The 50,375-nt window shown below is 71.3% G+C and carries 42 protein-coding genes; 28 read left to right on the forward strand and 14 right to left on the reverse strand.

What is annotated here, in order from left to right:
• Positions 1-109 precede the first annotated feature (109 nt).
• On the reverse strand, positions 110-1,483 hold the full coding sequence (locus IH09_RS38080; protein WP_318279589.1) for a M23 family metallopeptidase: 1,374 nt from the start codon (positions 1,481-1,483) through the stop codon (positions 110-112).
• 339 nt (positions 1,484-1,822) lie between these two features.
• Between IH09_RS38080 and rpsB the strand changes: the two genes are divergently transcribed.
• The 9 genes from rpsB (at position 1,823) to IH09_RS29665 (ending at position 11,778) form a co-directional block, all read left to right on the forward strand.
• On the forward strand, positions 1,823-2,722 hold the full coding sequence (rpsB, locus tag IH09_RS29625; RefSeq protein ID WP_052860598.1) for a 30S ribosomal protein S2: 900 nt from the start codon (positions 1,823-1,825) through the stop codon (positions 2,720-2,722).
• A 100-nt stretch (positions 2,723-2,822) separates the two neighbouring features.
• The gene (gene tsf, locus IH09_RS29630) at positions 2,823-3,659 is read left to right on the forward strand and encodes a translation elongation factor Ts (RefSeq protein ID WP_052860599.1); all 837 of its coding nucleotides are present in this window, start codon (positions 2,823-2,825) and stop codon (positions 3,657-3,659) included.
• Positions 3,660-3,821: 162 nt separating this feature from the next.
• Complete coding sequence (gene pyrH, locus IH09_RS29635) at positions 3,822-4,592, forward strand: UMP kinase (RefSeq protein ID WP_052860600.1); 771 nt, start codon at positions 3,822-3,824, stop codon at positions 4,590-4,592.
• A gap of 175 nt (positions 4,593-4,767) precedes the next feature.
• Entirely contained in the window at positions 4,768-5,325 is a 558-nt protein-coding gene (gene frr / locus IH09_RS29640; RefSeq protein WP_052860601.1) for a ribosome recycling factor, read from the forward strand.
• Entirely contained in the window at positions 5,325-6,455 is a 1,131-nt protein-coding gene (locus IH09_RS29645) for a phosphatidate cytidylyltransferase (protein ID WP_110952663.1), read from the forward strand. The genes frr and IH09_RS29645 overlap by 1 nt, the downstream gene beginning before the upstream one ends.
• Before the next feature lie 144 nt (positions 6,456-6,599).
• Positions 6,600-7,706 (forward strand): 23S rRNA (adenine(2503)-C(2))-methyltransferase RlmN, encoded by a 1,107-nt coding sequence (gene rlmN, locus IH09_RS29650; RefSeq protein WP_052860632.1) that lies wholly within the window; start codon positions 6,600-6,602, stop codon positions 7,704-7,706.
• A gap of 257 nt (positions 7,707-7,963) precedes the next feature.
• Positions 7,964-9,040 carry a thiamine ABC transporter substrate-binding protein gene (locus IH09_RS29655; RefSeq protein ID WP_052860603.1) on the forward strand — a complete coding sequence of 359 codons (1,077 nt, stop codon included), beginning with the start codon at positions 7,964-7,966 and terminating at the stop codon, positions 9,038-9,040.
• 53 nt (positions 9,041-9,093) lie between these two features.
• Positions 9,094-10,707 (forward strand): ABC transporter permease, encoded by a 1,614-nt coding sequence (locus IH09_RS29660; protein ID WP_052860604.1) that lies wholly within the window; start codon positions 9,094-9,096, stop codon positions 10,705-10,707.
• The gene (locus IH09_RS29665; RefSeq protein WP_052860605.1) at positions 10,708-11,778 is read left to right on the forward strand and encodes an ABC transporter ATP-binding protein; all 1,071 of its coding nucleotides are present in this window, start codon (positions 10,708-10,710) and stop codon (positions 11,776-11,778) included.
• 48 nt (positions 11,779-11,826) lie between these two features.
• Here IH09_RS29665 and IH09_RS29670 read toward each other — a convergent pair whose 3' ends face one another.
• The gene (locus IH09_RS29670) at positions 11,827-12,549 is read right to left on the reverse strand and encodes a response regulator (RefSeq protein WP_240150645.1); all 723 of its coding nucleotides are present in this window, start codon (positions 12,547-12,549) and stop codon (positions 11,827-11,829) included.
• Positions 12,550-12,946: 397 nt separating this feature from the next.
• Between IH09_RS29670 and IH09_RS38085 the strand changes: the two genes are divergently transcribed.
• Positions 12,947-13,288: a glycosyltransferase gene (locus IH09_RS38085; RefSeq protein ID WP_110952664.1), complete on the forward strand. Its 342-nt coding sequence runs from the start codon at positions 12,947-12,949 to the stop codon at positions 13,286-13,288.
• Here IH09_RS38085 and IH09_RS29680 read toward each other — a convergent pair.
• The 3 genes from IH09_RS29680 to IH09_RS29690 all read right to left on the reverse strand — a co-directional run bounded on the left by IH09_RS29680 (position 13,244) and on the right by IH09_RS29690 (position 15,993).
• On the reverse strand, positions 13,244-14,278 hold the full coding sequence (locus tag IH09_RS29680) for a DMT family protein (protein WP_244933913.1): 1,035 nt from the start codon (positions 14,276-14,278) through the stop codon (positions 13,244-13,246). The genes IH09_RS38085 and IH09_RS29680 overlap by 45 nt on opposite strands.
• A 163-nt stretch (positions 14,279-14,441) precedes the next feature.
• Positions 14,442-15,584 carry an LOG family protein gene (locus IH09_RS29685; RefSeq protein ID WP_052860607.1) on the reverse strand — a complete coding sequence of 381 codons (1,143 nt, stop codon included), beginning with the start codon at positions 15,582-15,584 and terminating at the stop codon, positions 14,442-14,444.
• A 1-nt stretch (position 15,585) separates the two neighbouring features.
• Positions 15,586-15,993 (reverse strand): MarR family winged helix-turn-helix transcriptional regulator, encoded by a 408-nt coding sequence (locus tag IH09_RS29690; protein WP_052860608.1) that lies wholly within the window; start codon positions 15,991-15,993, stop codon positions 15,586-15,588.
• A gap of 121 nt (positions 15,994-16,114) precedes the next feature.
• On the opposite strand from IH09_RS29690, the gene IH09_RS29695 reads away from it, so the two are divergent.
• A complete protein-coding gene (locus IH09_RS29695; RefSeq protein ID WP_190233445.1) occupies positions 16,115-16,531 on the forward strand; it encodes a RidA family protein in 417 nt (138 codons plus the stop codon).
• 142 nt (positions 16,532-16,673) lie between these two features.
• Here IH09_RS29695 and IH09_RS29700 read toward each other — a convergent pair whose 3' ends face one another.
• The 4 genes from IH09_RS29700 to IH09_RS29715 all read right to left on the reverse strand — a co-directional run bounded on the left by IH09_RS29700 (position 16,674) and on the right by IH09_RS29715 (position 20,651).
• A complete protein-coding gene (locus tag IH09_RS29700; protein ID WP_052860610.1) occupies positions 16,674-17,840 on the reverse strand; it encodes a hypothetical protein in 1,167 nt (388 codons plus the stop codon).
• Positions 17,822-18,559 carry an ABC transporter ATP-binding protein gene (locus IH09_RS29705; protein ID WP_052860611.1) on the reverse strand — a complete coding sequence of 246 codons (738 nt, stop codon included), beginning with the start codon at positions 18,557-18,559 and terminating at the stop codon, positions 17,822-17,824. Before IH09_RS29705 ends, IH09_RS29700 begins: the two co-directional genes overlap by 19 nt.
• Before the next feature lie 254 nt (positions 18,560-18,813).
• A complete protein-coding gene (locus IH09_RS29710; RefSeq protein ID WP_052860612.1) occupies positions 18,814-20,175 on the reverse strand; it encodes an aspartate aminotransferase family protein in 1,362 nt (453 codons plus the stop codon).
• A 2-nt stretch (positions 20,176-20,177) separates the two neighbouring features.
• Positions 20,178-20,651, reverse strand: coding sequence for an Lrp/AsnC family transcriptional regulator (locus tag IH09_RS29715; RefSeq protein WP_052860613.1), 474 nt, complete (start codon positions 20,649-20,651; stop codon positions 20,178-20,180).
• Between the two features lie 179 nt (positions 20,652-20,830).
• Here IH09_RS29715 and IH09_RS29720 point away from each other — a divergent pair, with 179 nt between their 5' ends.
• Entirely contained in the window at positions 20,831-22,285 is a 1,455-nt protein-coding gene (locus IH09_RS29720) for a gamma-aminobutyraldehyde dehydrogenase (RefSeq protein ID WP_052860614.1), read from the forward strand.
• A gap of 119 nt (positions 22,286-22,404) precedes the next feature.
• Positions 22,405-23,586 carry an ABC transporter substrate-binding protein gene (locus IH09_RS29725; RefSeq protein ID WP_052860615.1) on the forward strand — a complete coding sequence of 394 codons (1,182 nt, stop codon included), beginning with the start codon at positions 22,405-22,407 and terminating at the stop codon, positions 23,584-23,586.
• Between the two features lie 458 nt (positions 23,587-24,044).
• On the opposite strand, the gene IH09_RS29730 is transcribed toward IH09_RS29725, so the two are convergent.
• Together IH09_RS29730 and IH09_RS29735 are read right to left on the reverse strand one after the other, a co-directional pair.
• Entirely contained in the window at positions 24,045-24,803 is a 759-nt protein-coding gene (locus IH09_RS29730; protein WP_052860616.1) for a glycerophosphodiester phosphodiesterase, read from the reverse strand.
• Positions 24,791-25,813, reverse strand: a complete 1,023-nt coding sequence (locus tag IH09_RS29735; RefSeq protein ID WP_052860617.1) for an adenosine deaminase — start codon at positions 25,811-25,813, stop codon at positions 24,791-24,793. Before IH09_RS29735 ends, IH09_RS29730 begins: the two co-directional genes overlap by 13 nt.
• A gap of 576 nt (positions 25,814-26,389) precedes the next feature.
• Here IH09_RS29735 and IH09_RS29740 point away from each other — a divergent pair.
• A complete protein-coding gene (locus IH09_RS29740) occupies positions 26,390-26,881 on the forward strand; it encodes a DUF4190 domain-containing protein (RefSeq protein WP_052860618.1) in 492 nt (163 codons plus the stop codon).
• A gap of 110 nt (positions 26,882-26,991) precedes the next feature.
• Here IH09_RS29740 and IH09_RS29745 read toward each other — a convergent pair whose 3' ends face one another.
• Positions 26,992-27,627, reverse strand: coding sequence for an NADAR family protein (locus IH09_RS29745; RefSeq protein WP_052860619.1), 636 nt, complete (start codon positions 27,625-27,627; stop codon positions 26,992-26,994).
• A 201-nt stretch (positions 27,628-27,828) separates the two neighbouring features.
• Between IH09_RS29745 and IH09_RS29750 the strand changes: the two genes are divergently transcribed.
• From IH09_RS29750 to IH09_RS29780, 7 genes are all read left to right on the forward strand, one after another.
• Positions 27,829-29,358, forward strand: a complete 1,530-nt coding sequence (locus IH09_RS29750; protein ID WP_052860620.1) for a gamma-aminobutyraldehyde dehydrogenase — start codon at positions 27,829-27,831, stop codon at positions 29,356-29,358.
• Between the two features lie 179 nt (positions 29,359-29,537).
• Positions 29,538-30,785 carry an ABC transporter substrate-binding protein gene (locus IH09_RS29755; protein WP_052860621.1) on the forward strand — a complete coding sequence of 416 codons (1,248 nt, stop codon included), beginning with the start codon at positions 29,538-29,540 and terminating at the stop codon, positions 30,783-30,785.
• 62 nt (positions 30,786-30,847) lie between these two features.
• On the forward strand, positions 30,848-32,017 hold the full coding sequence (locus IH09_RS29760; RefSeq protein ID WP_052860622.1) for an ABC transporter ATP-binding protein: 1,170 nt from the start codon (positions 30,848-30,850) through the stop codon (positions 32,015-32,017).
• Positions 32,014-32,946, forward strand: coding sequence for an ABC transporter permease (locus IH09_RS29765; protein WP_052860623.1), 933 nt, complete (start codon positions 32,014-32,016; stop codon positions 32,944-32,946). Before IH09_RS29760 ends, IH09_RS29765 begins: the two co-directional genes overlap by 4 nt.
• A complete protein-coding gene (locus IH09_RS29770; RefSeq protein WP_240150647.1) occupies positions 32,946-33,827 on the forward strand; it encodes an ABC transporter permease in 882 nt (293 codons plus the stop codon). Before IH09_RS29765 ends, IH09_RS29770 begins: the two co-directional genes overlap by 1 nt.
• Before the next feature lie 5 nt (positions 33,828-33,832).
• Positions 33,833-35,269: an NAD(P)/FAD-dependent oxidoreductase gene (locus tag IH09_RS29775; protein WP_240150648.1), complete on the forward strand. Its 1,437-nt coding sequence runs from the start codon at positions 33,833-33,835 to the stop codon at positions 35,267-35,269.
• A 187-nt stretch (positions 35,270-35,456) separates the two neighbouring features.
• Complete coding sequence (locus tag IH09_RS29780) at positions 35,457-35,912, forward strand: hypothetical protein (RefSeq protein ID WP_052860625.1); 456 nt, start codon at positions 35,457-35,459, stop codon at positions 35,910-35,912.
• A gap of 100 nt (positions 35,913-36,012) precedes the next feature.
• Here IH09_RS29780 and IH09_RS40755 read toward each other — a convergent pair whose 3' ends face one another.
• Together IH09_RS40755 and gabT are read right to left on the reverse strand one after the other, a co-directional pair.
• The gene (locus tag IH09_RS40755) at positions 36,013-36,771 is read right to left on the reverse strand and encodes a phosphatase PAP2 family protein (RefSeq protein WP_404827298.1); all 759 of its coding nucleotides are present in this window, start codon (positions 36,769-36,771) and stop codon (positions 36,013-36,015) included.
• Positions 36,772-37,416: 645 nt separating this feature from the next.
• Positions 37,417-38,766 (reverse strand): 4-aminobutyrate--2-oxoglutarate transaminase, encoded by a 1,350-nt coding sequence (gene gabT, locus IH09_RS29790; RefSeq protein ID WP_052860626.1) that lies wholly within the window; start codon positions 38,764-38,766, stop codon positions 37,417-37,419.
• 243 nt (positions 38,767-39,009) lie between these two features.
• Between gabT and IH09_RS29795 the strand changes: the two genes are divergently transcribed.
• The 7 genes from IH09_RS29795 to IH09_RS29825 all read left to right on the forward strand — a co-directional run.
• A complete protein-coding gene (locus IH09_RS29795) occupies positions 39,010-41,235 on the forward strand; it encodes a type IV secretory system conjugative DNA transfer family protein (RefSeq protein ID WP_052860627.1) in 2,226 nt (741 codons plus the stop codon).
• A gap of 216 nt (positions 41,236-41,451) precedes the next feature.
• Positions 41,452-43,098 (forward strand): PucR family transcriptional regulator, encoded by a 1,647-nt coding sequence (locus tag IH09_RS29800; protein ID WP_052860628.1) that lies wholly within the window; start codon positions 41,452-41,454, stop codon positions 43,096-43,098.
• A 224-nt stretch (positions 43,099-43,322) separates the two neighbouring features.
• A complete protein-coding gene (locus tag IH09_RS29805; protein WP_052860629.1) occupies positions 43,323-44,783 on the forward strand; it encodes an aldehyde dehydrogenase family protein in 1,461 nt (486 codons plus the stop codon).
• A gap of 316 nt (positions 44,784-45,099) precedes the next feature.
• The gene (locus IH09_RS29810; protein ID WP_052860630.1) at positions 45,100-47,019 is read left to right on the forward strand and encodes an acyl-CoA dehydrogenase family protein; all 1,920 of its coding nucleotides are present in this window, start codon (positions 45,100-45,102) and stop codon (positions 47,017-47,019) included.
• 152 nt (positions 47,020-47,171) lie between these two features.
• Positions 47,172-48,437, forward strand: coding sequence for a 1-deoxy-D-xylulose-5-phosphate reductoisomerase (gene dxr, locus IH09_RS29815; RefSeq protein ID WP_052860634.1), 1,266 nt, complete (start codon positions 47,172-47,174; stop codon positions 48,435-48,437).
• Entirely contained in the window at positions 48,434-49,738 is a 1,305-nt protein-coding gene (locus tag IH09_RS29820) for a M50 family metallopeptidase (protein ID WP_052860631.1), read from the forward strand. Before dxr ends, IH09_RS29820 begins: the two co-directional genes overlap by 4 nt.
• 208 nt (positions 49,739-49,946) lie before the next feature.
• On the forward strand, positions 49,947-50,375 hold a 429-nt coding region (locus IH09_RS29825), incomplete at its 3' end, for a flavodoxin-dependent (E)-4-hydroxy-3-methylbut-2-enyl-diphosphate synthase (RefSeq protein ID WP_190233447.1).

Raw genomic sequence — 50,375 nt, forward strand, 5'->3', positions numbered from 1 at the left:
GCCCGCAGCCCGCAGCCCGCAGCCCGCAGCCCGCAGCCCGCAGCCCGCAGCCCGCAGCCCGCAGCCCGCAGCCCGCAGCCCGCAGCCGCGCTTCCCTGTGCCACGAGACTCAGCCGCCTTCTTGTGGCGGGATGTGCCACCTCCCACCCAGCGGACGGAATCGACGTGGGCGCCGGAAGCCGTACAAGCGACAGCCGAGGCGAAGAGTGCGGACTCCCCGGAATCGGCCTGACCCGCAGCGCCGTACCGGTCGTGCCGGCCGCACCGGAGAGAGGCGGCCGAGAGCCCAGAGCGCAGCGGCGGCCAGGGCGGCCGCGCCCACGAGTGCTGTCGGCGTCGGGATCGTCGGGGACTGGTGGGCCGCGAGGGCCGGCCCGGCTGGACTCGTAAGTCCTGGGGGTTCCGGGATGCCGATGACCGGGAGAAGGCGGGACGGGCCGGCTCGGAGCAGGGACGGGGGCAGCAGCGAGAGCGGGTCGAGGTAGGTCTCGCCCCGGAGCAGGCCCCAGTGGAGGCACGGTCCTCGGCAGTGGAACGGACCGCGTTGGAGGACGGCGACCGGCTGCCCTGCCACCACGAGGTCCCCCTTCCGGGCAGTGGGACTCACCGGTTCGTACGTGGTGCGTAACGGGGGACTGCCCGAGCGGGACAACTCGATGGTGAGGACTCCCTGCCCGGCGACGGTCCCGGCGAAGGTCACCGTGCCCGGCGCGGCGGCGCGCACCGGAGCGCCGACGGAGGCCGCCACGTCTACACCGCGGTGGCCCGCTGCGTAGGGGGAAGGAGGCGGTTCCCAGCCGCGCAGCACCGTGGGCGGCAGACCCGCCGGCCCGTCCACCGGCCAGGAACGGTCTGCCGTCGGTGCCTCGGCGCCTTCGGCGACGTGTCCCCGTACGCCTCCCGTGATGCGTCCCGTATCGCGTTCCGGCGCGTGGCCCGGCAGGTGTGCCGAGGCGGCGGCGGGTGGCGCGGTGAGGGCGAGCGCTGTCGCGGCGCCCAGCACCGGTACCAGTCCCGTGAGGAAGGCCGCGGCGGACATCGCAACCGCTGCCGGGGCACGCCCCATGCGTGCCGGGAAGAAGCAGCTGGGGCCGTACCGGGGCGGTGTCCCGTCAGGCGACGGGAGCGACGGTGGGGGCGGCCAGGCAGGAAAGGACGGGCGTGGCTTCGGCCGCCGTTGCCACCAGCCGCGCAGCCGTCCGCCGGGCGGGGACGGTGAGCGGGACGATGCGGTGGTCGCAGACGCGACGGATGCGGCAGACGCGGCCGATACGGCTCGTGAGGCAGCTGAGACTCGTGAGGTGGTCTCGCCGGGCGAGGCGTGCCGTGCCCGCGCCGCAGGCATGGCACACACCAGGGCCGTCATGCCGGGTCGATCACGGACGGCACACAGGGCGCGGGAGTGAAGAGCCGGGTCCGCACCGGAGACTCGTCGCAGGTGCCGCAAGTGCCGTTGCAGATTTCGTCGCAGGTCTCGTCGCATGTCTCGACGGTGGCGCAGTCGGCCGGGGCGTGGGGATCTTGGTCTGAATCTGTGGGTGACCGGCCGTTTGTGGATAACGGCGTCACCTGTCCCGGGCGCAGAAGGGCGCGTGTCGCCCACGGCATCGGCCGTCCCGTACACTTCTTGTGGCGATCCGGGTCACCGGGTCGACTTCGCACGCCCCGCCGTCAGTGCACCAGTCCCCTTCGGGCAGCACGATGGCCGCGCTCCTCGGTCCTAGGACGGTTCCGCAAGGTTCCGTCCTCGGCAGGCGCGTCGGGGCGTCAGGCACCGCGGCCGACCGGCCGCAGTGGAACCGAGAACACAAGGAGTACGGCCATGGCCGTCGTCACGATGCGGGAGCTGCTGGAGAGCGGCGTCCACTTCGGGCACCAGACCCGTCGCTGGAACCCGAAGATGAAGCGCTTCATCTTCACCGAGCGCAACGGCATCTACATCATCGACCTGCTCCAGTCGCTGTCGTACATCGACCGCGCCTACGAGTTCGTCAAGGAGACCGTTGCCCACGGCGGCTCCGTCATGTTCGTCGGTACGAAGAAGCAGGCCCAGGAGGCCATTGCCGAGCAGGCGACTCGCGTGGGCATGCCCTACGTGAACCAGCGCTGGCTCGGCGGCATGCTGACCAACTTCTCGACCGTCTACAAGCGCCTCCAGCGCCTGAAGGAGCTCGAGCAGATCGACTTCGAGGATGTGGCCGCCTCCGGCCTCACCAAGAAGGAGCTGCTCGTCCTCTCCCGCGAGAAGGCCAAGCTGGAGAAGACCCTCGGCGGTATCCGCGAGATGCAGAAGGTGCCCAGCGCCGTCTGGATCGTGGACACCAAGAAGGAGCACATCGCCGTCGGCGAGGCGCGCAAGCTCAACATCCCGGTCGTCGCGATCCTCGACACCAACTGCGACCCGGACGAGGTCGACTACAAGATCCCGGGCAACGACGACGCGATCCGCTCCGTCACCCTGCTCACCCGCGTGATCGCCGACGCCGTCGCCGAGGGCCTCATCGCCCGCTCCGGTGCCGCCACCGGCGACCAGAAGCCCGGCGACAAGGCTGCCGCCGAGCCGCTGGCCGAGTGGGAGCGCGACCTGCTTGAGGGCGAGAAGAAGGCCGACTCCGAGGACGCGGCCGAGAAGCCCGCCGAGGAAGCTGCTGCCCCCGAGGCCGCTGCCGCTGAGGCCGCTGCCCCCGAGGCCGAGAAGCCGGCCACGGACGAGCAGGCCTGACCCTCAGAACCGGTTGACGACGGCGGGGGCGGGCGCCACAAGCGCCGCCCCCGCCGTCCACCCGTAGATCTTTCGACTTTCGAGAAGAGATTCACAGACCATGGCGAACTACACCGCCGCTGACGTCAAGAAGCTCCGCGAGCTCACCGGCGCCGGCATGATGGACTGCAAGAAGGCGATCGACGAGGCCGAGGGCAACGTCGAGAAGGCCGTCGAGATCCTCCGCGTCAAGGGCCAGAAGGGCGTCGCCAAGCGCGAGAGCCGTTCGGCCGAGAACGGCGCCGTCGTCTCGCTCATCGCCGACGACAAGTCCTCCGGCGTCCTCCTTGAGCTCAAGTGCGAGACCGACTTCGTAGCCAAGGGTGACAAGTTCCAGGCCGTCGCCGACGCGCTCGCCGCGCACGTCGCCAAGACCTCCCCGGCCGACCTCGAAGCGCTGCTCGCCTCCGAGATCGAGGCCGGCAAGACCGTCCAGGCGTACGTCGACGAGGCCAACGCCACCCTGGGCGAGAAGATCGTCCTGGACCGCTTCGCGCAGTTCTCCGGCGGCTACGTCGCCGCTTACATGCACCGCACCATGCCCGACCTCCCGCCGCAGGTCGGCGTCCTGGTCGAGCTGGACAAGGAGAACGCCCAGGTCGCGAAGGACGTCGCGCAGCACATCGCCGCCTTCTCGCCGAAGTACGTCTCCCGCGAGGACGTCCCGGCCGACGTCGTCGAGAACGAGCGCCGGGTCGCCGAGGCCACCGCGAAGGAGGAGGGCAAGCCCGAGGCCGCCCTTCCGAAGATCGTCGAGGGTCGCGTCAACGGCTTCTTCAAGGAGCACGCGCTGCTGGACCAGGCGTTCGCCAAGGACAACAAGAAGACCGTCCAGAAGATCCTGGACGAGGCGGGTGTCTCGCTGAAGCGCTTCGCGCGCATCCGCGTCGGCGCCTGAGCCTGCCGCGAAGGCAGCGAATGACCTGCGACCCCGCTAGGGTCGTACGCAGTCGGCCGCTCACCGGCCGGCCGCAGATGTGACGAGGAGGCCATTGCCGCACAGGGATCTGACCCAGACCCACGGCAATGGCCTTCTTCGTATGTGCACGAGGAGAGCTCAATGAATCACGGTGCCGACGGCGCGGACACAGACAATGCCGGCCACGGCGGGAGGCGGCGCTTCCTGCTGAAGCTGTCGGGCGAGGCGTTCGCCGGCGGCGGTGGACTCGGTGTGGACCCCGATGTCGTGCACGCCATGGCTCGCGAGATCGCCGCCGTGGTACGCGACGGCTACGAGATCGCCATCGTGATCGGCGGCGGCAACTTCTTCCGCGGCGCCGAACTCCAGCAACGCGGTATGGACCGGGCCCGCTCCGACTACATGGGCATGCTCGGCACGGTCATGAACTGCCTCGCCCTCCAGGACTTCCTGGAGAAGGAAGGCATCGACTCCCGCGTCCAGACCGCCATCACCATGGGCCAGGTCGCGGAGCCGTACATCCCGCTGCGCGCGGTGCGCCACCTGGAGAAGGGCCGGGTCGTCATCTTCGGCGCCGGCATGGGCATGCCGTACTTCTCCACCGACACCACCGCCGCCCAGCGCGCCTTGGAGATCGACGCCGAGGCGATGCTGATGGGCAAGAACGGCGTGGACGGGGTCTACGACTCCGACCCCAAGAAGAACCCCGACGCGGTCAAGTTCGACGCCCTCGAATACGGTGAGGTCATCACCCGCGACCTGAAGATCGCCGATGCCACGGCCATCACACTGTGCCGCGACAACAAGCTTCCGATCCTCGTCTTCGAACTGCTCGCCGAGGGCAACATCGCGCGCGCGGTGAAGGGTGAGAAGATCGGCACGCTCGTCAGCGATCAGGGCACCCGGGCCTGACGGCCCCAACTGCCGCGATGGCGTACGGGCATCGGCCTGTACGGGCGGCAGCTCCCGGCCGGGGGTGGACCCCGGCACGGGGATGGACAACCGCCTGCCGGTCGGACACCGTGCAGGAGTAGACGCGCGGCAGGGGCGAGGCTCTGCTTCTTACCGAAAAGACCAGGAGCAAGTGGTGATCGAAGAGATCCTCCTCGAAGCCGAGGAGAAGATGGAGAAGGCCGTCGTGGTCGCCAAGGAGGACTTCGCCGCGATCCGCACCGGGCGTGCGCACCCGGCGATGTTCAACAAGATCGTGGCGGACTACTACGGCGCATTGACGCCGATCAACCAGCTGGCGTCGTTCTCGGTGCCGGAACCGCGGATGGCCGTGGTGACCCCGTTCGACAAGAGCGCGCTGCGCAACATCGAGCAGGCGATCCGCGACTCCGACCTCGGCGTCAACCCGAGCAACGACGGCAACATCATCCGCGTGCACTTCCCGGAGCTCACCGAGGAGCGCCGCCGGGAATACATCAAGGTCGCCAAGACCAAGGCCGAGGACTCGAAGATCTCGATCCGGAGCATCCGCCGCAAGGCCAAGGAAACCCTCGACAAGCTCGTCAAGGACAAGGAGTCCGGCGAGGACGAGGTGCGCCGCGCGGAGAAGGAGCTCGACGACACCACCGCGAAGTACGTCGCGCAGGTGGACGAGCTCCTCAAGCACAAGGAATCCGAGCTCCTAGAGGTCTGATGAACCAGTCATCCTGGGGAGCCCCGCCCGGCGCCGGTCAATGGGGACCACCCGACCAGGGACCGGCCTCCGCACTCCGCGGGGCGGCGCCCCCCGCCTCGGCGGGCCCCGTACCCCACGAGGGCGACATGGCGCAGACCCGCCCCATGCCCATCGTGCCCGGCCCAGGCGGACACCAGGACGACCACCGGGACCACCGGGGGGCTGCTCGCCGGAGCGGCCCCCTGTTCCGCGACGAAAAGCCGCAGGAGCCCATGTCCACCTCTTTCCCCGGGCCCGACAGCTCGCAGGACTCAGAGAAGCCGAAGAAGAAGAGCGCGGGACGCAATCTGCGCGCCGCCATAGGGGTCGGCGTCGGCCTCGGCGTGATCATCATCGCCTCGCTCTTCGTCTACAAGCCCGTCTTCATCGGCGTGATAGCGATCGCCGTTGTCGTGGGCCTGTGGGAGCTGACCTCGCGGCTGGCGGAGCGCAAGGACATCCAGGTACCGCTGGTGCCGCTCGCCGTCGGCGGCACCGCCATGGTGGTCGCCGGATATGTGCGCGGCACCGAAGGCGCATGGGTGGCGATGGCGCTCACGGCGCTCGCCGTCCTCGTCTGGCGGATGACCGAAGCGCCCGAGAACTATTTGCGGGATGTCACGGCCGGTGTCTTCGCCGCGTTCTACGTGCCGTTCCTCGCGACGTTCGTGGCGCTGATGCTCGCGGCCGAGGCCGACGGACCGCAGCGGGTACTGACATTCCTGCTGCTGACCGTCGTCAGCGACACCGGGGCGTACGCGGTGGGCTGGCGGTTCGGCAAGCACAAGCTCGCGCCACGGATCAGCCCCGGCAAGACCCGAGAGGGCCTGGTCGGCGCGGTGCTGTTCGCCATGGTCGCCGGGGCGCTCTGCATGGAGTTCCTGATCAAGAACGGCGTCTGGTGGCAGGGGCTGCTGCTCGGCCTCACGGTCGCGGCCAGCGCCACCCTCGGCGACCTGGGCGAATCCATGATCAAGCGCGACCTCGGCATCAAGGACATGGGCACCCTGCTCCCCGGCCACGGCGGCATCATGGACCGGCTCGACTCGCTGCTGCCGACCGCCCCCGTGGTCTGGCTGCTGTTCGTGATCTTCGTGGGCTCGGGCTGAGCCGCCGGCTCGTTCGCACGACGGCTCCGCCGCCTCGGGATTCCGCGCGAATTCCCTGCATACGAGGGGCGCACGACGGCCCGGAGGGGCCTGCCGCATGACGTGGCAGGCCCCTCTTCGCGCGTCTGCGACACTGGTATGACCATGCCTGCACCTGGAGAACTCACTTTCGTCGCGCCGCGCGGAGCCAAGAAGCCCCCGCGGCACCTTGCCGATCTCACCCCCGTAGAGCGCCGCGAAGCGGTGGCCGCGATCGGCGAGAAGCCGTTCCGCGCCAAGCAGCTCTCGCAGCACTACTTCGCCCGTTACGCGCACGACCCGGCGCAGTGGACCGACATCCCGGCGGCGGCGCGCGAGAAGCTGGCGGCGGAGCTGCTGCCGGACCTGATGAACGTGGTGCGGCACATCTCCTGCGACGACGACACCACCCGCAAGACCCTGTGGAAGCTGCACGACGGCACGCTCGTAGAGTCGGTGCTGATGCGCTACCCGGACCGGGTCACCATGTGCATCTCCTCGCAGGCCGGCTGCGGAATGAACTGCCCGTTCTGCGCCACCGGACAGGCGGGCCTGGACCGCAACCTCTCCACCGCCGAGATCGTGCACCAGATCGTCGACGGGATGCGCGCGCTGCGTGACGGCGAGGTTCCGGGCGGTCCGGCGCGGCTCTCCAACATCGTCTTCATGGGTATGGGCGAGCCGCTCGCCAACTACAAGCGGGTGGTCGGCGCCATCCGGCGGCTCACGGACCCGGAGCCGGACGGAATCGGTCTGTCGCAGCGCGGTATCACCGTCTCCACGGTCGGCCTGGTCCCCGCGATGCTCCGTTTCGCGGACGAGGGGTTCAAGTGCCGGCTCGCCGTGTCGCTGCACGCGCCCGACGACGAGCTGCGCGACACCCTCGTCCCAGTCAACACCCGCTGGAAGGTCCGCGAGGTCCTGGACGCGGCGTGGGAGTACGCCGAGAAGTCCGGCCGTCGCATCTCCATCGAGTACGCCCTGATCCGCGACATCAACGATCAGGCATGGCGCGGTGACCTGCTGGGACGGCTGCTGAAGGGCAAGCGCGTCCATGTGAACCTGATCCCGCTGAACCCGACGCCCGGCTCGAAGTGGACCGCCTCGCGGCCCGAGGACGAGCAGGCGTTCGTACGGGCCATCGAGGCGCATGGTGTGCCGGTGACCGTCCGGGACACCCGCGGTCAGGAGATCGACGGCGCCTGCGGGCAGCTCGCAGCCGCGGAACGCTGACCGTTCGCTGGTACCGTGTGATCGAACAAATGCACATTCCGACAGGGGAGCGCCACAGCGCTGAGAGTGCGGAAGCGTCGTAAAGATACGGTGCCCGCAGACCCTTGAACCTCGCCCGGGTCATTCCGGGTAGGAAGTTCGGTCATCACTCATGCTGTTGCGCCCCGCCCGGAATCCGCTCGACGGACGTCAACCGACGCCGTCGGCAGCGGCACCGGGCGGGGCCGCGTCTCTTCCTGGCCAGCCAGGAGGAATCAGTGAGCACCACCAGCAGGATCACCGTGACCGCGGTCGCCGCCGCGGTCGGCATGACGGCACTCGCCGCGTGCGGCAGCTCGGACGGTGGGAGCACGGACGCCAAGACCGTCACGCTCGTCAGCCATGATTCGTTCGCCGTCTCCAAGTCGGTGCTCGCCGGCTTCGAGAAGGAGAGCGGCTACCAGGTCAAGGTGGTCCAGAGCGGGGACGCCGGAAAGGCCGTCAACCAGGCGATTCTCTCCAAGGGCAATCCGCAGGGCGACGTCTTCTTCGGCATCGACAACACGCTGCTCTCGCGCGGCCTGAAGGAAGATCTCTTCAGCCCGTACAAGGCCCAGGGGCTGGACAACGTCCCGGCCGAGCTCCAGCTCGACAAGGACCGGCACCGTGTCACCCCGCTCGACTACGGCGACACCTGCGTCAACTACGACCGGGCCTACTTCGCGCAGCACAAGATCACACCGCCGGAAACTTTCGACGACCTGATCAAGCCCGAGTACAAGAACCTGCTCGTCACAGAGAATTCCGCGACCTCCTCTCCGGGGCTCGCCTTTCAGCTCGGCACCATCGCGAAATACGGTGAGAACGGCTGGCAGGAGTATTGGAAGAAGCTCAAGGCCAACGGCGTCGAGGTCGTCAACGGCTGGGAGCAGGCGTACAACGAGCGGTTCTCCGGCTCGGCGGCAGGCAAGGGCAAGGGCGACAAACCGCTGGTGGTCTCCTACGCGTCCAGTCCGCCCGTCGAGGTGCTGGGCAAGAAGCCGGAGCCCAAGGAGGCACCGACCGGAGTCGCCACCGGGACCTGTTTCCGGCAGATCGAATTCGGCGGTCTGCTCAAGGGCGCGAAGAACGAGAAGGGCGGTAAGGCACTGCTGGACTTCCTGCTGAGCAAGAAGTTCCAAGAGGACGTGCCGCTGCAGATGTTCGTCAACCCGGCGCGTACGGATGCCAAGGTGCCGGCGCTGTTCACGAAGTACGGCGCGACGATCGACAAGCCGGCGACGGTCGCCCCGGAGACGATCACCAAGAACCGTGAACAGTGGATCAAGCAGTGGTCCTCGCTCGTTCTGAAGTAACCCGCGCCCGGCGCCGACGGCCCCTGCGCGCAACGGCGGTACGGCTCGGCCTGATGGCCCTGCCGTTCGCCTTCTTCGCGCTCTTCTTCGCCTATCCGGTCGCCTCCATCGTCGGACGCGGCCTGAAGGACGGCGGACAGTGGCAGCTCGGGCGGATCGGGGCGGTGCTGACCGATCCGGATGTGCTCCACGTCCTGTGGTTCACCTTCTGGCAGGCGGCGGCCTCGACCGGGCTGACACTGCTGATCGCGCTGCCCGGCGCGTACGTCTTCGCGCGCTTCGACTTCCCGGGCAAGCAGCTGCTGCGGGCGCTGGTCGCGGTGCCGTTCGTACTGCCGACGGTCGTCGTCGGCTCGGCCTTCCTGGCGCTCGTCGGGCGGGGCGGGCTGCTGGACGACCTGTGGGGTGTACGCCTGGACACCTCGGTGTGGGCGATCCTGCTGGCACACGTCTTCTTCAACTACGCGGTGGTCGTACGGACCGTCGGCGGGCTGTGGGGGCAACTCGACCCACGCCAGGAAGAGGCGGCGCGGGTGCTCGGCGCCGGACGGTTCGCCGCCTGGCGGCGGGTGACGCTGCCTGCGCTCGGCCCGGCTGTCGCGGCCGCCGCGCTGATGGTCTTCCTTTTCACCTTCACCTCCTTCGGGGTGGTGCAGATCCTGGGCGGGCCCACCTTCTCGACGCTGGAAGTGGAGATCTACCGGCAGACCGCGGACTTCCTGGATCTGCCGACGGCCGCCGTCCTCACCCTCATCCAGTTCACGGCGGTGCTCGGACTGCTGGCGCTGCACGCCTGGACCGTACGCCGACGCGAATCCGCCCTGAAACTGGTGGATCCGGCGCAGACCGCCCGGCGGCCACACGGCCGTGGTCAGTGGGCGCTCTTGTGGACGACGCTCGTCGTCATCGTGCTCCTGCTCGTCCTGCCGCTGGCCGTGCTCGTCGAGCGGTCCTTCGCGGGAACGGACGGCTACGGACCGGTCTTCTACGAGACCTTGCAGTCCGCCGCCACCGCCGACAGCACCTTCGCCGTCGCACCTCTCGACGCCCTGTGGAACTCGCTCGCCTTCGGGGCCGTCGCGACGGTGATCGCGCTGGTGGTGGGCGGGCTGGCGGCAGCCGCCCTCACCCGCAGGGGCGGCCGTCTGGTCCGTGGCTTCGACGCGCTGCTGATGCTCCCCCTCGGAGTCTCCGCCGTGACCGTCGGCTTCGGTTTCCTGATCACTCTCGACAGACCACCATTCGATCTGCGTTCCTCGTGGTGGCTGGTCCCGCTCGCCCAGGCACTGGTGGGGGTGCCGTTCGTCGTCCGCACGATGCTGCCCGTCCTGCGCGCGGTCGACGGCCGGCTGCGGGAGGCGGCCGCGGTGCTGGGCGCCTCGCCGTGGCGGGTCTGGCGCGAGGTGGACCTGCCGTTGGTGCGACGGGCGCTGCTGGTCGCGGCCGGTTTCGCGTTCGCGGTATCGCTCGGTGAGTTCGGGGCGACGGTCTTCATCGCGCGGCCGGACCATCCGACCCTTCCAGTGGCGGTGGCTCGGCTGCTGGGACGTGCGGGGGAGCTCAACTACGGGCAGGCGATGGCCCTGTCGACCATCTTGATGGTGGTGTGCGCCGGCGCCCTGCTGGCCCTGGAGCGCATCCGTACCGACCACTCCGGGGAGTTCTAGATGACGGCACATGCCGGGACGACGGCGCCGGAGCTGCTGCGGCTGGGCGGTGTCACCGTCCGCTTCGGCAAGGCGGACGGGCGCCCCGCGCTCGACGCGGTGGATCTCGCGGTCGCAGCGCACGAGATCGTCTGTGTGCTGGGCCCCAGCGGCAGCGGCAAGTCGACGCTGCTGCGGGTGGTGGCCGGACTCCAGCAGACCGACGCGGGGCGGGTGCTGCTGGAAGGGCGGGACCAGTCGGGGGTGCCCACGCACCGGCGCGGAGTAGGGCTGATGTTCCAGGACCACCAGCTCTTCCCGCAGCGCGATGTCGCGGGAAACGTCGCCTTCGGACTGCGGATGCGAGGCACCTCGCGCGCCGACCAGGAGCATACGGTCGCCCGTCTGCTGGACCTGGTCGGGCTGCCGGACGCACAGGGGCGCGCTGTGGCGTCGCTCTCCGGGGGTGAGCAGCAGCGTGTCGCACTGGCCCGCGCACTCGCCCCCCGTCCCCGGCTGCTGATGCTCGACGAACCGTTCGGCCAGCTCGACCGCGGTCTGCGTGAACGTCTGGTCGTCGAACTTCGGGAACTTTTCGGCGAGTTGGGCACGACCGTACTTGCGGTCACACACGATCAAGGCGAGGCGTTCGCGCTCGCGGACCGGGTCGTGGTGATGCAGGACGGACGGATCGCGCAGACCGGCACCCCGCTGGAGGTCTGGCAACGGCCCGCCACCGAATTCGTCGCCCGTTTCCTCGGCTTCGACAATGTGGTGGAGGCGACCGTGCAAGGGGATACGGCCGTCACTCCCTGGGGCAAGCTGCCGGTCCCGGACGGCACTCCGGACGGGCCGTGCCGCCTGCTCGTACGTCCGGCCGGCGTCCGCCTGCTGCCCACGCCCGAGGGGCTGCCCTGTACGGTCGCGGCCCGGACGTTCCGCGGTACCCATGTCGCCCTGCTGCTCCAGCCGGCCGGCGGACCACAGGTGGAGGCGGCCTGTGCGCTGCCGGACGCGCCGGAGACCGGGGAGAAGGTGGGCATTGCCTTCGCGGCGCAGGATGTCGTGGTGCTGGAGGCTGCGGCGGAATGATCGCAGGAAGTGTCGCATCGGTGGCATGAGTTGCTCCTGACTGGTCGGTCACTCCTGTAAGCGGGGGAGGGAAGTCGGCCGTCGGCCTTGCGGGATGACCAGGCCCAGCTCATAGGCGAGGATCACCGCCTGGGCGCGGTCGCGAAGGCCCATCTTCGTGAAGAGCCGGTTGATGTGTGTTTTGACGGTGTGGTCGGTGATCGTCAGGCGAGCGGCGATCTCGGCGTTGGACAGTCCCTGGGCGATCAGGACGAGCACTTCCACCTCGCGACCGGTGAGCTCCTCGACCGTACGGACCGGAGCCGGCGCCGAGCGTTCCTCGACGTACGCCGCGATCAGCCGCTTGGTCAGCTCGGGGGCGAGCAGCGCATTGCCCTCGGCCACGACCCTTACGGCATGCAGGAGTTCGGGAAACGTAGCATCCTTGAGGAGGAACCCGCTGGCCCCCGCCGCCAGCGCGTCGTACACATACTCGTCGAGGCCGAACGTCGTCAGCATCAGCGCCTTGGTGGCACCGTCGGACGCTCTGGTGATCTCGCGGGCGGCCTCGATGCCGTTCTTGTGCGGCATGCGGATGTCCAACAGCGCCAGGTCGGGGCGCTGTGCTGCGGCGATACGGACCGCCTGCACGCCGTCCGCCGCCTCGCCCACCACTTCGTGGTGGCCATAGGGGGTGCGGCAGTGCTGCCTTTGCTCGTCCTCGTGCTGCTGACTGACAGGGCGCAACTGGCGATCGCGGTGGTCGAACGCTCGACTGACCTGCTGATGCATGCGGGCAGTTCGTACGTTCCCGGTCGCTCTGCGGTGGTGGACTACTACCCCTATCTGCCGGGCATGGCGGTATACGGCCTGCCGCACGCTCTCTTGGGCAACGGACCGCTGAAGACCGCCCGTTGGCGGGTGGCTGGCATCTTCCCCTTCACCATGGCCGGGGCGGCGGCCGTCCTCGCGCGCCGCCCGCCGCGGAGGAAGGGCCGGGGGAGCGGTATCGCGGAATTTGGGCGCGGTGGTGCAGTGCCCTGGTCTGCCGGGGCGACGCTTGCGGGCTCGGCTGCCGCACTTCCCTTCGCGCTCGCTGCCCCCGCCTCCGCGGCCGGTGATGGTCTTCGCGGGGGCTCAGTCGTAGGGCGGCCTGCCGCCGATCCATTCCGCGGCCAACATCTTCGCCATGCCCTGCCGAACCTGGCGACGCGGCCTGGTGACCGACGGGCTGGGCATCGTCTTCAGGGAGGCCGAGGCCGCCGGCTCGCCGGTGCTCGTCGGCGACTCCGGCGGCGCGCCCTTCGTGGTACGCAACGGCGAGACGGGCCGTCAGGTCGATGGGCACAGACCGCGACCGCACGCGGGCTGTGCCCATCGAAATGTTCCAGGACCCGGGCGCCGTCCGCGCGATGGGGGAGAAGGGACGAGCCCGGGACAGAGCGGAAGGGGATTGCGACCGACCGCTCCTACGAGGAACTGGCCCCTACGAGGAGCTGGTGCGGTTGCCGGACAGAGAACGAGTTTGTGACTCGGCAGCCCCGTCCCGGTCCGTCGGCGGATGTGCCGATCCGTCGCCCGGTGCCGGGTCGCCTTCCGTTGCCGTGGCGGCGTCCCGTTCCGCATCGCCCGCGGTGACCGAGCCGTACTCCGGCTCCGGGGAGCCGAACCAGGCGACCGCGACGGCTCCGGCCACGGCCACCAAAAAGCCGAGGATGGCGACCCAGGCGAAGCCCGGACGGGAGGCATCGCCCAGCCAGAGCACCCCGAGGATGCCCGGGACCACGGTCTCACCCACCACCAGCGCCGCCGTGGCGCCGTTCACCGAACCGATCTGGAGGGCGACGGTGTGCAGGTACATTCCGCCGATGCCGGCGACGAGGATCGCGTACAGCGCGGGGTCGCCGAGGAAGGAGGACAGATGGAACGGGTCCACACCGTTCAGCACCCGTACGCCGACGCCGAGCGCTCCGAAGCCCAGGCCGGAGAGGAGACCGGCGAGAATCGCGGCCCGCCCGCCGAGCAGCCGCACGATCAGGATGCCGCCGCCGATGAGCAGGACGGAGGCGGCCAGCAGCCACCAGTGCGTGCTGATCGGCGTGTTACCGCCGCCCTCCGGTCCCGCTGCCGTGGCCAGCAGCACCAGCGCCGAACAGACCACGGCGATGGAAGTCCACTCGGGCCGGGTCAGCCGGATGCCGAGGAGCTTGATGCTCAGCACGGCCGTGATCACGAGGTTGGCGCTGATCACCGTCTGGGAGAGGAACAGCGGCAGCAGCCGGGCGGCCAGCGCGCCGAGTCCGAAGCCTATGAAGTCCAGAATGGTGCCGACCATGAACTCCCAGGTCACGGCCGCCTTGGCGGTGGACGAGAGGCTGGGACCGCCGTGTTGGGTGACCCCGGTGGTGGACGCGGCGGCCGCCTCCCGGCGGGCGGATTTGCGCGATCCCACCGCCTGGAGGACCGAACCCGTGCCGTAGCAGACGGATGCCGCCACGGCTGTCAGAAGGCCGATGATCACCAAGAACTCCGTTCACGCACTGCCTGGATTTACCTGTGCATTACCTGAACTGGCAGACGCGCATTTCGGGACGGGAGTTGCCTCGCGTGGGCAAATGGGTAACCGGATCTTTCGGCCGGGCGCTGGATCGGGGCGGCGGAGCCACGGGCGGGCACCGGACCGGTCAGGATCTGGCGGTGAGGCGGGCCAGTGCCTCCGGTACGTCCGTCACCGAGTCGACCAGGGCGATCCGGTCCGCCATGGGACGGCCCGCCGCGAGCGACCGGAGCAGTGGCCAGGTGGGCAGCTGCTCGGTCCAGTGCGCTCGGTTGACCAGCACCATCGGGGCCGGCTCGTCCGGCGACCGGTAGTAGTTCGCGGTCGCGTTGTCGAAGATCTCCTGCACGGTCCCGGCGGCGCCCGGCAGGAACACCACGCCGGCATGGGAGCGAGCCAGCAGGCCGTCCTCGCGCACCGCGTTGACGAAGTACTTCGCGATATGGGTCGCGAAGGCGTTCGGCGGTTCATGGCCGTAGAACCAGGTGGGGATGCCGACCGACGTGCCACCGCCCGGCCGGCTGCGGCGCACGTCGAAGGCGGCACGTGCCCATTCCGTGACGGAGGGGGTGAAGTGCGACGCCTTGGCGAGTAGTTCGAGCGCCGAGTCGAGCATGGTGTCCTCGAAGGGTGCCGCGTACGCCCCGAGGTTCGCTGCTTCCATCGCCCCGGGCCCGCCGCCGGTGGCGACGGTCAGCCCGGTGCGTGCGAGGCTGCGGCCGAGCCGTGCCGCGCCCGCATAGGCCGCCGAGCCACGCTCCAGTGCGTGCCCGCCCATGATGCCCACCACCCGGGCGCCGGCGAGATGTTCGTCCAGGGCGTCCGAGACGGCGTCATCATGGATGCTCCGCAGCATCGAGGCGAAGACATCGCCGTTCGCCCGCGTCTCTTGGTACCAGTGGAACGCGCGGGCGTCCGGCGTCGCTTCGTAACCGGCGTCGGCCAGGCCGTCGAAGAGCTCGTCGGGTCCGTACAGGCTGCCGCGGTACGGGTCGAACGGCAGGCCCGGTATGGGCGGGAAGACCAAGGCGCCCCCGGCGCGCACCTTCGCGGCGGCGTCGGCCTCCATGGCGCAGCCGAGAAAGACGGCGTCGGCCGTGTCCGTGCCGAGCAGTGCGAAGGTCCGGTCCGTCAGATCGACCGACCGGATGCGGCGTCCGGCGAGATCGCCCGAGACGGCTGCCCGGTCGAATTCCTCCAGGGAATCGATCTCGCGGTCGTGGTCCCGGCGGGGCGCTGAGGGCTCTGAAGTCGGCTGCACGCCCGCCATGTTAGGTGCGCAGCGACTCCACCAGCGGCCCGAGGTGACCGTCCGCGGCCGCGGCGTCCAGTGCGGCGTGCAGGGCGCCGTCGTAGGTCGGGCGCGCCTTGCTCTGCACCTCCCGGCCTTCATCGGTGATTACGCTGTAGACGCCGCGTCGGTCTTTCGGGCACAGATCCCGGCGCGTGAGGCCGGACGACTCCAGGCGGGAGGCCAGGCGGCTCACGGAGCTCTGGTTCAGGCCGATGAGATCGGCGAGCTCCTGCATGCGCAGCTCACCGTCGTCCGCCTCGGCCAGCCGGGCCAGCGCGCGGTACTCCGACAGTCCGATGCTGTGGTGCTGCTGGAGGGCCTTTGCCAGCTCCTGTTCGACGCGTGTGTGCAGCGTTCCGAACCGGTCCCAGTGCTCCGCGTCCATCGCCTTCTGCTCTCTTCCGCCTTTTCCGGCTGGGCTCTTGACAGCAGCGTACATGCACTGGCAACTTATGTATGTGCATGCAAGTGCTTGTGTGCAGGGGAGGAACGGGGGAGTCATGCAGATGAGCGGCGTTGTGGAGGACATGGGTGTGCGGGCGATCCAGCGGATCGCGACCACACCGGACTGGTATGAGCCGTACAAGATCTCTCAGGCGGTCAAGGCGGGCGGACTGATCCATGTCTCGGGGCAAGCGGGGATCGACGATCGGGGGCGGACCGTCTCGGACGACTTCCTGACGCAGGGGCGGCAGGCGTTCGCGAATGTCCAACGGGTCCTTGCCGCAGCGGGTGCCTCGTTCGCCGATGTGGTGAAGGTGGGCATCTTCGTCACGGACATGGCCGCTGACCTCGACCATGTCATCACGCTGCGCGGGGAGTTCCTGTCCGAGCCCTATCCCGCCGACACCCTGCTGGAAGTGTCCTCACTGGCCCGGCCGGACTGGCGAATAGAGGTGGAGGCCACCGCGCTGGCCCGCTGAGCGGTGGTCACTGCGAGCCGTGTCATGCGGCCCGCGTCGGTGATGCGCCGCCCCGTCGGTCCTTGCCGTCGCCGACGCGCCCGTCGCGATGGCGGTCAGCTGGGCATCACCGTCGGCCGCGCGTGCCCGTGCCCTGTCCCTCTCAGGGCACCAGAGGGAGGGTGGCCATTTCCGCGACGACCCAGGTCAGCGGAGCCAGCACGATCAGCAGTGCCATGGCGCGAAGGGCCGCGGTGTGACGGAGGGCGGAGGCGCGGGCGCCGAGCCGCCGCAGGGCGGCCGTGGTGTGGGCGCGAGCCGACCGGGACTCCAGCACGGCGGCCAGCGCACTGGCGGTGACACAGGCGAGGACGACCGCCGCGCCGATGGCGGTGAGCGGCCCGAAGTGACGAGTGGGTGAGGCTTCGTACACCTTCAGCGCCGCGTAGGAGCCGGAGACGACGGCGCACAGGACGCCGAGCGGGCGGCCGAGGCGGTGTGCGTCCCGCTGGAGCAGCCGCCCGGACAGCAGCCGCAGTGCTCCCGGCCGGCCCGCGCACAGGAGCCAACCGCACAGATGCACCAGGCCGGGGCCGGCCAGGACGAGGCCGAAGGCCGACAGTGACCAGCCGGCCAGCACGCCAGGGGGGCTCTCGGTCAGCCGGCCGGGCAGGGGGAGCAGTCCGCCAGGGGTGCCGGTGCCGCGGCTGGTGTATGCCTCGATCGCGAGGCCCGCCGCCGTCATGGCGATGCCCCACGGAAGACCGGACGGCACGGCCGGCTTCGTGTGGGCCTCGGCCTCGGAGGTGGCGGCGGCCTCGGGGCGGGGGCGCAGGGATACGGCGGTCGCCGTGGCGGCGGTCAGCGGTACGGCGGACAGGAGCAGCAGAGCGCCGAGCAGTGGCACCGGATGGCCGGTGCCGAGCAGGTCGGAGGAGGTGCCGCCGGAGGAGGCGCCGCCGAGGTCACCGCGGAGCCGGAGGAAGACGAGCAGGGAGAGGAGGACACCCAGTGCGCAGGAGAGCGCGGTGGAGGCCGCGGCGAGCAGGGTGAGCCGGACGGGGCCCAACCCGGCGGCGGCCATGCCCTGTTGGAGGCGGGCGGCGGGATCGGTGCGGGCCACGGACACCGCCAACTGCGCGGTGGCGGCGAGCGGGGCGGCGCACCACAGCAGGCGCACCAGCGAATCGCCGGCCGGCGAGGGGTGACCGACGGCGTGGCCGAGGGTGGACAGCAGGAGGAACCCGGTACCGGCCGCGGCGGTGGCCACGAAGAGGCGGCGCAGCAGAACGAGGGGGTGAGAGCCGCGGGCTAGACGGAGAGCGAGCACGCTGCCCTGCTTTCCGTGTCGGGGGCGCCGCTGACGGGGGTGGCGTCTGAAGGGCGGCCGTCGAGCAGCTCGATGGTCCGGTCGGCGAGCGCGGCGATGTCGGGGTCGTGGGTCGCCAGGACGACGGTGATCTGGTGCGAGCGGGCCGCGGTGGTGAGGGTGCGCAGCACCTGCGTGCCGTCGGCGCGGTGCAGTGGGGCGGTCGGTTCGTCGGCGAAGAGCACCTGGGGGGTGGTCGCGAGGGCGCGGGCGATGGCGGTGCGCTGCCGCTGCGACTGGTCGAGCCGCGCGGGGCGGCGGCGGGCGCACATGCCGACGTCGAGGCGGTCCAGCCATTCGATGGCGGTGTGCTTGGCGGAGCGGTGTCCGACGCCCCGCAGCAGGAGCGGGAGGGCTGCGTTCTCCCAGGCGGTGAGTTCGGGGACCAGATGCGGTTCGGTGTCGATCCAGCCGAACCGGTCGAGACGCAGCCGCTCGCGGCTGGGGGAGGAGAGAGTGTGGACGGGGGCGCTGTTGAACCAGACTTCGCCCTCGGTCGGGACGAGTTGACCGGAGAGGCACCGGAGGAGGGTGGTCTTGCCGCTGCCGCGGGGACCGGTGACGGCGAGGATCTCGCCCTCGCGGACGCCGACGGAGACTCCGGCGAGGGCGGCGGTGCCGCCGTGCATGTGGTGCAGGCCGCGGGCCCAGAGAACGTCGTTGTCAGGCGGGGCCACCATCTGCGCACCTCGTGCTTGTTCGCGTCCGTTCCCCCGACCGGGTGAACGACCATGGAGGGTATCGGTCACTGGCACGGTAAGGACTGGCAGCCCTCGGCATTCGCTGCCCGGCACGCACAACGGCTCAGATTCACCCGTATGGCTGTAATCGAGTGAATCTGAGCCGCTGGATATTCAGTTGTGTACTACCGGAGCGGGAGGTGATGTGAAGGATGCTCCGTCAGGATTCCTGGGCGTCGCGGACGTCCTGGAGGTCAGAGCTTGGACCACGCCTCGGTGAGGACGGAGCGCAGGATCTGCTCGATCTCGTCGAAGACCGGCTGGTCGGCGATCAGCGGCGGCGCGAGCTGGATCACCGGGTCGCCACGGTCGTCGGCGCGGCAGTAGAGACCGTTGTCGTACAGGGCCTTGGAGAGGAAGCCGTACAGGACGCGCTCGGTCTCCTCGTCGTTGAAGGACTCCTTGGTGACCTTGTCCTTGACGAGCTCGATGCCGTAGAAGAAGCCGTTGCCGCGGACGTCGCCGACGATCGGCAGGTCGTGCAGCTTCTGGAGGGTGCCGAGGAACGCGCCCTCGTTTTCGAGGACGTGCTTGTTCAGGCCCTCGCGCTCGAAGATGTCGAGGTTGGCGATGCCGACGGCCGCGGAGACCGGGTGGCCGCCGAAGGTGTAGCCGTGCAGGAAGGTGTTGTCGCCCTTGTAGAACGGCTCGGCGAGGCGGTCGGAGATGATGCAGGCGCCGATGGGGGAGTAGCCCGAGGTCATGCCCTTGGCGCAGGTGATCATGTCCGGGACGTAGTCGAACTTGTCGCAGGCGAACATCGTGCCGAGGCGGCCGAAGGCGCAGATGACCTCGTCGGAGACGAGCAGCACGTCGTACTGGTCGCAGATCTCGCGGACCCGCTGGAAGTAGCCGGGCGGCGGCGGGAAGCAGCCGCCGGCGTTCTGTACCGGCTCCAGGAAGACCGCGGCGACGGTCTCCGGGCCCTCGAAGAGGATCTGCTGCTCGATCTGGTCGGCGCACCAGCGGCCGAACGCCTCCGGGTCGTCACCGAAGATCGGGGCGCGGTAGATGTTGGTGTTCGGCACCTTGTGCGCGCCGGGGACCAGCGGCTCGAACGGGGCCTTGAGGGCCGGCAGGCCGGTGATGGACAGGGCGCCCTGCGGGGTGCCGTGGTAGGCCACCGCGCGGGATATCACCTTGTGCTTGGTGGGCTTGCCGGTGAGCTTGAAGTACTGCTTGGCCAGCTTCCAGGCGGTCTCGACGGCTTCACCGCCGCCGGTGGTGAAGAAGACCTTGTTGAGGTCGCCGGGGGCGTAGTCGGCCAGGCGCTCGGCGAGCTCGACCGCCTTGGGGTGGGCGTAGGACCACACGGGGAAGAAGGCCAGCTCCTGGGCCTGCTTGAAGGCGGTCTCGGCGAGCTCCACCCGGCCGTGGCCGGCGTTGACCACGAAGAGGCCGGCCAGGCCGTCGATGTAGCGCTTGCCCTTGTCGTCGTAGATGTTGGTGCCCTCGCCGCGCACGATGGTCGGCACGGGGGCGTTCTCGTACGACGACATGCGGGTGAAGTGCATCCACAGGTGGTCGTACGCCGTCTTGGAGAGGTCGGCGCTCATTGCTATCTCGTTCCCCAGGTGTAGGTCTGCTTCCGGAGCTTGAGGTAAACGAAGCTCTCGGTGGTCCGGACGCCGGGCAGCGTGCGGATCCGCTTGTTGATCATTTCCAGCAGGTGGTCGTCGTCCTCGCAGACGATCTCGATGAGGAGATCGAAGGAGCCCGCGGTCATGACGACGTACTCGACCTCTTCCATGGTCGTCAGGGCGTCGGCCACGGGGTCGAGGTCGCCCTCGACGTTGATGCCGACCATCGCCTGCCGTCGGAAGCCGACCGTGAGGGGGTCGGTGACCGCGACGATCTGCATCACGCCTTGGTCGAGCAGTTTCTGTACGCGTTGGCGTACCGCCGCCTCGGACAGGCCGACGGCCTTGCCGATCGCGGCGTACGGACGGCGCCCGTCCTCCTGGAGCTGCTCGATGATCGCCAGGGAGACGGAGTCGATCGACGGAGTGCCGTTTCTGTCACGAGTGGCCACGGCCCTCACTCTGCATGAGCCTCGTCCGTCCCGCAAGGCCAAATCGATGAAATCAGTTGTGTCAAGATGAAAATTTCACTGATTCCGTTGTTCATGGGTGGCGGGTATGTCGAAAGCGTGGCCTCCATGGCTAGGGTAAGCGTTTCCACCACACGACATCTGAATGAAGGGGGCGCACAGTGACCACCGCACTGCGTCGTCTGCGCAACTACATCGACGGGGAGTTCCGGGACGCCGCCGACGGACGGACCACGGAGGTGGTCAACCCGGCGACGGGTGACGCGTACGCCACCGCCCCCCTCTCGGCCGCGGCCGACGTGGATGCGGCGATGGCCGCCGCCGAGGCAGCCTTTCCCGCCTGGCGTGACCTGATCCCGGCCGAGCGCCAGAAGGTCCTGCTCAAGATCGCCGACCGCTTCGAGGAGCGCGCCGAGGAGCTGATCGCGGCCGAGTCCGAGAACTGCGGCAAGCCGCTCGCGCTCGTCCGCTCCGAGGAAATCCCCCCGATGGTGGACCAGATCCGCTTCTTCGCGGGTGCCGCCCGGATGCTGGAGGGCCGCGCGGCCGGCGAGTACATGGACGGCTTCACCTCCATCATCCGCCGCGAGCCGATCGGCGTCTGCGCGCAGGTCGCGCCCTGGAACTACCCGATGATGATGGCCGTGTGGAAGTTCGCGCCGGCGCTGGCCGCGGGCAACACCGTCGTCATCAAGCCGTCCGACACCACCCCTGCCTCGACGGTGCTGATCGGCGAGATCATCGGCGGCGTGCTGGACGAACTCGGCCACTCCCGCGGCGTGTTCAACGTCATCTGCGGTGACCGCGAGACCGGCCGCCTCATGGTCGAGCACAAGGTCCCGGCGATGGCCTCGATCACCGGCTCGGTGCGCGCGGGTATGCAGGTCGCCGAGTCCGCGGCGAAGGACCTCAAGCGGGTCCACCTGGAGCTGGGCGGCAAGGCGCCGGTCGTGGTCTTCGAGGACACCGACATCGCCAAGGCCGTCGAGGAGATCTCGGTCGCCGGTTACTTCAACGCCGGTCAGGACTGCACGGCCGCGACCCGGGTGCTCGTCCACGAGTCCATCCACGACGAGTTCGTCACCGCGCTGGCCAAGGCCGCCGCGGACACCAAGACCGGTGCGGCCGACGACGAGGACGTACTGTTCGGGCCGCTCAACAACGCCAACCAGCTGGCGCAGGTCAAGGGCTTCATCGAGCGGCTGCCCGCGCACGCCAAGATCGAGGCCGGCGGCCAGCAGGTCGGCGACAAGGGGTACTTCTTCGCCCCGACCGTCGTCTCGGGCCTCAAGCAGGATGACGAGATCATCCAGCAGGAGGTCTTCGGCCCGGTCATCACCGTCCAGTCGTTCCGGGACGAGGAGCAGGCGCTGGAGTGGGCCAACGGCGTCGAGTACGCCCTGGCGTCCTCGGTGTGGACCAAGGACCACGCGCGGGCGATGCGAATGTCCAAGAGCCTCGACTTCGGCTGCGTGTGGATCAACACCCACATCCCGCTGGTCGCCGAGATGCCGCACGGCGGATTCAAGAAGTCCGGTTACGGCAAGGACCTTTCGGCCTACGGCTTCGACGACTACACGCGTATCAAGCACGTGATGACCTCGCTGGGCGGCTGAGCCGGCGGAACCGCACCGTCGCGCGGCACGGACCGCTCGACACACCGTCGCGGGCGGAGGCCCGGCAGTTGACGTTCTGTCTCTTGCCGCCTCCGCCCGCGGGCGTGAGAGTGCTCGCCATGGCTGATCTTTCGCGGCGTTCGCTGCTAAGAGGCATGGGCGGAATCGGTGCGACCGGGACGCTGGCCGCCCTGACCGGATGCGGGGTACCGCCGGCGTACGTCAAGGCGGCGGACCGCGGAACGCCCGACCGCTCGGCGCAGGACCGGAGCCTCGTCTTCGCCAACTGGCCCCTCTACATCGACGTCGACGACCACGACAAACAGCGCCGGCCCACCCTGGACACGTTCCGGCGGCGCACCGGGATCTCCGTCAGCTACACCGAGGAGATCAACGACAACGACGAGTTCTTCGGGAAGATCAGCCCCGCGCTGATGAACCACACACGCACCGGCCGCGATCTGATCGTCATCAGCGACTGGATGTGCGCCAGGTTCGTCCGGCTGGGCTGGGTCCAGGAAATGGACCGCGCGGCCCAGCCGCACGTCGCCCGGCACCTCGATCCGCTGCTGCGGTCCCCGCACTTCGACCCGGGCCGCACCCACTCCGTCCCCTGGCAGTCGGGGATCACCGGTATCGCCTACAACCGCAGGAAGCTCGGCCGGGAGATCCGGCACACCGCCGACCTGTGGAAGGACGATCTGCGCGGCCGGGTCACCCTGCTGTCCGGCCTCGACGAATCGTTCGCGATGCTCTTGCAGGGCGACGGCGTGGACATCACCCGCTGGACGGCCGACGACTTCCACCGGATGACCGACCGGATACACGGACTCGTCCGCAAGGGCCACATCCGGCGGTTCACCGGCAACGACTACATCAAGGACCTGGACTCGGGCGATGTGCTCGCCGCGCAGGCGTACTCCGGCGATGTGATCCAGCTTCAGGCGGACAACCCGGACATCGAGTTCGTGGTGCCGCAGGAGGGCGCCGAGCTGTGGGCGGAGAGCCTGATGATCCCGAACCTCGCGGACCACAAGCGCAACGCCGAGCGGCTGATCGACTACTACTACCAGCCGGAGGTCGCCGCGGCTCTGGCGGCCTGGGTCAACTACGTCTGCCCCGTTCCGGCCGCCCGCGAGATCCTCGCCTCCGCCAAGGACAAGGAGCGCGCCGCACTCGCCGAGGATCCGCTGATCTTCCCCGACGGCGCGATGCGCGAGCGACTGGCCATCGCCCGGGACATCACCGCCAAGGAGCGGGTCGCCTTCGCGAAGGAGTGGAACGCGATCGTGGGGCTGTAGGGGGGGCTGGGGGGCGTGGATGAGGGGCTGTCTCGCGGGGCAGGAGGCGGGGGGATGTGGCCTTGGTGCTGTGCAGGGTGCGGGGGTGTACGTGCCGATTGAGGCCGTGGGCCGCGCGACCGGCGCCAGCGATTCGGCGCGGTCTTCCCTATGGGCCGGGAGAACCCCTACGGGCCAGGCGAGCCCCGGCAGGTCACCTGGCGGCCCCAGGCAGCACGCCGCCGACGCCGACGCATCCGACGCCGCCGAGGCCATGGAGGTCACCGAGACCACCGAGCTCGCAGAGGACAACGGGGCGACCGGGGCCCACAGAGGCCACTGGGGCCCGCAGAGGACACCGAGGCCACCAGGGCCCACAGAGGACAGCCGGGCGGGTGTCGTGCCTACCACCCGGCCGTCCTTCACCGGGCCGTCCTCCTGCCGTCCACCGGCCGTCCCCTCCCGGCCTCAGCCCGGCCTCAGCCCGTCCTGCCGGTGACCAAGGGGCGTAGCGCGGCGACGCGGTTGGTGGTGATCGCGTCGACCCCGGCGCGCAGCAGGCGGCGCGCCGTGCGCGGGGTGTCGACGGTCCAGGCGGCGCAGGCGTAACCGGCGTCGTGCGCACGGCGGACCCGGTCCTCGGTCACCAGGCCGAAGTGGTAGTTGAGCCACTGCGGCCTGATCCGGTCGAGCAGCACCGGACGGGGCGGCGCCGCGCGCGCCCAGGAGAAGGCGATCTCGGCGTCCGGGTCCGCGGCCCGTACGGCGAGCATCGACAGGCCGCCGCCGCAGTAGTACGCGCGGCCGGCGGCGTCCGACTCGTGGACCTCGGCGACGGCGCTGTCCGCGGCCGACGGATCGGGCAGATCGATCAGTGCGCGGGCCCGGGGATAGCCGGCGGTCAGCGCGAGCGCCTCGCGCAGGGTGGGCACGCCGCCCGCCGTCACCTCGCGGACCTCGGCGAACGTCAGCGACGACAGCGGGCGGTCGTGCCCCCACAGCCGGGTGAGGGTCGCGTCGTGGAGCAGCACCGGGATGCCGTCGCGGGTACGGCGGATGTCGATCTCGACGGCGTCCGCCCCTGCCTCCAGCGCTCCGCGCAGTGCGGCGAGGGTGTTCTCGCGGTGGGCGTACGGGGCTCCGCGGTGGCCGATGACGGCCACTTCGCGGATGCCCGCCGGGCCCCGGCCGGCCGCCGTCGCCCGAGCCGGCGCTCCGCCCGCCGCTACCCGCGCCATGACGCCGCGTAGGCGTCGATCTCGGCCGCGAGCCGTGCCTTGGCCGTCGTGTCCATGAAGGAGGCCGTGACGGCGTTCTTGGCGAGGCCGGCCACACCGTCGGTGTCGAGGCCCAACAGCCGGGCGGCGATGCCGTATTCGGTGTTGAGGTCGGTGCCGAACATCGGCGGATCGTCGCTGTTGACGGTGACCAGTACGCCCGCGTCGACCATCTGCCTGATCGGGTGCTCCTCCAGGGTGCGCACCGCGCGGGTGGCGATGTTGGAGGTGGGGCAGACCTCCAGCGGGATGCGGTGCTCGGCGAGATGGGCCAGCAGCTCGGGGTCCTTGACGGAGCTGGTGCCGTGGCCGATGCGCTCGGCCCGCAGGTGGGTGAGGGCGTCCCAGACGGTCTCCGGGCCGGTCGTCTCACCGGCGTGCGGTACGGAGTGCAGGCCGAGCGCGATGGCGCGGTCGAAGTACGGCTTGAACTGCGGGCGCGGCACACCGATCTCCGGGCCGCCGAGGCCGAACGAGACCAGGCCCTCGGGCTGGAGTTCGCAGGCGATGCGGGCGGTCTCCTCGGCGGACTCCAGACCGGCCTCACCGGGGATGTCGAAGCACCAGCGCAGTATCACGCCCAGTTCGGACTCCGCGGATTTGCGGGCGTCCTCGATGGCCTCGACGAACGCGGCGTCGGGGATGCCGCGGCGCGTCGAGCTGAAGGGGGTGACGGTCAGCTCGGCGTAGCGGATGTTCTGCCGCGCCATGTCGCGGGCGATCTCGTACGTCAGCAGCCGGACGTCCTCGGCGTCGCGGATGAGCTCCACGACGGAGAGGTAGACGTCGATGAAGTGCGCGAAGTCGCGAAAGGTGAAGTAGTCGGCGAGCGCCTCGGGGTCGGTGGGGACGGTGGAGTCCGGATGCCGGGCGGCAAGTTCGGAGACGATCCGCGGCGAGGCCGATCCGACGTGGTGGACGTGCAGCTCCGCCTTCGGCAGGCCCGCGATGAAGGCATCGAGATCGGACAACGGTTCCTCCTGGTCAAGGGATTGTGCGTCGGCGTGCGGAACGGTGGTCATCGTATGCGGGGGCCGGGTGGGCGCCCGGAGCAGGTCCTAACATGACAGGACAGTCGGAGCGGGCGAGGGGGAAGACGAGCCATGGCCGAGGGGCCGGAGCCCGAACCGGGGAATCCGTGGGCGAGCCCCGCGGGGCCGTCCGGGACCTCGGCGGGCGGCGCGCCAGGGCGGTACGCCGTTCCGCCGCCACCGCCCGCGCCGGGTCCGCCGGGCGTACCGGGCGCGGGGACGTACGGGCACTCGTACGCTTCGCAGTCCGCGCAGTCCGCGCAGTCCGCGCAGTCCGCGCAGTCCGCGCAGCCGAGCGCCGTGACGCTGTACGTTCCGCCGCCGTACGCGCGGCAGTCCTGCCCCTCGCTTGCGTATCCGCCGTCTCCGTATCCGCCGCCCCCGTATCCCGGTCCGTGGCGGCCGGACCGGCTCGGCCACCCCGGCTCTCCCTCGTACGCCTCTCGCTCCCCGCACCCGCTGTACACCGGCTGTCCCGACGGCGGCTGTCCCGGCGATCTCGGCCGGTATCCGGCGATGGACCATGCGCTCTGGCTGCCGGTACGGACGGGCAACGGCTTTGGGACCGCCGCGCTGATCGTCGGTATCACCGGGGCGCTTCTCGGTGTCAGCATCGTTTTCGGCATCCTCCTCGGTGCGCCGGCGGTCGTCTTCGGAGCCGTCGGCCGGGCCAGGGCGACCAGGGGCGAGGCGGCCAACGGCGGCACGGCGCTGGCCGGGATCGTCCTGGGCGGGGTGGCACTGCTGATCAGCGCGCTGATGATCGTCCTCATCGCGGTCAACGGCCTCGGCCCGAAGGACCGTGGACCGGGCGACGGCGGCGGCCGCGGCCGGGGCGGCGGCCACTCCGACACCTACCAGGCCGCGTCGCCGGACCTCGCGCCGCCGCACGCCGCGCCGCCGGACCCTGCGCCGTCGCATCCCACGTCACTGCGCTCCGCGCCGCCGCACCCCGAGGCACGCCCCGCCCACCCGGCCGGTCTCCCACCGACAGCCGTATCCGCTTAGCCTCCCCCTCCCTGTAGCACCTCCACCCCGGCGGCCGACCTCAGAGCCTCCCCGGAGCCCCCCTCGGACTTCCAGGGCCTGCCCCAGAACCGCCCCAGACCGCCCCAGAACTACCCCTCCGCGTCGCCCCCGCTGTCCCCGTCGCCCCCATCCCCCTCGGCCAGCCGCTGACGGGCCTCCATCAGTGCGAAGCCCAGCAGATTCAGCCCCCGCCAGCGGGCCGGGTCCGCCGCGCGCTCGTCGTCGGCGGTCAGTCCGATGCCCCAGACGCAGTCCTGCGGGCTGGCCTCCACCAGCACCCGGGAGCCCGTGCCGAGCAGGAACTCGCGCAGCGCGGTGTCCCGGCCGAACTTGTGCACGCTGCCCTCGACCACCAGGCCGAAGCGGTGCCGCCGCCAGACCTCCTCGTCGAAGCCGCGGACCGCCCGGCCGGCGTCCTTGGCCTGCTTGGGGTGGGTCGCGGCTATCGCGCGCCGCGCCGCCGCCGCGTCGCCGAACAGCCGGGCCTTGCCCGCCATCATCCAGTGCTCGGCGGTGGCGTACTCGACCCCGTCGACCGTGAAGGGCGAGGGCCACCACTGGCTGAAACAGCTCGCCCCGAGAGTGCCGTCGCGACGCGGGGTGTGACCCCAGAAATGGACGTATTTGACCCGCTGCCCCGTGGCGGTCGCCGCGCGCAGTTCCTCGACCGAGCGCGGTCCGTCCGCGGTGCGCCGGTCCGTGATCCCCGTGGTGTCGTGCATCATGCCGGGATTCTGTCAGCGGGCACTGACAACGTGTCGGGGCGCCGGATGCGGAAACCGCAGAATTCGTCGCGTGACCAAAAGGCAACAACGGAATCACTTGTTGGGGTCCGGTGCCTCTGTCAGGATCAGCCATCGTTTCCGGAAACAGCTACGCCTGGCAGTGCCGCTGCGCGGCCTTGGCGCCCGGCGGAGGAGAGCACCATGGATCAGCGATTCGATGTCACCGAGCGATTCGCCGAGGGCGCGCAGTTCATCGCGGGCGGTCTCCGCAGCGGCAGTTCCGGCCGCACCCAGACCCTCGTCAACCCGGCGACGGGCGAGCCGGTCCACACCTACGAACTGGCGGGCACGGCGGATGTGGACGCCGCCGTCGAGGCCGCGCGCCAGGCACTGCCCGGATGGGGCGGGGCGACGCCCGGTGAGCGCTCCGACACCCTGCACCGCTTCGCCGCCGCGCTCGCCGAGGACGCCGCCGACCTCGCCTACGCCGAGTCGCTGAACTGCGGAAAGCCGATCAAGCTCAGCAGCGAGTTCGACGTGCCCGGTTCGATCGACAACACCGCGTTCTTCGCCGGCGCCGCCCGCCACCTGGAGGGCAAGGCGACCGGCGAGTACAGCGCCGACCACACCTCGTCCGTCCGCCGCGAGCCCATCGGCGTCATCGGCTCCATCGCGCCCTGGAACTACCCGCTCCAGATGGCCGCGTGGAAGGTGCTGCCGGCCATCGCCGCGGGCAACACCATCGTCCTCAAGCCCGCCGAGATCACCCCGCTGACCTCGCTCATGTTCGCCCAGGCCGCACAGCGCGCGGGCCTGCCCGACGGGGTGCTCAACATCGTCTCCGGGGCCGGCCGGGACGCCGGGGAACATCTCGTCGGCCACCCCGCCGTCGCCATGACGTCCTTCACCGGCTCGACGGGCGTCGGCAAGCGCGTCGCCGAGATCGCCACCGCCACCGTCAAGCGGCTGCACCTCGAACTCGGCGGCAAGGCCCCGTTCGTGGTCTTCGACGACGCGGACCTGGAGGCCGCCGTCCACGGAGCGGTGGCCGGTTCGCTGATCAACACCGGCCAGGACTGCACCGCCGCCACCCGCGCCTATGTGCAGCGGCCGCTCTACGACGCGTTCGTCAGCGGCGTCGCCGACCTGATGGCGACCGTACGGCTCGGCGACCCGTTCGATCCGGCCACCGACCTCGGCCCGCTGATCTCGCACGCCCAGCGCGACCGGGTGGCCGGTTTCGTCGACCGGGCACGGAGCTACGCGACGGTGGTGACCGGCGGTGCGGCACCCTCCGCCGACCGGGACGGCGCGCTCGCCAAGGGCGCCTACTACCGCCCCACCCTGATCACCGGCGCGGCCCAGGACAGCGAGATCGTGCAGTCCGAGATCTTCGGCCCGGTGCTGGTCGTGCTGCCCTTCGACAGCGACGACGAGGGCCTCGCGCTCGCCAACGACACCCCCTACGGGCTCGCCGCCTCCGCCTGGAGCCGGGACGTCTACCGCACCGGCCGCGCCACCCGGGAGATCAAGGCGGGCTGCGTCTGGGTCAACGACCACATCCCGATCATCAGCGAGATGCCGCACGGCGGCGCGCGGGCGTCCGGTTTCGGCAAGGACATGTCGGCCTACTCCTTCGAGGAGTACACCCAGATCAAGCACGTCATGTACGACAACACCGCGGTCGCCAGGAAGGACTGGCACCGCACGGTCTTCGGGGACCGCCCGTAAGGGACCTCGGCAACGGGACGGTCCGTGACGGGACGGCCGGCGGCCGGCACCGTCCACCGGGGACCGACCGTCAGGGGCGCCGCCCGGCCGTGCCGGGACACCCCACCCACTGCGGCCAGCGCCGCGCGGCACCGTCACCACCGGCCGAGCGCCGGGTTCACCCTGAAAGGGCACCGCGCATGGAGCACCACCAGCAGCCCGAACCTCTGTCCCCGCCCGAACTCGCCGCGCTGCGCCGCAGCATGACCGACGGCCGGCTCGCCATGACCCGGCGGTCGCTGCTGCGCGCCGGCGGCGCCGCGGCGGCCGTCATCGGCGGCGCCGGCGCCCTGTCGGCCTGCGGTATCCCGCCCGCGGGCCGTACCGACGCCGCCGGTTCGGCCGATCACTCCGCGGCGGAGAAGCGCGTCACCTTCTCCAACTGGACCGAGTACATGGACGTCAGCGACGACGGCAAACACCGGCCGACGCTGGAGACCTTCACCCGGCGCACCGGCATCGAGGTCAAATACACCGAGGACATCAACGACAACGACGAGTTCTTCGGCAAGGTCCAGGCCCAGCTCGCGGCCGGCCAGGACACCGGGCGCGATCTGATCGTGCTCACCGACTGGATGTGCGCGCGGATGATCTCCTTCGGCTGGATCCAGACCCTGGACCAGGCCAACCTGCCGCACGCCTACGCCCAGCTGTCGGCGCAGTTCCGCACCCCCGCCTGGGACCCGGGCCGCGCGCACTCCTACCCCTGGCAGGGCATCCCCGCGATCATCGCCTACAACAAGAAGGCGACCGGCGGCCGGAAGGTCGAGTCGATCACCCAGCTGCTGGAGGACCCGCAGCTCAAGGGGAGGGTCGGCTTTCTCTCCGAAATGCGCGACAGCGTCGGGCTGACCCTCCTGGACATGGGCAAACGCCCCGAGGACGTCACCGCGGACGAGTACGACGCGGCCATCGCCCGGATCCAGAAGGGCGTGGACACCAAGCAGATCCGCCGCTTCACCGGCAACGACTACACCAACGACCTGGACAAGGGCGATATCGCCGCCTGCGTCGCCTGGGCCGGCGACATCGTCCAGCTCCAGCACGACAACCCGGCCATCGCCTACACCATCCCCAAGGCCGGATACATGACGTCCACCGACAACCTGATGGTGCCGAACAGAGCGCGCCACAAGAAGAACGCCGAACGGCTCATCGACTTCTTCTACGAGCCGAAGAACGCGGCCCGGCTCGCGGCGTACATCAACTACACCTGCCCCGTCGACGGCGTACGCGAGGAACTCGCCAAGATCGACAAGGCGTTGGCGGAGAACCCGCTGATCCTTCCCGACGAGGAGATGGCCGCCAGGTCCCACTCCTTCCGTGCGCTCTCCGGCAAGGAGAGCAAGGAGTTCACCCAGAAGTACTCCGACCTCACCGGCGCCTGAGCACCACCCCCGCCCCGGGCCCGTATGAGCTGTTCCGACCTCCGACACACGGGACGAGAGACATGACCCAGACCGCGACCCCGCAGAGCGGCGGCGGCGACGTCCGCCTCCAGGGGATCAGCAAGACCTACGGCTCCTTCACCGCCGTCCACCCGCTCGACCTCACCATCCCCGCGGCCTCCTTCTTCGCGCTGCTGGGCGCCTCGGGCTGCGGCAAGACCACCACCCTGCGGATGATCGCCGGGCTGGAGGACCCCACCACCGGGACCGTCGCCCTGGGCGGCCAGGACGTCACCGCCCTGCCGCCCTACAAACGCCACGTCAACACCGTCTTCCAGAGCTACGCGCTCTTCCCGCACCTGGACATCTTCGAGAACGTCGCCTTCGGGCTGCGCCGCCGCGGCGTCAAGTCCGTCAAGAAGCAGGTCGAGGAGATGCTCGACCTCGTCCAGCTCGGCCCGATGGCGCGCCGCAGACCGCAGCAGCTCTCCGGCGGCCAGCAGCAGCGTGTCGCGGTCGCCCGCGCCCTGATCAACAAGCCGCAGGTGCTGCTGCTGGACGAGCCGCTGGGCGCCCTCGACCTCAAACTCCGCCGCCAGATGCAGCTGGAGCTCAAACGCATCCAGACCGAGGTCGGCATCACCTTCGTGCACGTCACCCACGACCAGGAGGAGGCCATGACGATGGCCGACACCGTGGCCGTGATGAACGGCGGCCGGGTCGAACAGCTCGGCGCCCCCGCCGACCTCTACGAGAACCCCGCCACTACCTTCGTCGCCAACTTCCTGGGCACCTCCAACCTCATCGAGGCCGAGGTCACCGGGATGGGCGGCGAACACCTGCTGCTCACCGCGGGCGGCACCACCCTGCGGCTGCCCACGCGCCGGTGCGGCGCCGCACCGGCGGCCCGCACCGGGGGGAAGGTCCTGGCCGGCGTACGGCCCGAGAAGATGGCCCTGATCCACGCCGATCGCGCCGACGCCGTCCCCGAGGGCCACAACCGCCTGCCGGGACGCATCAAGGACGCCAGTTTCATCGGCGTCTCCACGCAGTACGTCATCGACGCCCACGCACTGGGCGAACTCGCCGTCTACGAGCAGAACATCGAGCGCGACGGCCGCCTCGTCCCCGGCGCCGAGGTCGTCCTGCACTGGAACCCGGCGCACACCTTCGGGCTCGACGCGGCCCAGTCCCCGCTCGCCGGTACGGACCTCGACGAGGAGGCCGCGTGAGCACCACCGAGGCGCCCGCGCCCGCACCGGAGGAGGCCGCGCCGCTCCCGGTCCGCAGGCCCCCCGCGCGCAAACGGCTCGTCCCCTACTGGCTGCTGCTGCCCGGCATCCTGTGGCTGGTCGTCTTCTTCGCCGCGCCGCTCGTCTACCAGGCGTCCACCTCCCTGCAGACCGGATCCCTCGAAGACGGCTTCAAGGTCACCTGGCACTTCGCGACCTACTGGGACGCGTTCGGCACGTACTGGCCGCAGTTCGTCCGGTCCGTGCTGTACGCGGCCACCGCGACGGTGCTCTGCCTGCTGCTCGGCTACCCGCTGGCCTACCTCATCGCCTTCAAGGCAGGCCGCTGGCGCAACCTCGTGATGATCCTCGTCATCGCCCCGTTCTTCACCAGCTTCCTGATCCGCACGCTGGCCTGGAAGACGATCCTGGCGGACGGCGGCGCGGTCGTCGGCCTGCTCAACTCGCTGCACGTCCTGGACGTCACCAGCTGGCTGGGGCTGACCGAGGGCCATCGGGTGCTGGCCACCCCGCTCGCAGTGGTCTGCGGACTGACCTACAACTTCCTGCCGTTCATGGTGCTGCCGCTCTACACCTCGCTGGAGCGCATCGACCCCCGGCTGCACGAGGCCGCCGGCGACCTCTACGCCCGCCCGGCCACCACCTTCCGCCGGGTGACCTTCCCGCTGTCCATGCCCGGTGTCGTCGCCGGCACCCTGCTGACCTTCATCCCCGCCGCCGGCGACTACATCAACGCCGAGCTGCTCGGCTCCACCGACCAGAAGATGATCGGCAACGTCATCCAGTCCCAGTTCCTGCGGGTCCTGGACTACCCGACCGCCGCCGCCCTCTCCTTCATCCTCATGGCGGCCATCCTCGCGATGGTCACCGTCTACATCCGCAAATCCGGGACGGAGGACCTGGTCTGATGGCCGTCAGCGAGACCCGCCCACCCGTACGGGAGACGCGCCCCCCGGCGGACGCGAACCGCCCGCCCGTCCGCGTATCCGCACCGCGCAGGGCCCTGCGCCTGCTCCGCCGCCACCTCGTGACGATCGCGGGCCTGGGCACGCTGGGCTATCTGATCCTGCCCAACATCGTCGTGCTGGTCTTCTCCTTCAACAAGCCCAACGGCCGCTTCAACTACCAGTGGCAGCGCTTCTCGACGGACGCCTGGAGCGATCCGTGCGGCGTCGCCGACCTGTGCGGTTCGCTGGGCCTGAGCCTCCAGATAGCCGTCTGGGCCACCCTCGGCGCCACCGCCCTGGGCACGATGATCGCCTTCGCGCTGGCCCGCTACCGCTTCCGCGCCCGGTCCTCCGTCAACACCCTGATCTTCCTGCCGATGGCGATGCCCGAGGTCGTGATGGCCGCCTCACTGGCGACGCTCTTCCTCAACATGGGCATCCAGTTCGGCTTCTGGACGATCCTCATCGCGCACATCATGTTCTGCCTGAGCTTCGTCGTCACCGCCGTCAAGGCGCGCGTGATGAGCATGGACCCGCGCCTGGAACAGGCCGCCCAGGACCTCTACGCCTCGCCGGTGCAGACCTTCCTGCGGGTGACCCTGCCGATCGCCGCCCCCGGTATCGCGGCCGGCGCGCTGCTCTCCTTCGCGCTGTCCTTCGACGACTTCATCATCACCAACTTCAACGCCGGCTCCACCGTGACCTTTCCCATGTTCGTCTGGGGATCGGCACAGCGGGGCACACCCGTTCAGATCAATGTCATCGGAACGGCGATGTTCCTGATCGCCGTGTTGTGCGTAGTCGTCGGCCAACTGGCCGGCAAACGCCGCAAGAGGAGCTGAGATCCATGGCACGAGCTGCCATGCCGCACCAGACCGGGGCGACGTCCCCGGCCGTCCGCGCGCTCGCGGACGCCGTCCCCACCCCCTTCTGGCTGGACGACCCGGACCGCCCGGACGCCCGGTCCGCCCTCGTCGGCGACGAGACCTGCGATCTGCTGGTCGTCGGCGGCGGCTACTCCGGGCTGTGGACCGCGCTGCTCGCCAAGGAACGCGACCCGCGGCGCGATGTCGTGCTCATCGAGGGCGCCGAGATCGGCTGGGCCGCCTCGGGGCGCAACGGCGGCTTCTGCGCCGCCTCCCTCACCCACGGCCTCGGCAACGGCCTGGCCCGCTGGCCGGACGAGCTCCCCCGGCTCGAAGAGCTCGGCATGCACAACCTCGACGCCATCGAGGACGCCGTCGCCCGCTACGGGATCGACTGCGCCTTCGAGCGCACCGGCGAGATCGACATCGCCACCGAACCGCACCAGATCGCCGAACTGGCGGAGGCCGCCCGGGATGCCGCCCGGCTCGGCCTGGACCGCCACCGCTTCCTCGACCGGGACGCGCTGCGCGCCGAGATCGACTCACCCACCTTCCGCGCCGGACTGTGGGACCGCGACGGCGTCGCCATGCTCAACCCGGCCCGCCTCGCCTGGGGCCTGAAGCGGGCCTGCCTCGGGCTCGGCGTCCGCATCTACGAGCGCACCCGCGCCACCGCGCTGGCCTCCCGGGGCGCCGGTATGGCCGTCCGCACCCCCTACGGCCGGGTCTTCGCCCGCCGGGTCGCGCTCGGCACCAACGCCTTCCCGTCCCTGGTGCGCCGGGTACGCCCGTACATCGTCCCGGTCTACGACCACGCCCTGATGACCGAACCGCTGACCGACGACCAGCTCGCCGCCATCGGCTGGCGCAACCGCCAGGGCCTGTCCGACACCAACAACCACTTCCACTACTTCCGCATCACCGCCGACCAGCGCATCCTGTGGGGCGGCTACGACATCGTCTACCGCTACGGCGGCGGGGTGCGCGCCGAGTTCGACCACCACCCGGCCACCTACGAGAAGCTCGCCCAGCACTTCTTCCGCTGCTTCCCGCAGCTGGAGGGCCTGCGCTTCAGCCACGCCTGGGGCGGCGCCATCGACACCTGCGCCCGCTTCTCCGCCTTCTTCGGCACCGCGCACACCGGCCGGGTCGCGTACGCCGCGGGCTACACGGGGCTGGGCGTGGGCGCCACCCGCTTCGGCGCGGAGGTGATGCTCGACCTGCTCGACGGCGAACGCACCGAGCGCACGCAGCTGGAGATGGTGCGCAGCAAACCGCTGCCGTTCCCGCCCGAGCCGCTGCGCTGGGCGGGCATCGGCATCACCCAGTGGTCGATGACCCGCGCCGATACGCATGCCGGGCGCCGCAACCTGTGGCTGAAGGGCATGGACCGGATCGGCCTCGGCTTCGACAGCTGAGAGCCGACGGCTGACGGGGGCGGCGGACGGCGGGCGGTCCCGTCACCGCCGCGCCCCGACCGTCCCGGCGCTCACCCCCTCTCCCGCATGTGGGGAAAATCCCTCGCCAATCCGTGTAAGGATGCGGCCCCCGTCGTCTCTCCCCGGGGAGAGAACGGCCCGTCCGGGCCGGGAGAGCGAGGGTGACATGAGCGCCGCGGGGGCGAGCAAGGCAGTGGACTGGCTGGTATCGGTGGCTTCCGACCCGGAAGCGTGCCGGTGGGAATGGGAGCGCAACCCGCTCGGGGTGGCGCTTCTGCCGGCCGGCCGGCGCTGGGACGTAATGATCGTCGAGGGCCGGCTCGGCGCCCCGACCCTCGACGTACTGGCCGAGGCCGCCGTCCGGCCGGGCCCGGTCCTGGCCGACTTCGGCGAGACCCGGACGGGCTTCTTCGTCCCGCCGGGCACGGCCGGCCGCTGGCTGGGCACCGGCGTACGGGGCGCCGGGCGCGGCACCTGGATCGTGGTGCCCTATCCAGGGCGGTACACCGGCGGCGTCCGCTGGCTCGTCCCGCCGGACGGCACCGGCCACCTCACCGACCCGGGCCTGCTGGAACTCGCGATGCACGAGGCGGCGGCGCTCGCCGGGAGACGCGAGCGGTGAACGGCGTGCGGCGGGTCCGCGAGAACGGCGCGCGGCGAGGAGGAGCCGGGGGAGAGCCGTGCGGCGGCGGCCCGCGCGGTCGCGTACGGTCCGCCGCGCGTCAGGGCGCCGGGGTGCCGGGCTCCTGACCCGGGCCCACGTCGCGGCTTGACCGCGAGGAGCCCGGACCTGGCTGCGAGTCCCGATCTGGCCGTGGTTCCGTGCCTGGCTGTGGGTCCGGGCCCGCACAAGGTCCCGGGTCCGGACCCCGGCCGTGGTCCGGCCGCGTGTTCCGGTCGTCCGGCTGCCGGTCGCACACCGCGCACCACACCGCCAGCAGCACCCCGGCCAGACACCAGCTGCCGAGCACGTCCAGCGGCCAGTGGTAGCCCTGGCGCACCAGACCGATGCCGACACCGGCGTTGAGCAGGGCGACCCCGGCCGCGAGCGGGAGGCGGCCGGCGGCGGGGCGGCCGGTGCGTCGGCGGCCGTGCGTGAGGAGCAGGGCGGCCACCCCGTAGGCGACGGCGGCCGTGGCGCCATGGCCCGAGGGATAGAAGCCGTCGTGCGCGCCGCCCGCCATCCGAGGCGGGCCCGGCCGGGCGAGCCACAGCTTGAGCGGGACGACGAGTGCGGGCACCGCGGCCAGGGCGAGCGCGGCGGCCAGCGGCGGCAGCCACCGGCGCGCCGGGCCGGTGGCGGGGTCGCTGCGGTAGCCCCGCCACACGGCCCACCCGATGACCACCAGCAGTACCGGCAGGGCGACGGAGGCGTTGCCGAGGTCGGCGAAGAACTGGGCGAGCCAGGAGGGGACGGCGCTCGCGGAGACGGCGCGGCCGAGCCGCTCGTCGAGGGCGCGGAGCGGGCCGTGGTCCGCCACCTGCCAGGTGATCAGGGCGAAGAGCAGTGCGCAGACCAGTCCGGCCGCGGCGGCGGGGGTGCGGAGTCGGTGCCGACCGGGACGACGGGAGGGAGTGGACGGACCGGACGTACTGGAGGAGCCGGACGTAGGGGAGGGGCCGGGAGAGCCCGAGGAGCCCGCGGATCCCGAGAGACGGGAGAAACGCGAGAAACCGCGAAGGCGGGAAAAAGAGGTCGGCCGCCTCGGAACAGGGGGGGTGGTTCCGAGGCGGCCGGGCTGATCGGTGTACCGCGCGCCCCGGGGGGTGTGGGGCGGGCGGACATCCGATCGGTGAGGAATCCCGGAGCCCAGGGCTCCGGTGGTGTGCGCGAGGGCACGGCCTGGCCGGTGCCGGGGAAGCGCCGACCTGGCGTCGCCCGCAGTCCCCTGCGGGCGGGGTGTTTCTCTCATCTGCAGAAACCGTACGGCACGGCGAGCGGACCCGACAGCCGGATCACCCGGCCGCCATTGCCCCCGCACATCTTCTTCACGCCATGCCTCCAGCTACGCGCGTCGCGGTGCGCCGGGGCCCGCGACCACGCGTGGGAACCGGGAGCGCGCCGGGGACGGGGAACACCGCGTGGGTTCCCCGCCGCCAACTGCTCGCCGTTCGCGGCTCGCCGCTCAGAGCGTGGCGAACGCCGCCTCGATGATGTCCAGGCCCTCGTTGAGCAGGTCCTCGCCGATGACCAGCGGCGGCAGGAAGCGCAGCACGTTGCCGTACGTACCGGTCGTCAGTACCAGCAGGCCCTCTTGGTGGCACGCCTTGGCGAGCGCCCCGGTGGCCTGCGGGTTGGGCTCCTTGGTGCCGGACTGCACCAGCTCGATCGCGATCATCGCGCCGCGGCCGCGGACCTCGCCGATGATGTCGTACTTCTCCGCCATCGCCGCCAGGCGCGGCTTCATGACCTCGCCGATCCGCCGGGCCTTGGCATTCAGGTCCAGCTCGCGCATGGTCTCGATCGAGCCCAGCGCCGCGGCGCAGGCGACGGGGTTGCCGCCGTAGGTGCCGCCCAGGCCGCCCGCGTGCGCGGCGTCCATGATCTCGGCGCGGCCGGTGACCGCGGCCAGCGGCAGCCCGCCCGCGATGCCCTTGGCCGTCGTGATCACGTCCGGGACGATGTTCTCGTCCTCGCACGCGAACCACTGGCCGGTGCGGCAGAAGCCGGACTGGATCTCGTCCGCGACGAAGACGATGCCGTTCTCCTTCGCGAAGTTCGCGATGGCGGGCAGGAAGCCCTTGGCCGGCTCGATGAAGCCGCCCTCGCCGAGCACCGGCTCGATGATGATCGCCGCGACGTTGTCCGCGCCGATCTGCTTGGTGATCTGCTCGATCGCCTGGTCGGCGGCCTCCCGTGCGCAGTTCTCCGGACCGGTCAGCCAGCGGTAGGGGTAGGCGACCGGCACCCGGTAGACCTCGGGCGCGAAGGGCCCGAAGCCGTTCTTGTACGGCATGTTCTTCGAGGTGAGCGCCATCGTCAGGTTCGTCCGGCCGTGGTAGCCGTGGTCGAAGACGACGACCGCCGTGCGCTTGGTGTACGCGCGGGCCACCTTGACGGCGTTCTCCACGGCCTCCGCGCCGGAGTTGAAGAGCGCGGACTTCTTGGCGTGGTCGCCCGGGGTCAGCTCGGCGAGCAGCTCACAGACCTCGACGTACGGCTCGTACGGCGTGACCATCGCACAGGTGTGGGTGAAGTCGGCGAGCTGCGCGGTGGCGCGGCGCACCACGGCCTCGGCGCTGTTGCCGACCGAGGCCACCGCGATACCGGAACCGAAGTCGATGAACGAGTTGCCGTCCACGTCCTCCAGGACACCGCCGCCCGCGCGCTTGGCGAAGACGGGCAGCACGGCGCCGACGCCGTTGGCGACGGTGGCCTGCTTACGGGCCCACAGCTCCTGGGACTTGGGGCCGGGGATCGCGGTGACGACGCGACGCTCCTGGGGGAGGGCGGGGCCGCCGGTCAGTTCGGTCATGGCAGTCTCCTGGGGGTGGCACGGGACCTGACAAGGGTTTGTTCTCGCAGGCTAGGGGCGGGCGGCGGGGTCTGGCATGTTCCGTTCGGGAGAAGTGCGCGTGTTGCGTTGTCCGCGCCGGACATAGCACCGGTGTACGGCCAGTAGATTGTGCGGCGGTGCGCCCGTCCGTGGCCGGTACGGGGCGCGCGCAGGCGGCAACGACCCAGCGGGTCTTGGCTCAAGGGGGACAAGGGGCACCGGATGGACACCGAGGGCAGGCACGACGCACCGCACACCGCTTCCCGGCCGCCGGCCGGCGCGGACCGACCCGACCCCGCCGCACCGCACCCCGCGGTGCCGCCCACGCCCCCGCCCGTCGCGGCGCCCGTCGCGCCGGTGGCCGTCCCGCCGCCGCCCGCCGCCCCGCCCGCCCTGCCCGTGCCGCCGCCCGCCAAGCCCGCGACGCCGCCCGGCGCTCCGGAGCCGCCGCTGCTGGGCTGGCTGCGCGCACCACGCCCGGCCGCCCCGCCCGGCGTCTGGACGTACGGGCACCGCCCCCGCGCCGCCGAGCAGCCCGACCGGGTGCCCGCACGGCAGCTGATCAGCGGTGCGGTGATCAGCTTCCTCTGCGGCTGGCTGCTGTGGTCACTGCTGTGGAACGGCTATCTGGGCCCCTACTGGATCTGGCCGGTCAGCGTCCTCGCCCCCGACGCGTGGATCGCCGGGGAGACCCCGGGCGACCGGATCGCCTTCGCCATCGCCTCCCAGCTCTACTACGCCCTGTGGATCGGCGGCATCGCCGTCGTCTTCGGCCGTATCGGCCGCTGGCCCGAGCTCGGCCGCCGCTTCCTGATGCCGCTCGTCCGGCGCGCCCGCGACCGCGTACCGGCCGCGGAACCCGCGCCGGCCGAGGACCTGGCGCAGTGGCCCGAGCTGCGCGCCCACGGTGCGCCGGACGCCGCCGACCGGCTCGCCGCGGAGGCCCGCACGGGCCGGATGAACGATGTGGACGTGGCCCGGATCGGGCGCGCCTGGCATTCGGTGCGGGCCGGCCGGCACTCCCTCGCCTCCTTCACCGACACCGTGCTGCGCAACGGCGCGGCGGCCTGCGCGCACCCCTCGGGGCGGCGCGATCTGGCCCGCCGCACCGCCCACCACGACCTGCTCGCCCACCAGGTCCGGATCGGCACTGCCGCCGACCACCCGCGCAACCCCTACCAGCACCGCGGCGCCGGCTGCGCCCTGGAGCCGGACCTGCTGGGCACCTCCCTGCTGGCCGTCGGCCCCTCCGGGAGCGGCAAGACGACCCGGCTGGTGCGGCCGGTCGTGGAGTCGATGTGCCTCCAGTCGCTCGCCGGCCGGTGCGCGGTCGTCGCCGTCGGACCGGCCGGTGCCGACCTCGGCCCGGACGACGCCTTCGACCGGGTGGTCAGGATCGGCCGCCCCGGCCCGGAGCACGACCTCGACCTGTACGGCGGCACCACCGACCCGGACGAGGCGGCCGGCATCCTGGCCGAGGCCCTGGTCGGCGACCTCGCCGAGCAGCTGCCCGGCGGCGACAGCCGGCGCGCGGCGACCGCCCTCGCCCAGCTCCTGGGCCCCTTCCGGGGGGCGCACGACCGCTTCCCCTCGGTGCCGGAGCTGCGCGAACTGCTGGACGGCGCGCCGGAGGCGGTGGCCGCGCTGCGCACCGCCCTGGAGAGCACCGGCGCACTCACCCTGGTGCGCGAACTCGACGCCCGCACCCGGCAGTCGGCGCGGGCCGGCGATGTCGGGGTGCTGCTCGCCGACCGCATCGCCCTGCTGGACCGGCCCGCCTTCGCCGCCTTCTTCGACCCCGAGGGGGGCACCCGGCAGGTTTCGCTGCGCGAGCTGGACCGCCCGCTGCGGATCCGTATCGAGCTGCCCGAGCGCGGCCACGCCGAAGCCTCCCGGATGCTCGCGCGGCTGGTCCTCGCGCAGTTCACCGAGAGCGCGGTGGCCCGCACCGACCGCTCGCTCTTCGCCTGCCTGGTCCTCGACGAGGCCGCGCACACCATCACCGCCGAGGCGCTGCGCGGCCTCCAGCGGCTGCGCTCGGCGAACGCCGGCGCGGTGCTGACGCTGCGTTCCCTGGACGACGTCCCCGACGCGCTGCGCAGCGCGCTGCTCGGCGCGGTCGGCTGCCGGATGGCGTTCGCGGGCGTGACGACCTGGGACGGCGCGCGGTTCGCCGAGGTGTGGGGCAAGGAGTGGGTGGAGACCCGCGATGTGACGGACCGGCAGATCATCGCGGTGGGCGCCGGGATGAAGGCGTTCCACCTCTTCCGCCACCTGATCACCGGCAAGGCGGCCACCGCCAAGGCCGTCACCGTCCGCACCGTCGAACGCGAACGCTGGTCCGCCTCCGACCTCGCCAACTCCGTACCGGCCGGGCACGCGGTGCTGTCGGTGACCTCGGTACGGGGCGAGCACGCACCGCCGGTGCTGGTGGACCTGCGGCCGTGAGCGGGACCGGCCCCCTCGGGGGCCGGTCCCGCCCCGCGGCACGCCCGGCCGAGCCCTTCCGGTACCCCCGGATCCGCCGGTGCCGTACCCCGGTTTCCTCCGTTGAGGCAGAATCGATAGCAGTCGTTCATACGGGACGGCGCAATCATCCCGGCAGTGCCGCCGCCCGCCCCACCGGGCGGCGCCCGCCGCCCTGACGTCGTCATCGAAGGTCCCATGCCGCATACGCTCGCTTCCCTGGTCAACCACACCGCGCTCAAGCTGACGGTGCTCGCGGGCGAGGACCGGCTGGACGTCCCGGTGCGCTGGGCACACGCCAGCGAGCTGATCGATCCGGTGCCCTACATGGAGGGCGGCGAGCTGCTGCTCATCACCGCGCTCAAGCTGGACGCCGAGGACCCGGACGTGACCCGCAGATATGTCCGGCGGATCGCGGAGGCCGGCGTCGTCGGGCTCGGCTTCGCGATCGGCGTGAACTACGAGGACGCCCCGGACGCGCTGGTCACGGCCGCCCGGGAGGCGGGCCTGCCGCTGCTCGGGGTGCCCCGCCGGACCCCGTTCATCGCGATCAGCAAGGCCGTCTCGGCCGCGGTTGCCGCCGACCAGTACCGCGCGGTGACCGCCGGATTCGAGGCGCAGCGGGAGCTGACCCGGGCGGCGCTGAGCGCCGAGGGCCCCGCCGAGCTGCTGGCCCGGCTCGCCGCCCACCTCGACGGCTGGGCCGCCCTCTACGACGCCTCGGGCGCCGTACTCGCCGCCGCCCCCGACTGGGCCGCGCGCCGCGCCGTCCGGCTCGCCGACGACGTCGGCCGGCTGCGCGAGCGGCCCGCCCCGGCCAGCTCCGTCGTCAGCGACGCGGCCGGCGACGACCGCGTCGAGCTCCAGGCGCTGGGCACCGGCCGCCGGGCGCGCGGTGTCCTCGCGGTCGGCACCGGCGCCCCGCTCGGCACCGCCGAGCGCTACGCCGTGCACTCCGCCGTCGCGCTGCTCACCCTCACCACCGAGCGCTCCAAGGCGTTGCAGGACGCCGAGCAGCGGCTCGGCGCGGCGGTGCTGACGATGCTGCTGGCGGGGCAGCCGGACCATGCGCGGGCGGTGGCCGGCCAGCTGTACGGCGGGCTGCTCGACGCCCCGTTCCGGATGGTGGTGGCCGAATCGACCACCGCCGAGGACGCGGCCGCCCCGGCCCCGGCCGGCGCCCCGCCGGCCGTCCTGGACGCGCTCGGCGACGCGATGGACTCCGCGGCGGCCCGGACCGGTGAGGCGGTGCTCGCCGTCCCGGACGGCACCCGGCTGATCGCGCTGGTCGCGGACGGCGGGGCCGCCGCGCGCGCCTGCGCCGAGTACGCGGCCGCCGCCGAGGCCCGCTTCGAGGCGCCGTCGCGGGCCCGCGGGCGCGTGGCGCGGGCCGAGGCGGGGCGCGGCGGCCCGCCGATCGCCGTCGGCCTGTCCGCGCCGACCGGCCCGGCCGCCGCCGCGCACGCCTACCGCCAGGCCGAACAGGCGCTGTCGGTCGCCCGCCGCCGCAGCCGCGCACTGGTCGAGCACGAGGACGTGGCGGCCGGTTCGGTAGTGCCGCTGCTCGCCGACGACGCGGTACGCGCCTTCGCCGACGGGCTGCTGCGGGCGCTGCGCGAGCACGATGCGACCGGCCGCGGCGATCTCGTCGCCTCACTGCGCGCCTGGCTGTCCCGGCACGGCCAGTGGGACGCGGCCGCCGCCGACCTGGGCGTGCACCGCCACACCCTGCGCTACCGCATGCGGCGGGTCGAGGAGATCCTCGGCCGCTCACTGGACGACGCGGACGTCCGGATGGAGCTGTGGCTGGCGCTCAAGGCGACGTCGGTGCCACCGGGGGAGTGAGGCGCGGACCGGCCCGAGACGCCCGGCACCCCGCGCGAAGGCCGTCCGCCCGCCCGCGTCCCGCGCGAGCGGCGGGCCCTTCCACCGCGGAGAGACCCGCGGTCCGATTTCTACGCTTCGGACAAACGCCAGGGCGCCGCCGCACCCCTACGGTGGGGGCAGCAGAGCTGCCGCCGCAGTGCCATGCGTACCACCCCACCACTTCTGAAGGGCCGGGATCCACTGTGCCGATCCACGATGATGCAGCCCCCACCGCCTTCTGGCTGGCCGGCCGCCAGGCCACCGGCGAGGCCACCTTCGATGTCACCTCTCCCTGGGACGGGCGTCTCGTCGGCACGGTGAGCGTCCCCACCGAGGCCCAGGTCGAGGAGGCCATCGCCGCCTCCGTCGCGGTCCAGGACGAGTTCGCCGCGACCCCCGCGCACGTCCGCGCCGCGGCCCTGGACCACGTACAGCGCCGCCTGGTGGAGCGCACGGAGGAGATCGCCCAGCTGATCTCCGCCGAGAACGGCAAGCCCGTCAAGTGGGCGCGCGGCGAGGTCGGCCGGGCCGTCTCCGTCTTCCGCTTCGCGGCCGAGGAGGCCCGCCGCTTCAACGGCGGCGAGGCGCAGCGCCTGGACACCGACGCGGGCGGCGCCGGCCGGCTCGCGCTGACCCGCCGCTTCCCGCGCGGCACGGTCCTGGGCATCGCCCCGTTCAACTTCCCGCTCAACCTCTGCGCCCACAAGATCGCCCCGGCCATCGCGGCCGGCGTCCCGATCATTCTCAAGCCGGCCCCGGCCACCCCGCTGTCCGGCCTGATCCTGGGCGAGCTGCTGGCCGAGACCGAGCTGCCGGCCGGTTCCTGGTCGGTCCTGCCGGTGCCCAACGACCGGATGGCGGCGCTGGTACAGGACGAGCGGCTGCCGGTGGTCTCCTTCACCGGCTCCGAGCAGGTCGGCTACGCGATCCTGGACTCGGTGCCGCGCAAGCACTGCACCCTGGAGCTGGGCGGCAACGGCGCGGCCGTCGTCCTGCCGGACTTCTCCTCCGAGGCCGACCTGGACCGGGCGGCGCAGCGCATCGCCACCTTCTCCAACTACCAGGGCGGCCAGTCCTGCATCTCGGTGCAGCGGGTGATCGCCGACGCCGCCGTCTACGACCGGCTGCTGCCGAAGATCGTCGCCGCCGTCGAGGCGCAGGTCACCGGCGACCCCTCGGACGAGGCGACCGAGGTCGGCCCGCTGGTCAGCGAGGCCGCCGCGCAGCGCGTCGAGAGCTGGGTGGACGAGGCCGTGCAGCGCGGCGCGCAGCTGCTCACGGGCGGCAAGCGGGACGGCGCCTCGTACGCGCCGACCGTGCTCGCGGACGTGCCCGCCGACGCGACGCTCGCCTGCGAGGAGGTCTTCGGCCCGGTGCTCACCGTCCGCAAGGTCGAGGGCGAGGCGGCCGCGTTCGAGGCCGTCAACGACTCCAAGTACGGCCTCCAGGCAGGGGTGTTCACCCACGACGTGCAGGCCGCCTTCCGCGCCCACCGCGCGCTGGAGGTCGGCGGCGTGATCATCGGCGATGTGCCCTCCTACCGCGCCGACCAGATGCCGTACGGCGGCGCCAAGCAGTCCGGCGTGGGCCGCGAGGGCGTCCGCTTCGCGATGGAGGACTACACCTACGAGCGGGTCCTGGTCCTGACCGGCCTGGCCCTCTGAGACCCACCGCCACCCGACCGGCCCGGCCCGGTGGACAGCGACGGGCCGCCGTGCGGGCGGCCCGTCCCCGGCCCGGCCCCCTCGCGGCGCGCTTCGGAACCCCGTTCCGGAGCGCGCCGCGACGCGTTACGGGCCGCTGCGGTCCGCCGGCCGCCGCCGCGGGCGGGCGCGCCGCCGCCCCGCTCCGATCCGTCCCGCCGCACCACTGGTGCAACCCGCGCGAATCGGGTAACCCTCACAAGTAGCAGAGTCCGGCGTCGACCGGCCCGCCGGTACAGACGGCCGATCACCCGATCCGCGGCGAGGTGAGCTCACGATGACCGCTCCGACCACCCGCAACGTTTCCGAGCACGAGGCCCGGCAGGTCGCCGAGGCGGCCCGGGAGCGGGGCTGGCGCAAGCCCAGTTTCGCCAAGGAACTGTTCCTGGGGCGCTTCCGGCTCGACCTCATCCACCCGCACCCGGCCCCCGCGGCGGAGGACGTACGGCGCGGGGAGGCGTTCCTGGCCGCGCTCCGGACCTTCTGCGAGACGCAGATCGACGGCGCCCGGATCGAGCGCGAGGGACAGATCCCGGACGAGACCGTGCGCGGGCTCAAGGAGCTCGGCGCACTCGGCATGAAGATCGATACGAAATACGGCGGCCTCGGGCTCACCCAGGTCTACTACAACCGGGCCCTCGCCCTGGTCGGCTCCGTCAGCCCCGCGACCGGCGCACTGCTCTCCGCGCATCAGTCGATCGGCGTACCGCAGCCGCTGAAGCTCTTCGGCACCCAGGAGCAGAAGGACACGTTCCTGCCGCGCTGCGCCCGTACGGACATCTCGGCGTTCCTGCTGACCGAGCCGGACGTCGGCTCCGACCCGGCCCGGCTGGCGACCAGTGCCGTTCCGGACGGCGACGACTACGTCCTGGACGGCGTGAAGCTGTGGACGACCAACGGCGTGGTCGCCGACCTCCTGGTGGTGATGGCCAGGGTGCCGGCGTCCGAGGGCCACAAGGGCGGGATCACCGCCTTCGTGGTCGAGGCCGATGCGCCGGGCATCACCGTCGAGCACCGCAACGCCTTCATGGGCCTGCGCGGCCTGGAGAACGGCGTCACCCGCTTCCACCGGGTCCGCGTCCCCGCCGCGCACCGCATCGGCCCCGAGGGCGCCGGTCTGAAGATCGCCCTCACCACGCTCAACACCGGCCGGCTCTCGCTGCCCGCGATGTGCGTCGGCTCCGGCAAGTGGTGCCTGAAGATCGCCCGTGAATGGTCCGCGGCCCGTGAGCAGTGGGGCCGCCCGATCGCCGAGCACGAGGCCGTCGGCGGCAAGATCTCGTTCATCGCCGCGACGACCTTCGCCCTGGAGGCCGTGGTCGAGCTCGCTTCCCAGATGGCGGACGAGAACCGCAACGACATCCGCATCGAGGCGGCGCTGGCCAAGCTCTACGGCTCCGAGATGGGCTGCCTGATGGCCGACGAACTGGTCCAGATCCGCGGCGGCCGCGGCTTCGAGACCGCCGCCTCGCTCGCCGCCCGCGGCGAACGCGCCGTCCCGGCCGAGCAGATGCTGCGCGATATGCGCATCAACCGCATCTTCGAGGGCTCGACGGAGATCATGCACCTGCTGATCGCCCGCGAGGCGGTGGACGCGCATCTGTCGGTCGCCGGCGATCTCATCGACCCCCGCGCGTCCCTCGCCGACAAGGGCCGGGCCGCGGCGAAGGCGGGCGGCTTCTACGCCCGCTGGCTGCCCACGCTCGTCACCGGACCCGGCCAACTCCCGCGCACCTACCAGGAGTTCGGCCCACTCGCCGGTCATCTGCGGTATGTCGAACGCGCCGCCCGCAAGCTCGCCCGCGCCACCTTCTACGCGATGTCCCGCTGGCAGGGCCGGATGGAGACCAAACAGGGCTTCCTCGGCCGGATCGTCGACATCGGCGCCGAGCTCTTCGCGATGAGCGCGGCCTGCGTACGCGCCGAGCACCTGCGGGCCACCGGCGACCACGGCCGCGCGGCCCGGCAGCTCGCCGACGCGTTCTGCCGCCAGTCGCGCATCCGCGTCGACGAACTCTTCGGCCGGCTGTGGACCAACACCGACGACCTCGACCGCAAGGTCGTCGCCGGTGTCCTCGGCGGCGGCTACACCTGGCTGGAGGAGGGCATCCTCGACCCCAGCGACGACGGCCCCTGGATCGCCGACGCCACCCCCGGCCCCAGCGCGACGGACTCCGTACACCGTCCGATCCGCTGAGCGGACGGCCGGACCGGCGGCCCGTACACACGGCCGCCGGGTCCCCCGCGGGGGTCGCCGGACCGGCCGTGCGGTCCGCCCGGCCGGCCCCGGACCACCGGCCGGCCGACGCGGTGCTCCCGGCACCGTGCCGACCGGCCACAATGGACCGCATGACGGACTCCCTCGCCCACCCGCACCTGCGCTTCGAGCCGGCTCCCAGCGAGCCGGGAACGCCGCGCACCCTCGTGATCCTCGGGTCGACCGGTTCGATCGGCACCCAGGCGATCGACATCGTGCTGCGCCATCCCGACCGCTTCCGGGTGACCGCGCTCTCGGCGGCCGGCGGCCAGGTGGAGCTGCTCGCCCGGCAGGCGCACCAGCTGCGGGTGCACACCGTCGCGGTGGCCCGCCCGGAGGCGGTACCGGCGCTGCGCGAGGCGCTCACGGCGCAGTACGGCGCGGGCGAGCCGCGGCCGGAGATCCTGGCGGGCCCCGACGCGGCCACCGAACTGGCCGCCTCCCCCTGCCACACCGTCCTCAACGGCATCACCGGCTCCATCGGACTCGCCCCCACCCTCGCCGCCCTCAAGGCGGGCCGGGTGCTCGCACTGGCCAACAAGGAGTCGCTGATCGTCGGCGGACCGCTGGTCAAGGCCGTCGCCGCGCCGGGCCAGATCATCCCCGTCGACTCCGAGCACTCCGCGCTCTTCCAGGCCCTGGCGGGCGGCGCCCGCGCCGAGGTCCGCAAGCTCGTCGTCACCGCCTCAGGCGGCCCGTTCCGGGGCCGTACGAAGCGGGAGCTGGCCGGGGTCACCCGCGAACAGGCGCTGGCGCACCCCACCTGGTCCATGGGCCCGGTCGTCACCATCAACTCCGCGACCCTGGTCAACAAGGGTCTGGAGGTCATCGAGGCGCATCTGCTGTTCGACGTCCCGTTCGACCGCATCGAGGTCGTCGTCCATCCGCAGTCCTATATCCACTCGATGGTGGAATTCACCGACGGCTCCACCCTCGCCCAGGCCAGCCCGCCCGATATGCGGATGCCGATCGCGCTCGGCCTGGGCTGGCCGCAGCGCGTCCCGGCCGCCGCACCCGGTGTGGACTGGACGAAGGCCCACACCTGGGAGTTCTTCCCGCTCGACGAGGCGGCCTTCCCGTCCGTCCCGCTCGCCTGCCACGTCGGCTCTCTGGGCGGCACCGCCCCCGCCGTCTTCAACGCGGCGAACGAGGAATGCGTGGCCGCCTTCCTGGCCGACGGGCTGCCGTTCACAGGGATTGTGGATACGGTCGCCGCAGTGGTCGCCGAGCACGGGACACCCGCGCGGGGAACCTCCCTCACGGTCGCGGACGTCTTGCAGGCGGAGACCTGGGCGCGTGCCCGCGCCCGCGAACTGGCCGCCCGAGCGGCACGTACACCTTCGGAGGCACGCGCATGACGGCATGGATGACCATCCTGGGCATAGTCGTCTTCGTCGTCGGTCTGCTGTTCTCCATCGCCTGGCACGAGCTCGGCCATCTCTCCACGGCCAAGCTGTTCGGTATCCGGGTGCCGCAGTACATGGTGGGCTTCGGACCGACGCTCTTCTCCCGGAAGAAGGGCGACACCGAGTACGGCATCAAGGCCGTGCCGCTCGGCGGCTACATCCGCATGATCGGCATGTTCCCGCCGGGCGATGACGGCAGGCTCCAGGCCCGCTCCACCTCGCCGTGGCGCGGCATGATCGAGGACGCCCGCTCGGCGGCCTTCGAGGAGCTCCAGCCGGGCGACGAGAAGCGGCTGTTCTACACGCGCAAGCCCTGGAAGCGCGTCATCGTGATGTTCGCCGGACCGTTCATGAACCTGGTCCTCGCGGTCGTGATCTTCATGAGCGTGCTGATGGGCTTCGGCATCAACACCACGACGACCCAGGTCGGCGCGGTCCAGGACTGTGTCGTCGCGGCCTCCGCCAAGACCGACAAGTGCCCCGCGAGCGCCAAGGACTCCCCGGCCAAGGCCGCGGGCCTGAAGGCCGGCGACAAGATCGTCTCGTTCAACGGCCGGGCCGTCCCCGACTGGGGCACCCTCCAGGACCAGATCCGCGACACGACCGGGCCCGCGACGCTCGTCGTCGAGCGCGACGGCGCGCGCAAGACACTCCACGCCGACCTCATCGAGAACAAGGTCGCCAAGACCGACGGCCACGGCGGCTACGTCCCCGGCCAGTACGTCTCCGCCGGCTTCCTCGGCTTCACCCCGGCCAGCGGCATCGTCCAGCAGTCCTTCGGCCAGTCCGTGGACCGGATGACCGGCATGGTCCAGCAGGGCGTCGAATCACTGGTCAACCTCCCCGGCAAGGTCCCGGACCTGTGGAACGCCGCCTTCAACGGCGGCGAGCGCAAACAGGACTCCCCGATGGGCGTGGTCGGCGCGGCCCGGGTCGGCGGCGAGGTCTTCTCCCTCGACATCCCGCCGCAGCAGCGGGTGGCGACCATGCTCTTCCTGGTGGCCGGATTCAACCTCTCGCTCTTCCTCTTCAACATGCTGCCGCTGCTGCCGCTGGACGGCGGGCACATCGCCGGCGCCCTCTGGGAGTCCGTCCGCCGCTTCCTGGCCCGGGTGGTCCGGCGTCCCGACCCCGGCCCCTTCGACGTGGCCAAACTGATGCCGGTCGCCTACGTCGTGGCGGGGATCTTCATCTGCTTCACCCTGCTGGTGCTGGTCGCCGACGTGGTCAATCCGGTGAAGCTGACCGGCTAGGGCAGGGCCTGGCGCACCGCTGGCCGAAACCCGCTGGTCCGTCGGGGTGACGGCCGGGCGGCTCACGGGTGACCGTTGGTCCGTCCGGCCGCGGTTCTCCCGTCGCGGCGGGGCACGATGTGCCGGGGGCAACCCCGGTGACGTAATCTCGATGGCCGGAGCCCGCCGTTCTCGGGACCATGATCCACACCTTGGGGTTGCTCGCCAGATGACTGCCATTTCGCTGGGAATGCCGGACGTACCGACCAAGCTCGCCGACCGCCGGGTCAGCCGCAAGATCCAGGTCGGAACGGTCGCCGTGGGCGGAGACGCACCGGTCTCGGTGCAGTCGATGACGACGACGCGGACGTCCGATGTGGGGGCGACGCTTCAGCAGATCGCGGAGCTGACGGCGTCGGGGTGTCAGATCGTGCGGGTGGCGTGTCCGACGCAGGACGATGCGGACGCGCTGGCCGTGATCGCGCGGAAGTCGCAGATTCCGGTGATCGCGGATATCCACTTCCAGCCGAAGTACGTGTTCGCGGCGATCGATGCGGGCTGTGCGGCGGTCCGGGTGAATCCGGGGAACATCAAGCAGTTCGATGACAAGGTCCGGGAGATCGCGAAGGCGGCGTCGGAGGCGGGTACCCCGATCCGG

This window comes from Streptomyces celluloflavus (assembly GCA_000720995.1).
Taxonomy (GTDB): domain Bacteria; phylum Actinomycetota; class Actinomycetes; order Streptomycetales; family Streptomycetaceae; genus Streptomyces; species Streptomyces celluloflavus.

Coding starts and splice junctions, on each gene's coding strand:
- gabT (WP_052860626.1), bottom strand. CDS start 38,766: ATGACCGAACTGACCGGCGGCCCCGCCCTCCCCCAGGAGCGTCGCGTC.
- tsf (WP_052860599.1), top strand. CDS start 2,823: ATGGCGAACTACACCGCCGCTGACGTCAAGAAGCTCCGCGAGCTCACC.
- IH09_RS29660 (WP_052860604.1), top strand. CDS start 9,094: ATGGCCCTGCCGTTCGCCTTCTTCGCGCTCTTCTTCGCCTATCCGGTC.
- IH09_RS29745 (WP_052860619.1), bottom strand. CDS start 27,627: ATGATGCACGACACCACGGGGATCACGGACCGGCGCACCGCGGACGGA.
- IH09_RS29665 (WP_052860605.1), top strand. CDS start 10,708: ATGACGGCACATGCCGGGACGACGGCGCCGGAGCTGCTGCGGCTGGGC.
- IH09_RS29780 (WP_052860625.1), top strand. CDS start 35,457: ATGAGCGCCGCGGGGGCGAGCAAGGCAGTGGACTGGCTGGTATCGGTG.
- IH09_RS29750 (WP_052860620.1), top strand. CDS start 27,829: ATGGATCAGCGATTCGATGTCACCGAGCGATTCGCCGAGGGCGCGCAG.
- IH09_RS29795 (WP_052860627.1), top strand. CDS start 39,010: ATGGACACCGAGGGCAGGCACGACGCACCGCACACCGCTTCCCGGCCG.
- rlmN (WP_052860632.1), top strand. CDS start 6,600: ATGCCTGCACCTGGAGAACTCACTTTCGTCGCGCCGCGCGGAGCCAAG.
- IH09_RS29755 (WP_052860621.1), top strand. CDS start 29,538: ATGGAGCACCACCAGCAGCCCGAACCTCTGTCCCCGCCCGAACTCGCC.
- IH09_RS29685 (WP_052860607.1), bottom strand. CDS start 15,584: ATGGCGGGCGTGCAGCCGACTTCAGAGCCCTCAGCGCCCCGCCGGGAC.
- IH09_RS29710 (WP_052860612.1), bottom strand. CDS start 20,175: ATGAGCGCCGACCTCTCCAAGACGGCGTACGACCACCTGTGGATGCAC.
- IH09_RS29695 (WP_190233445.1), top strand. CDS start 16,115: ATGAGCGGCGTTGTGGAGGACATGGGTGTGCGGGCGATCCAGCGGATC.
- IH09_RS29670 (WP_240150645.1), bottom strand. CDS start 12,549: ATGCATCAGCAGGTCAGTCGAGCGTTCGACCACCGCGATCGCCAGTTG.
- IH09_RS38080 (WP_318279589.1), bottom strand. CDS start 1,483: ATGCGACGAGACCTGCGACGAAATCTGCAACGGCACTTGCGGCACCTG.
- rpsB (WP_052860598.1), top strand. CDS start 1,823: ATGGCCGTCGTCACGATGCGGGAGCTGCTGGAGAGCGGCGTCCACTTC.
- IH09_RS38085 (WP_110952664.1), top strand. CDS start 12,947: ATGCCCTGCCGAACCTGGCGACGCGGCCTGGTGACCGACGGGCTGGGC.
- IH09_RS29725 (WP_052860615.1), top strand. CDS start 22,405: ATGGCTGATCTTTCGCGGCGTTCGCTGCTAAGAGGCATGGGCGGAATC.
- dxr (WP_052860634.1), top strand. CDS start 47,172: ATGACGGACTCCCTCGCCCACCCGCACCTGCGCTTCGAGCCGGCTCCC.
- IH09_RS29800 (WP_052860628.1), top strand. CDS start 41,452: ATGCCGCATACGCTCGCTTCCCTGGTCAACCACACCGCGCTCAAGCTG.
- pyrH (WP_052860600.1), top strand. CDS start 3,822: ATGAATCACGGTGCCGACGGCGCGGACACAGACAATGCCGGCCACGGC.
- IH09_RS29820 (WP_052860631.1), top strand. CDS start 48,434: ATGACGGCATGGATGACCATCCTGGGCATAGTCGTCTTCGTCGTCGGT.
- IH09_RS29810 (WP_052860630.1), top strand. CDS start 45,100: ATGACCGCTCCGACCACCCGCAACGTTTCCGAGCACGAGGCCCGGCAG.
- IH09_RS29705 (WP_052860611.1), bottom strand. CDS start 18,559: ATGGTGGCCCCGCCTGACAACGACGTTCTCTGGGCCCGCGGCCTGCAC.
- IH09_RS29645 (WP_110952663.1), top strand. CDS start 5,325: ATGAACCAGTCATCCTGGGGAGCCCCGCCCGGCGCCGGTCAATGGGGA.
- IH09_RS29730 (WP_052860616.1), bottom strand. CDS start 24,803: ATGGCGCGGGTAGCGGCGGGCGGAGCGCCGGCTCGGGCGACGGCGGCC.
- IH09_RS29690 (WP_052860608.1), bottom strand. CDS start 15,993: ATGGACGCGGAGCACTGGGACCGGTTCGGAACGCTGCACACACGCGTC.
- IH09_RS29775 (WP_240150648.1), top strand. CDS start 33,833: ATGGCACGAGCTGCCATGCCGCACCAGACCGGGGCGACGTCCCCGGCC.
- IH09_RS29740 (WP_052860618.1), top strand. CDS start 26,390: ATGGACCATGCGCTCTGGCTGCCGGTACGGACGGGCAACGGCTTTGGG.
- IH09_RS29760 (WP_052860622.1), top strand. CDS start 30,848: ATGACCCAGACCGCGACCCCGCAGAGCGGCGGCGGCGACGTCCGCCTC.
- IH09_RS29770 (WP_240150647.1), top strand. CDS start 32,946: ATGGCCGTCAGCGAGACCCGCCCACCCGTACGGGAGACGCGCCCCCCG.